A 57671-nucleotide genomic window follows, 5' to 3' on the forward strand; every position below is an offset into this window, starting at 1 on the left:
CGACGGTCCGAGACATTGCGCACCCGCACGCCGCTGCCGCTTTCGAGATGCTGCTCGAACCAGCGCAGGTGGTAATCCTGCGCGCCGTAGGAGGCGGTGATTTGGAAATCGCCCTCGGCCAGGCAGGAGATGGTGAAATCGCCGATCAGCCGTCCGGAGGGTTCCAACATGGGTGAGAGCGCTACGCGCCCCGGTTTGGGGATGCGGCCCGCCATGATCTTGTCGAGCCACGCGCGGGCATTGGGACCGGTGACGCGGAACTTGCCGAAATTCTGGATCTCGTTGATGCCGACGGCCTCGCGTACGGCCATGACCTCCTGCCGCACCGCCTCCCAGGCGTTGGATCGGCGGAATGTCGGCGTCTCGTAGGGCTCCTCGCCCTCGGGCGCGAAGTAATTGACCACCTCCAGCCCGTATTGCTGGCCGAAAACAGCGTTCATCCCTTTGAAGATGTCATACATTTGGGTTGTGCGGAACGGACGCGCGGCGGGCAGCTCTTCGTTGGGAAAGCTCACCGAGAAGCGGTTCTGGTAGTTCTCGATCACCTTGGGGATGGTGTAGTCGGGCGTCGTCCACTTGCCGAAACGCGCCACATCGAGGGCGAATGTGTTCTGGTCGGGCTGGCCCTCGATGATCCATTGCGCCAGTGTCAGGCCGACACCGCCACCTTGGCTGAAGCCGGCCATGACCGCCGCGGCGGCCCAGTAGTTGCGCAGGCCGGTAACCGGGCCAACCAGCGGGTTGCCATCGGGGGCGAAGGTGAACGGCCCGTGGATCACCGATTTCACCCCGGCGGTTTCCAGCACGGGAACGCGGGCATAGGCGAAGGCAATCGAGTCCTCGATCTTCTCGAACTGGTCGTTCAGCAGTTCATGGCCAAAACCCCACGGCGTGCCGTCCACCGACCAGGCCTCGCAGGGTTTCTCGTAAAACCCGATGCAAAGCCCGCGCCCCTCCTGGCGCATATAGCTCTCGCCGCCCGGGTCCATGATATGGGGGAACTCGGTCGCGCGGTTTGCGATCTCGGGGATATCGTCGGTGACAATATATTGATGCGCCATCGGCAGGAGCGGCAGGTAGACACCGGCCATCGCCGCGACTTCCCGCGCCCAGAGGCCGCCGGCATTGACGACATGTTCGGCATGGATCGTGCCCTTGTCGGTCACCACGTCCCAGCTGCCGTCGGGGCGGGGATTCGTCTCGCGCACCATGCAATGGGTCACGATCTCGGCCCCGGCCATGCGCGCGGCCTTGGCATAGGCATGGGTCGTGCCGGCAGGGTCCAGATGGCCGTCCAACGGGTCGAAAAGGCCACCGACGATGCCATCGACATTCACCAGCTCGGCCATCTGCTTTATCTCGGAAGGCGACAGGATCTCGGTTTCAAGCCCCATGTAGCGGTGCTTGGCGCGCTCCGCCTTGAGCATGTCGAAACGTTCCTGGCTGTCCGCGAGCGTGATGCCGCCGACATGATGCAAGCCGCAGGACATGCCGGTGATCTCCTCCAGCTCCTTGTAGAGCCGGATCGTGTAGCCCTGCAGCGCGGCCATGTTCGTGTCGCCGTTGAGCGTGTGAAACCCGCCCGCTGCGTGCCAGGTCGAGCCGCTGGTCAGCTCGGAGCGCTCAAGAAGCATCACGTCGTTCCAGCCGAGCTTGGTCAGGTGATACAACACCGAACAGCCGACCACGCCGCCCCCGATGACACAGACCTGGGTTGTGGATTTCATGATGCCCTCCGCATGTTGCTGGTCTGAGGGTCGCGGGCGCGCGCAGGGCAGGCAAGGCCAAAGGCGACAACGGATGTCGGAAACAGGACGCAAGGCCGCGAAGGATCCTGCGGATCGCGCTTTCGGGGGAGCGTTTGTGAGAGTGCGGGGGCAGTTCTCCGGGCAAGGGATGCCGCTAGTAAGGGGCGAGATCTTTTCCCCGACTGTTGACACCGCCCATGGCTGGACTAGGGAAGCTGTATCATGACAGATCCTGCACATATCGTTGCCGGCGGTGCGCCGGAAGGGTTCGACGCGCTTCTGCTGGCGCGCGAACTGGAGAAGGGGGCGCCCATCGTCCATGTCGCGCGCGACGACAAGCGGCTGGCGGCGATGCGGGCGGCGCTCGACTTCTTTGCGCCAAACGCCGTGGTGCTGGATTTCCCCAACTGGGATTGCCTGCCTTACGATCGGGTTTCGCCAAATCCGAACGTGTCGGCCACCCGCATGGCAACACTCGCAGCCTTGGTGGCCGGAATTCCGGGGCCTTTCGTGCTGCTGACCACGCTCAATGCGGCCACGCAGAAAGTGCCGGCGCGGGATGTGTTGCGCGAGGCGGCATTTGCCGCCCGCGTGGGCGACCGGATCGACGAGGCGGGGTTGAAGACCTTCCTCGTGCGGATGGGTTTCAGCCAGGCGCCGACGGTGATGGAGCCGGGCGATTACGCCATTCGCGGGGGTATTATCGACATATTTCCTCCCGGCCAGAGCGGCCCGGTGCGGCTCGATCTGTTCGGCGACGTGTTAGACGGCGCGCGGCGGTTCGATCCGGCCAACCAGCGCACGGTGGAGAAGCTGAAGGCGGTGGAACTGGCGCCGGTCTCGGAAGTGATCCTCGACGAGGCGGCAATCACGCGGTTCCGGCAGAACTATCGCATCGAATTTGGTGCCGCGGGCACGGATGACCCGCTCTACGAGGCGGTGAGCGCGGGGCGCAAGCAGGCGGGCATGGAGCATTGGCTGCCGTTCTTCCACGAGCGGCTGGAAACGTTGTTCGATTACCTGCCGGATGCCACGGTAATGCTCGACGACCAGACCGGACCTGCGCGGATTTCCCGTTGGGAGGGGATTACCGACAGCTACGACAATCGCGTCGAGGCGATGAAGTCCAAGGCGCGGCTGGATTCCGTCTACAAGCCCGCTGCGCCGGAGACACTCTATCTCGACGATGATGCCTTCGAGGCGGCGATTTCCAGCCACCGGGTGATGACGCTCCGCGCGCTGCCGCAGGGTGTCGGGCCGGGTGTGATCGATGCCGGCGGACGGATCGGGCGCAATTTCTCGCCTGAACGGCAGCAGGAGACGGTCAGCCTTTTCGGTGCGCTGGCCGACCATATTCGGGCCAAGCGCGGCAATGGGCAGGTGATTGTTGCCTCCTATTCGGAGGGCGCGCGGGAGCGTCTGGCTGGCCTCATGGCGGATGAGGGCGTTCAGGGTGCAACGGAGATCACTGATTTCCGCGATGTGCCCGAGGGCGTGGGTGGGCTGTTCCTCGTCGTCTGGGCACTGGAACATGGCTTTGAGGGCAAGAAGCTCACGGTCATCTCCGAACAGGACGTTCTGGGCGACCGGCTCATTCGCCGTCCGCGCAAGAAGCGGCGGGCGGAGAACTTCCTGACCGAGGCGCAATCGCTCTCGCCGGGGGACCTTGTTGTGCATGTCGATCACGGGGTCGGGCGCTACAAGGGGCTGGAGATCGTGAACGCGCTCGGCGCCGATCACGAGATGATCCACCTGGAATATGCCGAAGAGGCGCGGCTCTACCTGCCGGTGGAAAATATCGAGCTACTGTCGCGGTTCGGCCATGAGGAAGGCCTGCTCGACAAGCTGGGCGGCGGTGCCTGGCAGGCCAAGAAGGCCAAGCTCAAGGAGCGGATCCGGCAGATCGCCGACAAGCTGATGCGCATTGCCGCCGAGCGCGCCTTGCGCCGTGCGCCGGTGATGCAGATCGACCATCACATGTGGGAGGAGTTCTCGGCCCGTTTCCCATACGAGGAGACCGATGACCAGCTGAAGGCCATCGAGGATGTGCTGGAAGACATGGAGCGTGGAATGCCGATGGACCGGCTGATCTGCGGCGATGTCGGCTTCGGCAAGACGGAAGTGGCGATGCGGGCGGCCTTCGTGGCCGCGATGTCGGGCATGCAGGTGGCGGTGATCGCGCCGACGACGCTGCTCGCGCGCCAGCACGCGAAATCCTTCAAGGACCGTTTCCGGGGCTTCCCGCTCAAGGTGCGGCAGCTGTCGCGCTTCGTGCCCGCGAAGGAGGCCACCGAAACCCGCAAGGGCATCGCCGACGGTTCGGTCGATATCGCCATCGGCACCCATGCGCTGCTGGCCAAGCAGGTGAAGTTCCACAATCTCGGCCTGCTGATCATCGACGAGGAGCAGCATTTCGGCGTCCAGCACAAGGAGCGGCTCAAGGATATGCGCACCGATATCCATGTGCTGACGCTGACCGCGACGCCGATCCCGCGCACCTTGCAGATGTCGCTTTCGGGTGTGCGGGACCTGTCGATCATCGGCACGCCGCCGATCGACCGGCTGGCCATCCGTACCTATGTCAGCGAGTTCGACGCGGTCACGATCCGCGAGGCGCTCCTGCGCGAGCATTACCGGGGCGGGCAGAGCTTCTATGTCGTTCCGCGCATCACGGACCTGCGCGAGATCGAGAATTTCCTTAAGGAGCAGGTGCCGGAAGTCACGTATGTCGTCGCCCACGGCCAGATGGCGGCGGGCGCGTTGGATGACCGCATGAACGCCTTCTATGACGGCAAGTTCGACGTGCTCCTAGCCACGACAATCGTGGAAAGCGGCCTCGATATTCCGACTGCGAACACGATGGTGGTGCATCGGGCCGACATGTTCGGCCTGGCGCAGCTTTACCAGATCCGCGGCCGGGTGGGGCGGGCCAAGACACGCGCCTATGCCTATCTGACGACCAAGCCCCGCGCGCGGCTGACCGATACGGCGCAGAAGCGGCTGCGGGTACTTGGCTCGCTCGACAGTCTCGGCGCGGGCTTCACGCTGGCCAGCCAGGATCTCGACATTCGCGGCGCGGGCAACCTCGTGGGGGAGGAGCAGTCCGGGCAGATGCGCGAGGTGGGCTACGAGCTTTACCAGACCATGCTCGAAGAGGCGATCGGCAAGATCAGGTCGGGCGAGTTCGAAGGGCTCACCGATGATGACGGCCAATGGGCGCCGACGATAAATCTCGGCGTGCCGGTGCTGATCCCGGAGGACTACGTGCCCGATCTGGATGTGCGCCTTGGCCTCTATCGCCGCCTGTCGGGGCTGACGACCAAGGTTGAGCTGGAAGGCTTCGCCGCCGAGTTGATCGACCGTTTCGGCAAACTGCCCAAAGAGGTCAACACGCTGCTCCTGATCGTGCGGATCAAGGCGATGTGCAAGCGCGCCGGCATTTCCAAGCTAGATGGCGGCCCCAAAGGCGCGGTGATCCAGTTCCACAATGACAAGTTCGCCAACCCGGCCGGGCTGGTGACCTTCGTGCAGGCCCAGAACGGGCTGGCCAAGGTGCGCGACAACAAGATCGTCGTGCGACGGGACTGGAAGAACAATGCCGACAAGATCAAGGGGGCCTTCGCCATCGCGCGGGATCTGGCAGAACAGGCGCGGGCGAAGCCGGTCGTGGGCCGAAAATAGGCGCCTCAACTGAGATTATCGACCTTGATCCGTCATGCGCTTTGAGGGCAGGGTCACAAGGGCGCTCGGCATTTTTCGAGCGCCCGGAAGAACTTTTGGGAGGAAAGACATGTTCGCGTTTCGTAGGGCCGCCGTGGCGGCAATTGTTTGTTTCGTAGCGTCCGGTGCAGTTGCACAACCCTTCATGGCCAAGGACACGGTCGAGGGGTGGGGGATCTTCTACAACGAGGCGACCAAGGGTTGCTTCATGGAAACCCAGCAGGAACCCTATGTCATCCAGATCGGCACTGAAATGGCGATGCTGGGCGAGGGTGACAACGAGAAATTCGGCTTTCTAGCGGTTTATAGCTCAGGCGAAGTAGAGATTGGCGATGGCGAGGAGCGCGAGGTCAAGTTCGATCTCGACGGCGATATGTTCGCGGGCATGGCCACCGGAGCCGCGCGTGAGGGCTTCGCCGGCGGCTATGTCGTGGCAAACAACCCCAATTTCGGCGAAGATCTGGCGATGAAACAGACGCTGACGATCAATCCAGGCATGGAGAACGCGGTGGAGATCGACCTGACAGGCACCAAGATGGCCATGGAAGCTACGCGCGCCTGCCAGAAGGAAATGATGGCGCAATAACCGCGCCTCTACGCTTTGAAATCACAACGCCCGGCATTCGTGTCGGGCGTTCTTCTTGTTGCGGCGTGATTTTCAGGTTGCCACGTGGCGTTGAGGATCTGTCGCCCGCAGCAGAAGCATCATGCCAAAGGCGAGTGTCACCAGCACAAGACTTCCGACCATGAGCGGCAGCGGCGTGCCGTCAAAGGCAAGACCCAGCGGAATGGCCAGGGCGACGGCGCCGATGGTGCCGAGCGAGCCGGTGACGGAGGCGGTGAGCCCGGCCAGATGTCCCATCGGTTCCATGGAGAGCGCGTTCAGGTTGCCGCCCGTCAGCCCGACCATGAAGAACATGCTGATGGTCCAGAGAAAATAGACGTAGAACAACGCGGTTGCACCCAGCGGGGTCAGCCAGCTGAGGCCGACGGCCAGGGTGGTCAAAGCTATCTCCATCCCCAGGACCCGGGTGATCATGCCGCGCATGCCGATCCGCTCGACCAGCCGCGCATTGATGATGCTTGCCGGGGCGGCGCAGAGCGCGATGGCGCCGAACCAGAAATGGAAATTCTCGCCGCGCCCGAATGTCTGGTCAAAGACCTGCTGGGTCGAGGAAAGCGTTGCGAAGAAGGCTCCGAAAACAAGGGCCTGTGTCGCGAGCGACAGCGCCACGACTCGATGCGTGACGATCTCCTTGACGCCCTCCAGCAGCGGATCGATCCGGAATGGGCGGCGGCTCTCGGGCGGCAGCGTCTCTGGCTGGCGAAGGGACAGCCAGAGCGTCGAGAGCACCGCGAACAGGATGAAGGCGATGAATACCGCATGCCACCCGGCAAGCCAGATGATCCCCGCGCCGAGCGTCGGAGCGATTGCCGGAACGAGGGTGAAGACCAGCATGATGAAAGACATCATCCGCGCCATCTGCCGACCCGAATGCAGGTCGCGAATGATCGCCACGGCCACCACGCGCGGCCCGGCCGCGCCAACCCCCTGGATCAGGCGGGCGGCAAAGATCGTCTCGACCGAGTTGGCCATCAGAGCCAGCCCGGCGCCGATGATGTAAAGGCCGGCCCCGGCGACAATCACAGGCTTGCGGCCAAAGGTGTCCGAGAGTGGTCCGGTGCAGAGCGTCCCGAGCCCCATGCCAAGCACGAAGCTGGTGATGATCAATTGCGCCCGGTTGGGCGCCTCGGGCGAGATGTCGGCCGCGATCTCCGGCAGGGCCGGCAACATGGCGTCGATCGAGAAGGCCACCATGGCAAAGAGCATTGCCATCAGGGCAATGAATTCCACCTGGCCAAGGGGTTTCTCGGGGGGCGTCACGGTTTGCTGCCGAGTTGTCCGCTAATCTCGTCGACAAGCCGGATCCAGAGATCGGGCTGTTGCGCGCCTGGAACGACATGTTGGTTGGCGATGATGAAGGTGGGCACGCCCGTCACGCCTCTTTCGCGCGCGTTGGCATCGCGGGCGCGGATATCCTCCGCATCGGCGTCGCCGTCGAGCAGGCGCCGGATCACGGCGGCGTCAAGCCCGGCACTGTCGGCAAGATCGGCCAGCACGTCGCGATCCCCGATGTCGCGGCCCTGCAGGAAGTAGGCGTCGAACAGCGACTGGACGACCTCGGTCTGCCGCCCTTCCAGCCCGGCCCAGTGGATCAGGCGATGGGCGTCGAGCGTGTTGGGCGTGCGTTGGATGGCGGCGAAATCGATCTTCAGCCCAGCGGATTCGGCGGCCTCGGCGATACGGGAATAGACTTCGACCGCCTGCTGCTTGCCGCCGAATTTCGTTTCCAGGTACTCTCGCCGATCCATGCCGGCCTTGGGCATGTCGGGATTGAGTTGAAATGGGTGCCATTCGATTTCGAAACCGTGGTCGGGCCGTTGTTCGAGTGCACTAAAGAGCAGGGTCTTTCCGATGTAACACCATGGGCAAATCGGGTCGGAGAGAATGTCGAGTTTGATCATAATCTCCCTCTATCAGGCCAGCCCGCCGCGCCAAGGAAAATCTGTGGCGGTTTGCCGAGTGTGGCTCTCGCGCAGGCCTGTTTGCGCAGTTCTTCGTCACCGCGGCGGGGTTTTCGGCCTGCGCTTCTATACTGTTCGTGGTGAGTTTCACGGTCGTCGCCGGAGGGCGCGCTCCCCGGTTCGGTCAATCCAGATTGCTCAGGGCACGGCGGTTGATTTTGCCATTTGCGTTGCGGGGCAGACTGTCCAACCGCCGATAGAAGCGTGGGCATTTGTATGTCGCCAGGTTGTCTGCTGCAAATGCCGCCAGCATCTCCTCGTCGAGTTCTTCCCGACCTGTATAGAGGGCTCCGATGACCGTGGTGTCGGCTTTCACCTCCACTTCGGCACAGGCAATCTCGGAAATGCCGGGGAACCCGGCGAGCACGGCTTCCACTTCCAGCGGCGAGACGCGGAAGCCGCCTGCATTCATCATGTCGTCATCGCGGCCGAGATAGGTGATCGCTCCATCCTCCGCCATGCGCGCCATGTCTCCCGTCAGGAACCAATCGCCCGAAGAACGGCCTGCTGTTTCCTCTGGCGCATCGAGATACTCCAGCATCAGGCCGGGGTCGTCGCGGTGGATCGCCAGGATGCCGGCGGCACCGCGCGCCACTGGTTGGTTGTCCGGGCCCAGAATGGCGAGGCGGCGTCCGTGCTGCGGGTAGCCGGAGCTGCCGTCGGGGGCGGGGCGGTTCGGGCTGCCGGAGAGGTAGGTCGAGCATTCCGACATGCCGAGCGCTTCGTGGACCGCCCGGCCTGTCGCTTCTTCCCAGGCCTTCCGGAGGCGCGGGGGCAGTTTCTCGCCAGCCGAGAGGCCGTGGCGCAGTTTGGGCAGCGAGAGCGTGTCGGCCTCCCGCAGCATCTGGCGATAGACGCCAGGGGCGGCAGCAAAGAGGGTCGCGTCATGGCGGCGCATCAGCAGGGGCAACTGCTGTGGTGTCGTGCCGGCGGCCGGGATCAACGCTGTCGCGCCGATCGCCCAGGGGTCCAGCAGGCCGGTCCCGAGCGTATAGGTCCAGTTGAAGGCGCCGGCATGGAGGATACGGTCATCGGGGCGCAGATCGTACCAGTCGCGCCACATCATCTGCCGCGCCCAGACGGCGCGATGGGCATGCACCACGCCGCGCGGCTGCCCGGACGTGCCGGAGGTGTAGATGATATAGGCGGGACGGTTCGGATCGCCCAGAGCCGGTGCGCAGGGCGGCGTGGTTTCCATCTCCCGCAAGGCCAGCGTGGGAATGACCGGGCAGGCGCAGGGATCGGGCAAAGAGATGTCGGGGGCGGCGACAATGGCCGCCGGGCGGGTTTCCGCGGCAATTCGGCTGATCTCTGGCACGGTCAGCGCGGCTGATGCGGGAATGGGAACGATCCCGGCCCAGATGGCGCCGAGAAAGGCCAGTGGGAACTCTACCTCGTTGCCCAGCCGCATCAGCAGCCTGTCGCCCGGGGTCAGCCCGAAGGCCAGAAGCCCGGCGCCGATCCCTTCGATGGCCTGTGCCAGCGCGCCATAGCGCCAGCGGGCGGCCCGGCTGGCCGAGAGAATGGCAAGGGCCGTCTTGTCGGGCTGAGTCTCGGCATGCACGAGCACATGCGCGGCCATGTTGAAGGCAGCGGGCGGCGGGGGCGGTGCGGTATCGTCGTGGATCGAAAGCATGCATCCGACCTACGAAAGCGCGCGGCGTGGGGCAAGCGTTGGGACAATCATGGAGCCCGGCTCTGACCGGGCGCGGGCGCGCCGCATCGATGGGGCCATTGCGAAGGGTGCCGGCTCTGCATAGAAACGCTCCATGTCAGATGCCACCAGCCCGCAAAACGACCCGAAATCCCTGATCCGCATCGCCCGCGAGTCGGGGGAGACCATGGAGGGCGAACCGCTGGATCTTGGTGTGCGGGTGCGCGATCTGCGCAAGGCGCGCGGCTGGACGTTGGAACAGGCGGCCGGGCAGGCGGGGCTTGCCCGTTCGACGCTCTCCAAGATCGAGAATGGCCAGATGTCGCCGACCTACGAGGCGCTCAAGAAGCTGGCCGAAGGGCTGAGCATCTCGGTGCCGCAGCTTTTCACGCCGCCAGCGCGGGTCGAGGCGAACGGACGCATGGTGGTGACCAAGGCCGGCGAGGGCGCGGCCCATGCGACCACGACCTATGAGCACGAGCTTCTGGCCGAGAACCTGACCAGCAAGAAGATGCTGCCCTACCGGGCGCGGGTGCGGGCGCGGTCGATGGAGGAATATGACGGCTGGGTGCGCCATGATGGCGAGGAATTCCTGCTGGTGCTGACGGGCGTGATCCGCCTCTACACGGAATTCTACGCGCCGGTGGAGATGCGACGGGGCGACAGCGCCTATTACGATGCCACGATGGGGCATAACGTGGTGTCTGTCAGCCCCGAGGATGCAACCATCCTGTGGGTGACGTCGCTGACCTGATCACTCGGCGGCCAGAAGGTCGGCGGGCCGACCGGCGCAGGGCAGAAGCCGCATCTCGATGGCCTCGAAGCCTTCGGCCAGTGTCAGCTCATGCGTGTCGGCGATATACTCCGCCAGCAGGTCGCGATTGCCGCGAAAGCGGACCAGCGCCTCCGGATCTGCATGCGGGAAACAGGCAACAAGGCATTCGATCTGGCAATGCCAGTTCTGCAGTAAATCCCCCCAGGTCATCACGCTCCTCCTCGTGTGGCGTAGGTTGTTCGAGATAGAATAGTCAAAAATGCTGCACTGCGGAAAAATTCTTCGCCCGATCGTCATGAAAATGGATCAAACCATTGTTGTTACAGGATTGTTTCAGTTCTGTTGTGCGATGGCAAATGCAGCGAATTCAGTAGGTTAGCGCTCTCATCTGGCGATTCGGTAAAACGAATCAACCAATCGGCGAGGTGTGATCGCGCGCGTCGCTCCCGAGGGGCGGGGCAGCGGAGTTGCCGCAGTGCGGCGTTCGGGCGGCTTTCACGCGTCCGGCGGCAGAAGACCAAGCCCGCGCAGGTAGATCCCGATCCCGGTTTCGAGCAGATCTTCGGCCGGGAAGGGGGTGCGCCCGCCGGGGGTGCCACGGGCATATAGCTCGACCACGCCGTGGGACATGGCCCAGATATGGGCCGAGACCATCTGCGAGGGAGGGCGCTTTTCGGGCGGGATATGCTCCGAGAGCTCCGCCGCGGCCCTTTCGAGCACATCCTTGGCCCGCGCGGCGGCGGCGGCCAGCTCGGATGTCCGGTTCACCGACAGGCCGCTTTCGAACATCGCCTGGTAATGGCCCGGATTCTTGCGGGCAAAGGCGAGATAGGCGCGGCAGGTGGACTCGAAGCTGGCCAGCGCCGAGGGCTGGCCCTTCTCGTAGGCGTATTCCATGAGATCGGCGAAAATCTCGAAGCCCTGCCGGGCGATCTCCGCAATCAGGTCCTCGCGGCCCTGAAAATGGCGGTAGACGGCCGCGGGTGTCACACCCGCCGCCTTGGCCGCTTCAGACAGCGTAAAACCCTGCGGGCCCTTGGCCTCGATAAGGCCCAATGCCGCATCGACCAGTGCCTGTTTCAGGTTCCCGTGGTGGTAGCCACGTTTAGGCATGGATCAGGGCAGGACCCCCGCAGATCTTGGGATCGACCTCGCCAACCACCTTGTCTTTCTTGCCGTCATACTCGATCTGGCTGAGAACGAGGCGGATGCAGGCGATACGCGCGCGCCGTTTGTCATCGGCGCGGATCACCGACCAGGGGGCGTAGATCTCATGGGTAAGGTGAAGGGTCTCGGAAATCGCGTCCGAATACTCTTCCCAGTAGCTCAGGCCCTCCACGTCGATCTTGGAAAGCTTCCACTGCTTGAGCGGGTCATGCTCGCGCGAAAGCATCCGGTTGAGCTGTTCGGCCTGGGAGATGTTCAGCCAGATCTTGAACAGGCGAATGCCGTCCTCGGTTATCAGCTTCTCGAAATCGGGGAGTTGTTTGAAAAAGGCCTGGCGCTGTTCGTCGGTGCAGAAGCCGAAGACCTTCTCGACCACACCCCGGTTGTACCAGGAACGGTCGAAGAGGCAGATCTCGCCCTTGGCCGGCATGTGTTCGATATAGCGTTGGAAGTACCACTGGCTGGCTTCGCGGTTCGAGGGAGTCGAAAGCGCCACCACCCGCGTCGCCCGCGGGTTCATATGCTCGGAGAAGCGTTTGATCGCGCCGCCCTTGCCGGCAGTGTCGCGGCCTTCGAAAACCACCGCGATCCGCTCGCCCTTGTTCTGCGCCCAGGCCTGCAACTTGACGAGTTCGATCTGAAGCTTGTGCAGCGTCTCCTCATACTCGTCCTTCGACAACCGCTCCTTGTAGGGATAGGTCAGGTTCAGGATCGGCTTGCCGCCCCCATCCTTGATCGCTTCGCGAACGTGTTCGGGAGCTTTCTTTCTGTAGAACGTGCTGATGGCACCATCGAACGGCAAATGTGACATGTTATTCCCTCTTCGTCGGGACTTAGTATGTCCGTCTCGCAGGATCAGTGCAATCCGGCCCGTGCTACCGCGCGTATAATCGCCGCAACCACTGGCTCGGGGCAGACATGGTGCGGCATATGCCCAATGCCGGCAAGCTCGGTCAGCCGCGCGTCGGGCAGGCGGCGGGCCATCTGCCGGGCGTGGACCATGACCGACCCCACGGCGTCATGCGTGCCATGCACCATTTCCACCGGCAGGTGAAGCGACGGGTAGCGTTTTGCCATTTCCGCCACCTGCGGCGCCAGTTTTGCGATCTGGCGCGAATTGGCGCGAAAGCTAGGACGGCGCCGCTCGGGCGGCAATAAGAGGAAATCGCCGTAGCCCGCGGGCACGGGTTGCGGGGCAAAGATGGTCTCCAGCGTGGAATGGGTAAATGCGCGCGAGGTCACGACCGATATCAGCGGTACCAGTTCTGCACCATCGGGCTCGCGCGAGGCGAGACGGCGAAAGGCCTCCATCGTCTCGGGCCAGGGCATGGTGATGCCGGCGACGGTCACGACGGCGCCGACACGGGCCGGGCGGTCGAGTGCCCAAGCCATGGCCACGCCCCCGCCAAAGGAATGGCCAACGATCACCGCACGCTCGATGCCGAGCGCTTCCGCTGCCGCGTCCAGCTGTACGGCCTGTTCGGACATGCTCTCGCCCTGCGGGTGCAACGGGTCCGAAAAGCCCATCCCGGGCCGGTCGAAGGCGATCACCCGGAAATGCTGGCTGAGCTTCTGGGCAAACCCGAAGGTGAAGTCCCGCGCATTCACCGAGGCACCGTGAACCAGGATGACATCCGGCCCCGAGCCCATGATGTGGGCATGGACGCGCCTGCCTCCGGCTTCGATGAATTTTCCTGTCATCGCGGGGGCTTGCGCATTGAAGTTCATCCGGGCTGTCTCACCAATGTCCGGTGCCGATCGCATCGAGGTCGAACGGCGTTGTCTGGTAGATCTCGTTGACCCAGTTGCCATAAAGCAAATGCGCATGGCTGCGCCAACGGTTGGTCGGCATGTTCTCGGGATCGTCGTCGGGATAGTAATTCACCGGGACGTTGATCGGCGTTCCGGCCTCCACGTCGCGGTCATATTCTTCCTTCAGCGTGCCGCTGTCATATTCGAAATGGTTGAACATGTAGAGTGCACGATGGGGCGGGTCCTCGACCAGCGCCGGGCCGGCCTCGTCCGATCCGATCAGCGGGATGAGGTCCGGGACGGCCTCGACCTCGTCCTGGCGCACTTCCGTCCAGCGGCTGACCGGCATCAGCAGGTCGTCGGAGAACCCGCGCAGATAGGGCGAGGCAGGGGCAAGGTTCTGATGCCGGAAACAGCCGAAGGCCTTCTGCGGCAGCATATACTTCTTTACCCCGTGAAAATGGTTGATCATCGCCATGCCGCCCCAGCAGACGCCGAAGGTGGAATGCACGTTGGTCTGGGTCCAGTCGAAGATCTGGGTCAACTCGTCCCAATAGGTCACCGCTTCGAAGGGCAGTTGCTCCACCGGCGCGCCGGTGATGATCAGCCCGTCGAACTTCTCATCCGTGACCTCCGTCCAGGGGCGATAGAACTCTTCCATGTGGGCGGCGGCGGTGTTCTTGGCCTCGTGGCTCGAAATCCGGATTAGGCTGAGGTCTATCTGCAGCGGCGTCGCCCCGATGAGCCGGGCAAATTGCGTCTCCGTCTGGATCTTCTTCGGCATCAGGTTCAGCAACGCGATGCGCAGCGGGCGGATATCCTGCCGGTCCGCGCGCCCCTGGCCCATGACCATGACACCCTCGGTCTGAAGGATGTCGAAGGCAGGCAGGTTCGAGGGCATCTTGATCGGCATCGAAAATCTCCGCAATTGGAGAGTTTCAGATAGGACTTTTGCCCCGCGATCACAAGCGCCCAGACTGCGGCGCCCCATGGCGTCCAGCCTGCCGGGCGCCGGCAGGCTCATTGGCACAGGAAACGTCACGGGGGTCCGGGGGCGGTGCCGTTCTTACACGCGGTCGATTGCCCGCCCGATCAGCGCCTCGAATGCCTGCGGGCTGTTGGCCTCGGAGACTTCCTCTGCGGTGACGGTCACGCCCCAGTTCCGGGCCATTGCCGCATAGGCGGGCTGGCGGCTGGCCATGGCGCGGCGGTAGGCGAAGCGGACGAAGGCGTTCGGGTCAACCTCGTCTTCCTTCACGTTGTTTTCGCGCAGGAATTCTTCCCAATTGGCATCCGTGAACGCGGCGCGATAGCACATCGGCTTCGGCGCTTTCTCGAAGCGGCGGACCAACTCGTCGCTATGCGCCTCGCTGCCCTTGATCCAGACGAGCAACATCGATCCGGCAAGGCTTCGCAGGATCTCGTCCTGAGAATCGTCCGGATCGACAACCTCGCAGATCGAGCCGCCGGAATCGCAGACGAAATGCGGGTAGCCATAAAGTTCCTCGGCCCGCGCGATGAAGCGCGGCGCATCCAGCAAGGCGGCGCGCTCGGCGTCGTGATGCTGCTCCTGCCGCTTGCGGTACTCGTCGATGCTCAGGCCACCCTTGGCCGGATCGCCGGGCTTGCCGAGATAGGTGGAGAGCGGCTTGAGATTGTTGAAGGTGATGTTGGAGGCGATATAAATCGAATCCGACATCAACAGGTCCCGCAGATGCGGCACCTTCATCGCCTCGCGCTTGAATTCGTCGGAGATCAGCTCGCCCATGTAGCGGGTGCCGATCCGGTAATCGACGGAATAGTGGAACCATTCCCCCTGGGCGCGCAGCATGTCGGACACATAGGTCTTCCCAAGACCGGACATGCCGAAAAGCAGGATGCGTTTCTGGCGGGCAGCGGCCCAGTCGGCGGAGCTCTGGTAGAGGCGAGGCAGGAATGTCATGCGGTCTAGGTAGCGTTCCGGCGAAGTGGATGCCAGCGGGGATTTGCTTCCCGGATGACAAGCCCGCCGCAGCAACAGTCTGGCCCAAACCCGACGGTCGATGACACGGGACTGGGATCCCGGCAAGCGACCGGCAAGATCTGGTGGTGGCGCTGGATTGAAGGCGGCTGGGGGCGTTGTCCCCCGCGCTCATGCGAGCGCTCCCCCCAGGATTTTTCGGAACAGATGATGAGAAGAGCGCACGTTATCTCAAACCGGCGTCTTGCCGGGATCTCGGTCGAATTTCGATATCCATTTCGTCACCGAGAAGATGTCGAAATAGATCGCGAGAAGTGAGGGTAGGACGAGGATCACGAGGATCATCGAGGCCAACAGGCCAGCCGCGACGGAGACGACCAACGGCACCATGACCTGTACCTGCGGGCTGCCATCGGAGATGAGCGGCAGCAAACCTATCACGGTGGTGCCGGTGGAGAGCAGGATCGGGCGGAAGCGCTCGCGCACCGCGTCGAGCGCGGCGGCGACATGGTCCTCGTCCTTCAAGTGGGTCTGGAAAAAGGTCAGGAACAGGATGGCGTTGTTGACCACGATGCCGGCCAGCGAGGCAAAGCCGATGAAGCTCGGCATGGCGAGGTCTATGCCGAGCGCCCAATGGCCGTTGATCGTACCGATCAGGGCGAAGGGGATCGAGAGCATCACCACGATGGGCAGCGTGTAGCTGCGGAACTGGAAGGCCAGCACCAGGTAGATTCCGACAAGACCCAGCACCAGTTTGCTCAGCGTCGAGGCCTGGGATTGCGACTGGTCCTCGGTCGCGCCGCCGATGGAGATCCGGACGCCGGGATACTGGCGCATGATCTCGGGGCCGATCTCGTTGGTGACCACGGCGGAGATCTGTGCGGGCGTGGTGGTGGCGCGGTCGATCTGGCCGAGAATGCGCGCCACGGCGAGGCCGTTCTTGCGGGTGATGACGGGGAAGGAGCTTGTCAGCTCGATATTGGCCACGGTCGAGAGCGCGGCGATCGACCCGGCCCCGACCGAGATCGGGAAGGACTCGAGATCGGCCATGTTGCGGATGGAATCGCCCAGCTCGACCTGAACCGTCACGCTGGACAGCCCGGTGCGGAAACTGTCGGTCTCGGAGCCGGCGAAGGCGCTGCGCAGCTGGCTGGCCAGTGCCTGTGGCGTCAGACCGATGGAATAGCCGTATTCGTTGAGCGCGAGCTGCACCTCGTGCCGGCCGCCGTAGAAATCGGTGAAGGCTTCGGTCACGTCGTCTCGAGCGGTCAGTTCCTGCAGCAGATCGGCGGCGGCGGCTTCGAGATCGTCGAGATCGCGCCCGGACAGTTCGACATCGAGATCGTTTCCACCCGGACCCATCTCGGCCTGGGCAAAGCTGGCCTGAATGACATCGGGCAGGGGGCCAGCTTCCAGCCGCCATTGCAGCAACATGTCGTCGGCCTTTACATTGCGCCTGGCACTGGCCAGCAGGTCCACCGTGATCGTCGCGGTATTGGAGCCATTATCGTTCACGTTGGAATTGGTGGCATATTGCACAAGGACACGTTCGACTAACGGCTCCCCGCCTTGCGTAAACGGCGTCAGCTTTTCATGCACGCGCTCCAGCGCGGCCAGAATCTGCTCGACCCGCTCCACCGTACGCTCGCGTTCAATGCCTGTGGTGAGCGAGATTTTCGCCTGCACCGTGTCGCCCTCGATGGTCGGGAATCCCACCACCTTGACCTGGCCCGAGGCGATCAGGCCGATGGAGAGCATCAGGCAGGCGATGACCCCGCCAACCGTCAGGTAGCGCACCTTGACGAAAAAACCGGCGATGGGCAGCACCACGGCTTCCTTGAAGCGGTCGAGCACGCGGGCGGCGGGGCGGTGTTCATGCTCCGACGGGTCGTCGGAGCCCGAATGGCTCAGGTGATGCGGCAGGATCAGGAACCCCTCGATCAACGACAGCCCGAGCGTCAGCAGCAGCACCATCGGGATATAGGCGAGGATCTGGCCCATCGTGCCGGAGACGAACATCAGCGGGCCGAAGACGCAAGCCGTGGTCAGGAAGGAGGAGGTGACGCCAGGAACCACCTCCAGCGTACCGCGGCTGGCGGCCTCCAGCTTTCCCGACTTCTTGCGCCAGCGCTCGATATTCTCGGCGATGACGATGGAATCGTCCATGATCAGGCCCACGGCCATCAACAGCGCCACCAGCGTGATCATGTTGATGGTGATGCCGAAGGTGTCCATCAGGAAAAAGGTTCCGAGGAAGGAGACCGGCAGCGCGGCCGAGATCCAGAGTGCTTCGCGCAGGGTGAAGAAGAGCCACATTGTGGCAAAGACGAGCACCAGGCCAATGCCGATATTCTTCAGGATCAGCGTCAGGCGTTCCTTGACCAGATCGGTCATGTTGAAGGTGACGGTAATCTTGAACGGGTCCGGCCAGGCCGCGTTCTCTTCGTCGATAATGGCCTGTACCTGGTTGTAAATGCGAATGGAATCGCCTTCCTTGCCCTTGAAGGCAAGGATGATCGCGGCCTGTTCGCCATTGATGAAACTTTGCGTGTTCACATCCGCATCGACGATATGGACCTCGCCCAAATCCTTCAGGCGCACCATGCCGCCGGTCGCATTCTGCAGCACGATCAGGTCTTCCAACTCGGCAATGGAGCGGCGCGCATCGGCGTAGCGCAGGGTGACGGAGGCGCCGTCGGTTTCCACGTCGCCCAGCGGCTGGCGCAGGGAGCGCGCGCCGATCGCATCGACGATATCGCGGCTGGAAATGCCGTAGCGGCGCAGCGCGTCGGTGTCGAAGGTCACGCGCAGTTCGCGGTCGGTAATGCCGGTGACATTGGCCTCGGTCACACCGTCCAGCGCCAGCATCCGGTCGGCCAGCGTATCGGCATATTCGATCAGCCCGCGTTTGCCGTGGATGCCCGAGACGGCGATCATCGCGATCAGCTCATTGCGCCCGCCAAGCTTGACCGCGGGCGTTTCGGCGTCGCTCGGCAGGTCGTTGATGCCGGAAACGGCCGAGAAGATATCGTTGTAGAACTGGGTCAGGTCGCCGCCTTCCACCAGCTCGGCCGTGGCCGAGGCCATGCCGTCGACCGAGAGGCATTCCAGATCCGCCAGACCGCTCGTGCCGGTCAGCGCGTCCTCGATGGGCGCGCAGATCTCTTCATCCACGTCGAGCGCCGAGGCGCCCGGATAGACGACCGAGACGTTCACGGTGGAGGCGGCCACATCGGGAAAGGTCTCGCGTTCGAGCTGCGTGATCGTGGACAGCCCGAGCACGCAGATCAGCACCATCAACAGGTTGGCGGCAACCGGGTGCCGGACGAACCAGGAGATCATGTCATTCGCCCTCCGCCGGGCTGTCGCCATCGACGGGGACAAGATCCAGCTTCATGCCGATCACGGGCGGGCGCGGATCGGTCAGCACCAGCATCTCGCCGCCCTCCAGCCCGCCGAGCACCATCACGTTCTCGCCAATCACTTGCCCGGTTTCGATCTTGAGCGTGTCGAGGCGGTTTTCTTCATCGGCAACATAGATGAAGGGCGTGCCGTCATCGTCATAGCGCAGCGCGCGGCGAGGGACGGTCAATCCGTTCGGATGCGGCTGGCTGGAAAATGTGACGGTGACGAAGGCGCCGACATTGAGCGGTGGGCGGTTGATCTGGCGCTGGCTGACCATCGGGTCCTTGACCCGGACGACGATGCCCAGCGTGCCGGTTTCGCTGTCCATCGTGCCGCGCAGGCGAACGATCTCGGCCGGCCAATGGGCGCTGATCCCGGCGATCTGCATCGACACCTGCGCCGTGATCCCGACCTCGGAGAAAATCTCGATCGCCTTGGTCACATCGACCACCGTGTCGGCGTTGAAGCTGTCGCCGAGCGCGATGGTGATCATGGGCATGAACTCGGACGGCTGGACCTCGGCGGTGATCTCCACGGCAGACGTATCGTCCATCGTCAGCAGCGAGTCGCCGGTGCGCACGAACTGGTTCACCTCGACATTCATTGCCGAGATGCGGCCCCGGAAAGGCGCGCGGATGGTCGCCTTTTCGAGCGAACGCTCGGCTTCGGCCAGTTCTGCCCGCCGCACGGCGAGTGTCGCCGCCAGCGTCTCGCGCTGCGAGGGGTAGAGGGCCAGGGTGTTTTCCAGCTTGGTCACGGCGTTGGTCTGCGCCAGCAGGACTTTCTGCGTGGAGTCCAGCGTGGCTTGCGTCGAGGTGCCCCGGCCGACCAGCGAAGCGATCCGGTCATATTCGGCCTGGGCCACCGCGAGGATCCGTTCCTCCACTTCGAGCGAGGTGCGCGAGTTGGCCTCCTGGCGTTCCAGCTCGGCCAGTTGCGCCTCGGCGGCGGCGATATTGGCAAGGCTCTTCTGGCGGGACAGTTCGTAATCCGTCCGGTCGATCTCGGCCAGGATCGTTCCGGCATCAACGAAGCTGCCCACGGCCAGCCCGTCGGCCAGCATCACGATCCGCCCTTGGACCTCAGAGATCGCCGACCAGTCCCGCACCGGCTCCGCCCGCCCGTAGCCCACCGCCGTGGCGGAGATCTCATGCGGGACGATCTCGCTCACGCGCACGGCAAGGTGGCTTTCCACCGGCGTGGGCGGCTGGGTCGCGTCCTGCTGTGTCATCATTCGGAACCCGATGACGCCAAGGACGATTGGCGGGATGATCAGCAGAGGGCGAAGGTTCATGGCGTCTCTCCGTTCGGCGCCATGTGGACGACGCTCGCTCTGTTCGGTTGCGTCCTGCGGACAAAATATACAATAGGGCAGGGAAGCACAGGGCGGTCTGCGCTACTTGAACGCGGGAAGGTGTCTCTGCCGTCGTCCGGAACATCGAAAGTAAACAGGGAGAACGCTATGACCCCCGAAGCGCGTCTGGCTGCGGCCGCGGAAGTTCTCGACCGCTATCTCGCGGGCGAGCCGGCGGAAAAGGTGCTGACCAACTGGGCGCGCCGGAGCCGATATGCCGGCTCGAAGGATCGCGCCGCAGTGCGTGATCACGTCTTCGCCGCCATCCGTCGTCGTCGGTCGGCGGCGTGGCTGGGCGGGGCCGAGACGGGGAACGAGACGGGGCGCGCGTTGATCATCGGGCTGCTGCGCACGCGTGGGCAGGATCCGGAGGCGTTCCTTACCGGGCAGGGCCATGCCCTGCCGCCCTTGACGGAGGCGGAGCGCGTGGTGCCCGCCGCGCCGGCAGGCAATGTCGCGCTGGACTGCCCGGATTGGCTCGCAGCGGATTTGCGAGACAGCCTCGGGGAGGATTTCGTCCCCATCATGGAAAGGTTGCAGGAACGCGCCGAGATCTTCGTCCGGGCCAACCTGTCCCGTGGGACGCGCGATGAGGCGCAGGCGCGGCTCGCAGCGGAGGATATCGATTCGGAGCCTGTGCCGCTTGCCTCCACCGCCCTGCGGCTTGGACAGGGGGCGCGAAGGGTGCGAAATACGTCGTGTTATCAAGAGGGTTGGGTGGAGATCCAGGATTCTGCCTCGCAAGCCGTCGCCGAAGCCGTGCCGCTTGCGCCGGACGCGCGGGTGCTCGATTTCTGCGCCGGGGGGGGCGGAAAGGCGCTGGCGCTCGCGGCCCGGGGCGGAGGAAAGATCTTCGTCCACGATGCCGATCCCGGCCGGATGCGCGACATCCCGGAACGGGCGGCGCGGGCGGGAGCGCGGCTCGAAACCCTGAAGGAGGCGCAGCTTGACCTGCATGCACCGTTCGACCTGGTGATTTCCGACGTGCCCTGTTCGGGCAGCGGTGCCTGGCGGCGGCAGCCGGAGGCCAAATGGCGTCTGGACCGAGGTGAACTGGACCGTCTTCAGGCCGTTCAGCGGGACATCCTGGACAGGGTTCGCCAGTTGGTCAGCCCCGGAGGCCGGATCGCCTACATGACCTGTTCCATGCTGGGCAGCGAGAACGAAGCGCAGGTGGAGGCGTTTTGTGCGGGCAATCCCGAATGGAACCTGGAGCGATGCCAGCGGTTCTCACCATTGCAGGGCGGGGACGGGTTTTTTCTCGCGCTCCTGCGGAGGACTGCTTGACGATGGTCGAATGCGCGGCCGCAAGAGGAAAGATCGTTTTTGCCTTAAGCGAGGATTAACGAATTGCGGCCGAAATGTGTGGGAACCGAATCGTCCGGGAGAACAGTCTTGTCGCATACGGCGCTTGCCCCCGATCCCATTTCGCGCACCGCCGCCGGAATGTCTGCCCGTGTCCTGCACGTGGCCGTCTTCGCACTTGTTCTCTTTGGGGTAGCCTTGTACGTCCCGGATCCGGTGATCGGCCTTGTTCTGTTCGGTGCTGGAGGCAGCCTTGCCGCGCTGACCTTGCTGATCCGTCTGTTTGCCGCTCGGGACAATATGCGCCAGACCAAGGTCTCGGATGCGGTTGCCCAATTCATCGAGCACGATACCGCGCCCAGTTTCACCACGGATGTCGACGGTGTGATCGAACACCGCAACAAGGCCGCACGAGAGCGTTTCGGCATCGCCGAACAGGCCGAGGAGACATTGGTGCGTTGCGTGCGCGATCTTTTCGCCAATCCCTCCGCAGTGCTGATGCGGCTACAGAACCGTGCGGAAGCTCGAGGATCGGCCCGCGAGGATATCGTCACGCGGCGGGGCCATGTGCGGCTGTTCGTGCACCAGGTCGATAACGGACGTTTCCTGTGGCGGCTGGAGGATCTGGTCGAACGCAATCAGGCGGGACGGGGGGTCGACAGTCTCAGCCTTCCAATGATGACCGTCAGCCGCTCCGGCACCGTTCTTTTCATGAATGAATCCCTGCGCCGAATCCTCGGTGGCCGGGTCAAGTCGCTCGAGCGCGTGTTCGACGATCTTCCCCTTGTCCCGAACGGGATTCACCGAGTTCATGGCGCCGATGGCCCGGTGCGCGTGCGCGTGGTCGAGATCGATGGCGCCGGCGGACGGCAGGAGGTTTTCCTGATTCCCATCGGCGACGAAGAACCTGAGGAACTTGCGACAGCCGCGACGCAGACCGAGGACGGCTTGAGCCTGGATGCGCTTCCCGTGGCGCTGTTCAAACTCGACCGCGAAGGGCGAATCCTGTTCGCCAACCGCTCGGCACAGGATCTTTTCGGCGAGGCATCCCGGGTCGGACAGGAGTTCCACCATCTGGTGGAGGGGCTCGGTCGCTCGGTCAAGGATTGGCTGGCGGATGCCGCCGATGGGCGCGGCCTGGGCCGCCCCGAATTCGTCCGCGCAAGCGTTCCCGATCGTGAGCTCTACCTCCAGGTTTCGCTCGGAAGGTCCATCGATGCCGGCAGGACGGTACTGAGCGTGGTGATCAATGATGCGACCGAGCTGAAAACGTTGGAGGCGCAGTTTGTCCAGAGCCAGAAAATGCAGGCCATCGGACAGCTTGCCGGCGGTGTTGCGCATGATTTCAACAACTTGCTGACCGCGATTTCTGGGCATTGCGACCTTCTCTTGCTGCGTCACGATCAGGGAGATCAGGACTACGCCGATCTGGTGCAGATCAACCAGAACGCCAACCGCGCCGCCAGCCTGGTCGGCCAATTGCTCGCCTTCTCGCGCAAGCAGAATCTTCAGCCTGAGATTCTTGATCTGCGCGATACATTGTCCGATTTGACCCACCTACTGAACCGCCTCGTTGGCGAAAAGGTCACGCTGTCGCTATCGCATGATCCGGGCCTGCGCCCGATCCGGGCGGACAAGCGGCAGTTGGAGCAAGTTCTGATGAACCTCGTCGTGAACGCACGCGACGCGATGGCGAACGGTGGCGAGATCCGCGTTTCGACCGAGGCGCGCTTTTTCGCCGAACCTTTCGAGCGGGATCGTGCAACTGTCGCGCCCGGCGATTACGTCGTCGTAAAGGTTGAAGACGCGGGGGTCGGCATCCCGGCGGACAAGCTCGCAAAGATCTTCGAGCCATTCTTTACCACGAAACGCACCGGCGAGGGGACGGGCCTCGGTCTGTCGACGGCCTACGGGATCATCAAGCAAACGGGTGGCTATATCTTCGTAGACTCTGTCGTTGGTACTGGCACGACCTTCTCGCTCTATTTCCCTTCATATGACCGTCCGGTCGAAGTGGTACCTGTCCAGGGCAAGCCCGACAGAAGCCTGCAATACCAACATGGCGAAGGGGTCGTCCTTCTGGTCGAAGACGAAGCCCCCGTGCGGGCCTTCGCATCACGTGCCCTTCGGATGCGCGGCTATACCGTATTGGAAGCGGAAAATGCCGAGGATGCGCTGGACGTGTTGGCCGATCCGGAACTGAAGGTGGATGTCTTCGTGACAGATGTCGTCATGCCCGGCATGGATGGTCCGACCTGGGTGCGCAAGGCGCTGGTGGAACGCCCTGATGTGCACGTGGTGTTCATGTCCGGATATGCCGAGGACAGCTTCACGGATGAGCAATCGGCCATCGCGAACTCTGTTTTCCTGCCAAAACCGTTCTCGCTCAACGAGTTGACCCAAACCGTTCGCGAACAGATCCAGTGATCGACAGAAGGCCTATTGGATCGTTACGAACCCTTGGCGCTTGGCGGCCTCAATCTGGCCCCTGTCGGCCGACGAAAGAATGGTCCTAGGGGCGTGGTCACGGATTTTCACCAAATGTTAACGAGGGCAGGCCATCAAGGATATCGACAATATCTCTTGAATTGTTCTCAAAATGTTCTCATAACGCCAGAACAAGGCAAGAACACGAGCAGTCATTGCCGCCACGACCGGTGTATGGAATAAGGACTGAAACAATGGCGACCGCGAGCCTTCTCGACATGGCAGACAAGAAAAGTTCAGACAAGCAGAAGGCGCTCGACAGTGCGCTGGCACAGATCGAACGGCAGTTCGGCAAGGGCTCAATCATGCGCCTTGGTGCCGACAATCCTGTCGCGGAGATCGAGTCAACCTCGACCGGTTCGCTGGGCCTCGACATCGCGCTCGGAATCGGCGGCCTGCCGAAGGGGCGGATCATCGAGATCTACGGCCCGGAAAGCTCGGGCAAGACGACTCTGACGCTGCATTGCGTGGCCGAAGAACAGAAAAAAGGCGGCGTCTGTGCCTTTGTGGATGCCGAGCACGCGCTCGACCCGCTATATGCCCGCAAACTCGGGATCAATCTGGACGAATTGCTGATCTCCCAACCCGATACCGGAGAGCAGGCGCTCGAGATTACCGACACCCTGGTGCGTTCCGGTGCCGTCAGCATGGTGGTTGTCGACTCGGTCGCAGCCCTGACGCCGAAGTCGGAACTCGAAGGCGATATGGGTGACAGCTCGGTCGGCGTTCAGGCGCGCCTGATGAGCCAGGCGATGCGCAAGCTGACCGGGTCGATCTCCCGTTCCAAATGCATGGTGATCTTCATCAACCAGATCCGCATGAAGATCGGTGTCATGTTTGGCAGCCCGGAAACGACCACGGGCGGCAACGCGCTCAAATTCTACTCCTCGGTCCGACTGGATATTCGCCGTATCGGTTCGATCAAGGACCGTGACGAGGTGGTGGGCAACGCGACCCGCGTCAAGGTGGTCAAGAACAAGGTCGCCCCGCCGTTCAAGCAGGTCGAGTTCGACATCATGTATGGCGAGGGAATCTCCAAAACAGGCGAGTTGCTCGATCTCGGCGTCAAGGCCGGCGTGGTGGATAAATCCGGCTCCTGGTACTCCTATGGCGACGAACGCATCGGCCAAGGGCGCGAAAACGCAAAGACTTTCCTGAAGGAAAACGAGGCGATTGCCCTGGAAATCGAGGACAAGATCCGCGCTGCGCACGGCCTTGATTTCCATGCCGCGCCCGGAGAAGACCTTCTGGAGGACTGATCCGGCGACGGATCCGACAAGTTATTTCCGGAAACGGCGGTGGGCAACGAGCCTGCCGCCGTTTTTCGTCTGCGCCGTCGCAGGCGGCGCCCGGCCCAACGGGAGGAGCGCATCTTTGATGCGACGACGACGGGCGGGAGCCTCCCGTCCGCGCGCATTCTGTGGACACCCCGCGCGCGTGCCGTTACATCTGCGCCGCAGATCCGCCGGAGACACAGATGCCAAGCCTGAACGACATTCGCACGACCTTCCTCGACTACTTCCGCCGCCAGGGCCACGCGGTCGTCGATAGTTCCCCGCTCGTGCCCCGAAACGACCCGACGTTGATGTTCGCCAATTCCGGTATGGTTCAGTTCAAGAACCTGTTTACCGGGGTCGAACATCGCGACTACAACCGCGCGACCACTTCGCAGAAATGCGTCCGGGCCGGCGGCAAGCACAACGATCTCGACAACGTGGGCTACACTATGCGCCACCACACGTTCTTCGAGATGCTGGGCAATTTCTCCTTCGGCGATTATTTCAAGGAGCAGGCCATTCCCTTTGCCTGGGAGCTGGTCACCAAGGAACTCGGGATCGACAAGAACCGCTTGCTCGTCACCGTCTTTCATACCGATGACGAGGCGGCGGAGCTGTGGAAGAAGGTTGCGGGCCTGCCCGATGACCGGATCATCCGCATCCCGACCAATGACAATTTCTGGCAGATGGGCCCGACTGGCCCCTGCGGCCCCTGCACCGAGATCTTCTATGATCACGGCGAGCATATCTGGGGTGGTCCTCCGGGTTCGCCCGAAGAGGATGGCGACCGGTTCGTCGAGATCTGGAACCTCGTCTTCATGCAATACGAGCAGTTCGAAGACGGTACACGCATCGATCTGCCGAACCAGTCGATCGATACCGGCATGGGCATCGAGCGCGTCGCGGCCCTGCTGCAGGGCACGAATGACAACTACGCCACCGACCTGATGCGCTCGCTGATCGAAGCCTCGGCCAACCAGACCTCGTCCGATCCCGACGGCCCCGGCAAGACCCATCACCGGGTGATTGCGGACCACCTGCGCTCGACCTCCTTCCTGATAGCCGATGGCGTGATGCCGTCGAACGAGGGGCGCGGCTACGTGCTGCGCCGGATCATGCGCCGCGCCATGCGGCACGCGCATCTTCTGGGCGCGAAGGACCCGCTGATGCACCGACTGGTGCCCGAGCTCGTTCGCCAGATGGGCGGCGCCTATCCGGAGCTGCAACAGGCGCAGGCGCTGATTTCCGAGACGTTGGAGACGGAAGAAACCCGTTTCCGCCAGACGCTTGAACGTGGTTTGCGGCTGCTGGACGACGAATTGGAGAAACTCCCCGATGGCGTCGAACTCCCGGGCGAGGCGGCCTTCAAGCTCTATGACACCTATGGCTTCCCGCTCGATCTGACGCAGGACGCATTGCGCGAAAAGGACCGCTCGGTCGATACCGACGGGTTCGACGCCGCGATGGCCGAGCAGAAGGCCAAGGCGCGCGCGGCCTGGTCCGGTACTGGCGAGACGAAGGATGCGACGATCTGGTTCGACATCGCCGAAGAACTTGGGACGACCGATTTCCTCGGCTATGACACCGAAACTGCCGAAGGGCAGGTTCTGGCCATCGTCCGCGACGGTGAGAAGCTCGGCGAAGCGAAGAAAGGTGACAAGGTCCAGATTGTCCTGAACCAGACGCCCTTCTACGCGGAATCGGGCGGCCAGGTGGGCGATTCCGGCGAGTTGCGTTGTGACGGCGGCAAGGCCCGTATCACGGACACGCTAAAGGCTGCCGGCGTCTTCATTCACATCGCCGAAGTGATCGAGGGCAAGATTGCGGCCGGCGCGGGGGCGGAACTCGTGGTGGATCACGATCGCCGGGGGGCCATCCGTTCCAACCACTCCGCGACGCACCTGCTGCACGAGGCGCTGCGCGAGCGCCTGGGCGATCACGTCGCACAGCGCGGCTCGCTCAACGCTCCCGACCGGCTGCGCTTTGACTTCTCGCATAACCACGCGCTGAGCGCCGAAGACCTGTCGGTAGTCGAGGCCGAGGTGAACGCCTTCATTCGCCAGAATTCGAAGGTCGAAACCCGGATCATGACGCCCGATGACGCTCGCGCCATTGGCGCACAGGCGCTCTTTGGCGAGAAATACGGCGACGAGGTGCGCGTGGTCTCCATGGGCAAGGCGCCGACCGGCAAGGGGGCCGATGGAAACACTTGGTCCATCGAGCTGTGCGGCGGCACCCATGTGCGCCAGACCGGCGATATCGGGCTCTTCGTGGCGCTCGGCGACAGTGCGTCCAGTGCGGGCGTGCGCCGGTTTGAGGCGCTCACAGGCGAAGCGGCCCGGCAGTATCTCGCGGGGCAGGACAAGCGTCTTTCCGAGGTCGCGGCCGCCATGAAGGCGCCGCAGGCCGAGGTGGTCGACCGGGTGAAAAGCCTCGTCGAGGAGCGCAAGGCCATGCAGGCGGAGATCGCCAATCTGCGCAAGGAGCTGGCCCTCGCCGGTGGTTCCGGCGCAGGCGCAGCCCAGGACGTGAAGAAAATCAACGGTGTGCCCTTCATTGCTCAGGTGCTTCAGGGCGTCAACGGCAAGGATCTGCGCGGGTTGATCGACGAGCACAAGAACCAGATCGGCTCGGGCGCGGTGCTTCTCATTGCCGATGCCGACGGCAAGGCTGCCGTGGCCGCCGGGGTCACCAATGACCTGACCGACAGGGTTTCTGCAGTCGACCTGGTCAAGGCGGCTGTCGCGGAACTGGGCGGTATTGGCGGCGGTGGCCGGCCCGATATGGCGCAGGGCGGCGGCAAGGATGCGGCGAACGCACCTGCGGCCATCAAGGCGGCCGAAGCGGTGATTGGAGGATAGATCATGCCAGCACTCTGGATTGCACATGTAACCGTGACCGACGAAGAGGCCTATGGCCGCTATGCCGCGATCGCCACCAAGGCGATTGCCGAGCATGGCGGGAAATTCATCGCGCGCGGCGGCCGTTTCGTTCAGTTGGAAGGACAGGAGCGGCCACGCAACGTAGTCGCGCGTTTCGACAGCGTGGAAGCGGCAGAAGCCTGTTATCGTTCGGAAAAATACCAGGAAGCGCTCAGCCATGCGCGCGGGGCCTCCGAGCGGGAATTGCTAATCGTCGAGACCTCCGAGTAACAGGCGCGCGCCGGGCTTGACGGCCTGTCAGGGACGGTGTTGTCCGGTTATCGGTGGCACCACCCGTCGCATGAGCAGAAGCACGTAGCCCGAAATATCCGCCCCGCCTGTCGTTAGCCAGGGGATATGGGAAGCGTGGATCGGAACGGTCCTGCACAGGTATGGTGTTCGGCATTGGATCTTGGCGAAAAAGGGCAGACCAATTCCATTATCTGCCCCGAAGAGATCCTGAAGCATTCGCCCGAACGCCGCCCGCGGCGCTGGCTCGACGAATCGTAGACGGGCGCGGGGGTCTTGCTGGACGACATCTCCGTCATCGAGCAGTTTTTCACCGAACCGGTTCGTGAATTGAACCTGTCCGCTCCGGTTGAGCGCGAATATGGCGGTGTCTTCCGGCTCCATCCCCTCCCGAAGCACCGCGTTTTCAACGGCGAACCGGCCGAGCATCTGGCAAACCTGCACAGAGTGGCGCAGGGTGGGTGTCAGGCGTTGCAGAAGGTTCTGGAATCGCCCCTCCAACGCGTCCCGATCTTTCCGACGGATGTTTCCGCCGATCAGGGTCACGTGGGTCCGGTCCCGGGCGAGCACCGAGAAAGCGCCGCCGATGATATCTTCCTGGGGTCTTATCCAGTCATTGTAGATCTCGGTCTTTTCCATTTCCGCGTCCGAAATGGCGCTTCTGCTTGTGACGACATCCCCGACCGTTGCTGAGAAATAGGCCGGTGCCCAGGCATTCAAGGCGCTGTAGTGGCTATCGAAACTGTCCATGAATTCAGGGGCGTAGCCATGCTCCTTGTAGCCGAGCGCGATGTTGGAGCGGTAGTCATGGACGAAAAGATGTGCGCCGGGAATGCCGGAGATCTCGCACAGCGCCTTGAGAAACCAGTCCCATTGCCGCTGGTCCAGGGCCGCAGCCTGGGCGATATCGACGAGACGCCGATAGCCGATTTCCTTCGATGAGATATTCATAGCAGCCAGACCCCGGTAGCCGACCGGTTACATACGTATACGCTGCTATCAAACGGTGGGAAGCCAGCACAGACGGAAATGCTCAATAGAGACAATCTGTGGCAGCCCGGTATCTGGCTATGTCCGGGCTGCCACAGGCGGAATTCAGGCCGAGGGCGCGGCCTTGGCCATGCGCTTGCGCTCATGCGGATCGAGATAGCGCTTGCGCAACCGGATGGCGTTGGGTGTGACTTCGACCAGTTCGTCATCGTCAATATAGGCGATGGCTTCTTCGAGGCTGTGAATGACAGGCGTGGTCAGCCGCACCGCGTCGTCGGTACCCGACGCACGCACGTTGGTCAGCTTCTTGCCCTTGAGCGGGTTCACATCGAGGTCGTTTTCGCGGCTGTGTTCGCCGATGATCATGCCTTGGTAGATCGGTGCCTGAGCGGGGATGAACATGCGCCCGCGCTCTTCGAGGTTCCACAGCGCATAAGCAACCGAGACGCCCTGTTCCATGGAGATCAGCACGCCGGCGCGACGGCCGGGGATGGGGCCCTTGTGCGGCGCCCAGGTATAGAAGACGCGGTTGAGCACGCCGGTGCCGCGCGTGTCGGTCAGAAACTCGCCATGATAGCCGATCAGTCCGCGCGAGGGCACGTGTGCGATGATCCGCGTCTTGCCGCCATTCTGGCGCATGTCGACCATCTCGCCCTTGCGCGGGCCGGTCAGTTTTTCGATCACGGAGCCGGAATACTCATCATCGACATCGATGGTGACTTCCTCGATCGGTTCCATTGTCACGCCGTCTTCCTCGCGCAGGAGGACCTGCGGGCGGGAGATCGAAAGCTCGAAGCCCTCGCGGCGCATGTTCTCGATCAGAACACCCATCTGAAGTTCGCCACGGCCGGCCACTTCAAAGGCTTCGCCGCCGGGCGTGTCGGTGACGCGGATGGCGACATTGGTCTCCGCTTCCTTCATCAGCCGCTCGCGGATGACGCGGGACTGCACTTTCTTGCCGTCACGCCCGGCGAGCGGGCTGTCGTTGATGCCGAAAGTGACGGAGATGGTGGGCGGATCGATCGGCTGGGCGGGCAGCGGTTCTTCGACGGCCAGCGCGCAGATCGTGTCGGCGACGGTGGCCTTGGCCATGCCGGCGAGCGTGACGATGTCGCCCGCCTGTGCCTCGTCGATCTCCTGCATGGAGAGGCCGCGGAAGGCCTGGATCTTGGAGACGCGGAACTGCTCGATCTTCTGGCCGACGCGGGAAAGCGCCTGCACCGTGGCGCCGGTCTTGAGCTTACCGCTCTCGACACGGCCGGTGAGGGTGCGGCCGATGAAGGGGTCGGCACCGAGCGTCGTCACCAGCATGCGGAAATCGTCATCCATGCGCTTGAGCTGCTTCGGCGGATGGACGTGGTTGACGACAAGCTGAAAGAGCGCGTCGAGGTTCTTGCGCGGCCCGTCAAGCTCCGTGTCGCACCAACCAGAGCGGCCGGAAGCGTAGAGATGCGGGAAGTCGAGCTGGTCCTCGTTGGCGTCGAGGCTGGAGAAGAGGTCGAACACCTCGTCCAGCGCGCGGTCGGGCTCGGCATCTGGCTTGTCGACCTTGTTCAGCACCACGATGGGGCGCAGGCCGAGGGCGAGCGCCTTGGAGGTGACGAACTTGGTCTGCGGCATCGGGCCTTCGGCGGCATCGACCAGCAGGACGACGCCGTCGACCATGCTCAGGATTCGCTCGACCTCACCGCCGAAATCGGCGTGGCCGGGCGTGTCCACGATGTTGATGCGGGTGCCGTGCCATTCCACCGAGGTCGCCTTGGCGAGGATGGTGATGCCGCGTTCGCGTTCGAGGTCGTTGGAATCCATGGCGCGCTCGGCAACGGCCTGGTTGGCGCGGAAGGCGCCGGATTGCTTTAGCAGCTCATCGACCAGGGTGGTTTTCCCGTGGTCGACGTGAGCGATGATGGCGATATTGCGCATATCCATGTGCGGTGTCCTGTAAAACTTGGCCGCTCGGTACCGTGCGCGGGCGCGAAAGGCTAGGGCTGTTATCAAATTGTGCGCCTGGCGGCGCGTTCTTCTTGTGCGCGTGCCGCGCGGAGAGGGCTTCGGAACTCACCAAAGCGCAGGCGCTTCGGATCCGTCCGCGCTTGCCCCTGCTTGCGCCCTGCCGCGCTGCCGTTCAAGCAGAATGACGGTTTCCACGGCTTCGCCGCGGACCCTCCGGAATTCTGCTTGAGCGTCATCCCGTCCGGTCGCGGCGTTTGGGCCAGCGAGGACGGCTCCGCAGCGCAGGCTTAGCTGGAGAGCGTGACCAGCGCGTGGCGTTTCTTGCCGGCAGAGAGCTTGACCGGGGAGGCGAGAGCGGCTCGGTCGAGCATCAGGCCGGCATCGGTGAGCGGCGCGTCGTCGATGCGCGCCCCATTATCGGCGATCAGGCGCTTGGCTTCCTTGCCGGATTTGGCGAGGCCCGAGCGGACGATGAGCTGGACGATGGAGATGCCGTCTCCGATTTCCTCCGTCGTGAGTGCCAGCGTCGGCAAGTCATCGCCGACGCCGCCCTTTTCGAAGACCTCGCGGGCCGTTGCTTCGGCGGCGGCGGCAGCTTCTGCGCCGTGAAGCAGCGTCGTAACCTCGTTGGCGAGGCGAATCTTGGCGTCGTTGATCTCGGAGCCTTCCAGCGCGCCAAGACGCTCGCATTCCTCGATCGGCAGCTCGGTGTAGAGCTTGAGGAAGCGGCCGACATCGGCATCGGTTGTGTTGCGCCAGAACTGCCAGAATTCGTAAGGCGACAGCATGTCGCCGTTGAGCCAGACGGCGCCGGAGAGCGACTTGCCCATTTTCTTGCCGTCGGATGTGGTCAGAAGCGGCGAGGTGAGGCCATAGATCTCCTGGTCCAGCACCCGGCGGGTGAGGTCGATACCGTTGACGATATTGCCCCACTGGTCCGAGCCGCCCATCTGCAGCGCGCAGCCGTAGCGGCGGTTCAACTCAAGGAAGTCATAGGCCTGAAGGATCATGTAGTTGAATTCGAGGAAGCTCAGCGATTGCTCCCGGTCGAGCCGCGATTTCACGGATTCGAAGGAGAGCATGCGGTTGACCGAGAAGTGGCGGCCTATATCGCGCAGGAAATCGAGGTAGTTGAGATCGTCCAGCCATTCGGCATTGTTGATCATCAGCGCGCCGGTATCGCTGTCGTCATAGGAGACATAGGCCGCGAAGACTTTTTTGATGCCGGCGATATTGTCGTCGATCTGTTCCGGCGTCAGCAGCGGGCGTTCATCGGCGCGGAAAGAGGGATCGCCCACCTTGGTCGTGCCGCCGCCCATCAGCGTGATCGGCTTGTGGCCGGTCTTTTGCAGCCAGCGCAGCATCATGATCTGGATCAGCGAGCCGACATGGAGCGACTTGGCCGTCGCGTCGAAGCCGATATAGGCCGGCACCACACCGTTGATCATGGCGTCGTCCAGACCTTGCAGGTCTGTGCAGTCGGCCATGAAGCCGCGTTCGATCATCACGCGGATGAAGTCGGATTTCGGGTGGTAGGTCATGGGGCTTTCGGTCCATTCTCGTCTCGGGCGAATGGCGCTTTACTAACGGCGGCGGCGGGCGAGGGAAAGAGCATGTTGAAACACGGTGTCATACCTGTGCTGGGAACGATGTCCGGCACCTCGCTCGACGGGGTCGACGCGGCGGTGATCGAGACCGATGGCGTGCGGATTGCGAGCTTTGGAGAGCATGGCTATCGCAGCTATTCGGATGCCGAGCGGGCGGTGCTGCGCGCGGCCCTCGGGCGCTGGCCGGGGCAGGAGGGCGTTGACGAGGCGGCCGCCCTGGTGGAGCAGGCCCATGCCGAACTGATGGCCGGTTTCAACGATGTGGCGATGGCCGGGTTTCACGGCCAGACGCTGGCGCATGAGCCGGCCGGGCGGGGCACGCATCAGGCGGGCGACGGTCAGGTTCTGGCCGAGGCGCTCGGCCTGCCGGTGGTCTGGGATTTCCGCAGCGCCGATGTGCAGCTGGGCGGGCAGGGGGCGCCGCTGGCGCCGGCCTTTCACTTCGCGCTGGCCAAATGGATCAAGGCCGAGGAACCTCTGGCCTTTCTCAACCTTGGCGGGGTTGGCAATGTGACATGGGTCGACCCGACGAAAGCGGCGCCGGAGGAGGAAAACGCGCTTCTCGCCTTTGACACGGGGCCGGCCAACGCGCCGATCAATGACCTGGTGCAGGCGCGGCTTGGCCTGCCTTTCGACGAGGGTGGCAAGGTCGCGGCGCAGGGAGAGGTGTCGGCAGAGGTGCTGGACCGGTTTGTCAGCCACTCCTGGTTCATGAAGATACCGCCGAAATCGTTGGACCGGGACGACTTCGCTGCGCTCTCGGCACAGGTGGAAGGCCTCTCCACGCAAGACGCGGCGGCGACGCTTACGGCGGCGGCGGCGGTTGCCGTGTTGCGGGGCGCCGAGTTCTTTCCCCGGCCCGTTTCCCGTCTGCTGGTGACCGGCGGCGGGCGCAACAATCCGGTGCTGATGGAAATGATTCGCGAAGGGATGGGCTGCCAGGTGGACCCGGTCGAGGCAGTCGGACTGAATGGCGACATGCTGGAAGCGCAGGCCTTTGCCTATCTGGCCGTCCGGGTGGCGCGTGGTTTGCCGACTTCCTTCCCATCTACCACCGGTGTTGGGGCAGCCGTGGGCGGCGGGGAAATCTCCTATCCGAACTCTGGCGCGGCGTAGCGGGCCTCAGTGGCTCGGGATGTCGAAATCCGGCGGTGCCAGCGTGAAGCCCTCGAAGGAGAACCCCGGAGACACGGTACAGCCGACAAGCGCCCAGCCGCCCGAGGGGCGCGCGGATTGCCAGTGATCATTGGGCACGATGATCTGCGGCGACTGGCTGGCCGCAAGGTTGGGGCCGAGCCATTGCTCCGAGCGGGGGCCGGCCTCGGTTGCGCTCATGGACAGGATCAGCGGATCGCCCGCGTAGAAATGCCAGATCTCGGTGGCGTCGACCTTGTGCCAATGGCTGCGCTGGCCGCGTTCGAGAAGGTAATAGATCGACGTGCCCGCCGGGCGCGCGCCCGTGCTCGGATCCTCGATCCATGTTTGTCGATACCAGCCGCCTTCGGGATGCTGCTGCAGTCCGAGATGGGAAATGATCTGGGCGGGGAACATGGAAACGGTCATGAGTCTCTTTATCGTTAGAGCAGGTTTTTCAGGCGAAGCAGGCCGATGGCCGCGAGGGAGGTCGTGTCGCGCATCCGCCCGTCCTCGATCATGGCGAGCAGGTCCGGCAGTGGGAAGGCCGCGGTTTCCATGTCCTGTTCCGCATGTTCGCGGTTGAGCGTTCCGGGCGTGAGGTCGCGGGCGACGAAGAGCGTGTAGCCCTGGCTGCAATAGCCCGGCGCCTGGTGGTAACGGCCGATCCGCTCCATCCGTCCAGCGCGCAGGCCGGTTTCCTCCTCGAGCTCGCCACGCGCGAGGTCTGCCGGGTCGGCATCGGGCCGGTCTTCCCAGCCGCCCTGCGGCACTTCCCAGTACCGACCCTGAACGGGGTAGCGATACTGGCTGACAAGCTGGATGCGGCCATCGGAATGGATCGGCACGATCACGGCAAATTCGCCCTTGTCGACGACGGAAAACGTGCCGGGGGAGCCATCGGGAAAGCGGACGGCGTCCTCGCGCACGGTCATCCATCGGCTCTGATAGGCGATGCGCGTGGAGATCTGCTCGATCGTTCGAGGCATGTCTGCGCTCCCAAAAGGCTTTGGTGGACAAAGAGAGAGGCCCGCCCGCATTGCGGACGGGCCCCCGTGTTGTCAGTCGTCTGAAGCGATTACTTCAGGATCGACTTGCCAGCGTAGATGGCGCTCTCGGCCAGCTGCTCTTCGATGCGGATCAGCTGGTTGTACTTGGCCAGACGGTCCGAACGCGACATGGAGCCGGTCTTGATCTGGCCGCAGTTGGTGGCGACGGCGAGGTCGGCAATGGTGGCGTCCTCGGTTTCGCCGGAGCGGTGCGACATGACGTTGGAATACTTGGCGCGGTGGGCCATTTCGACGGCGGCCAGCGTCTCGGTCAGCGTGCCGATCTGGTTGACCTTGACGAGCATGGAGTTGGCGACGCCTTTCTCGATGCCCATCGCCAGGCGGGCCGGGTTGGTCACGAAGAGGTCGTCACCGACCAGCTGCACCTTGCCGCCGAGGGCCTCGGTCAGCATTGCCCAGCCTTCCCAGTCATCTTCCGAGCAGCCGTCTTCGATCGAGAAGATCGGGTAATCGGCGCAGAGCGCTTCGAGATACTTGACGTTCTCCTCGGAGGTGAGCGACAGGCCTTCGCCCTTCATCTCGTATTTGCCGTTCTTGAAATACTCGGTGGAGGCGGCGTCGAGGGCCAGAACGATGTCGTCGCCCGGCTTGTAGCCAGCGGTTTCGATCGACTTCAGAACGAAGTCCAGCGCGTCGCGGGTGGAAGACAGCGCCGGAGCAAAGCCGCCCTCATCGCCGATGCCCGTGGCGAAGCCTGCCGCGGAGAGTTCTTTCTTCAGGGTGTGGAAGATCTCGGAGCCCATGCGCACGGCGTCGTGGATCGACGTCGCGGAGACGGGCATGATCATGAATTCCTGCACGTCGATCGGGTTGTCGGCGTGCTCGCCGCCATTGATGATGTTCATCATCGGAACCGGCAGGACGCGGGCGGCGGTGCCACCAACGTAGCGATAGAGCGGCTGGCCGGTGTAGTCGGCCGCGGCCTTGGCGGTGGCAAGCGAGACGCCGAGGATGGCGTTGGCGCCGAGGCGACCCTTGTTCTCGGTGCCGTCCAGCTCGATCATGGAATAGTCGAGGCCAACCTGGTCGGTGGCGTCGAAGCCGACGAGGGCTTCGGCGATCTCGCCATTGACGGCGGCGACGGCCTGGCTCACGCCCTTGCCGCCAAACTTGGACTTGTCACCGTCGCGCTTTTCGACGGCTTCGTGCACACCGGTCGAGGCGCCCGAGGGAACCGCGGCGCGGCCCATGGTGCCGTCTTCGAGAATGACGTCTACCTCGACGGTCGGGTTGCCCCGGCTGTCAAGAATCTCGCGTCCGTGAATGTCGATGATGGTGCTCATAGCGACGGTCCTTTCCGTGCGGTCATGAAACTCGTGGCCCTTCTACCCTTGTCGGGCCGCGGTGAAAACTGCGCGTTCCCGCGCAAGTGCGTATAAACCGGATCCGACGATCAACGCCGCTCCGGTCAGGGTGAACGTATCGGGGCGTTCCGCCAGGAAGATCGCGCCCAGAATCAGGGCGACGACCAGCCGGAAATAGCGGAACGGCGCGATGGCGGATAGCTCGGAGGCCCGGACGGCCTCGACGATGAGATAGTAGCCCAGCGTGCCGGCGAGAACGATCCCGATCAGCATCCAGGTTGCATTGGACGGGACGGGGGCAAAGTTGCCCTGTTTCAGGGTCAGGATCGCGCCGATCAGGGCAATGGAGTAATAGGCCCAGAGCGACACCTGGAGCGAGTTCATGCCGCGCGGCATGACCCGCGTGGCGAGGTCCCGGATGGCGAAACAGGCCACCGCGAGAACCGCGAGCAGCGAGGCGACGTCGAAATCGGCCGTGCCGGGGCGAATGATCAGCAGCATGCCGGCGAACCCCACCAGGATCGCCAGCCACCGCCGCCAGCCGACGGTTTCGCCAAGAAACAGCGCAGCCAGCAATGTGACGGCCAGCGGTTGCGCCTGCAGGATCGAGGCGGCCGAGGCCAGCGGTGTCAGCGCAAGCGCCGTCACGAGAGCGAAAGCGCCGACAAGCTCGCCGAGATTGCGCGTGATGACCATTGGGTGCAGAAAATCCCGTGACAGCAGCGGCCGCCTGTTGAACCGCACGACAACAGCCAAGATCAGGCTTCCCAGCACACCGATGCAAAGCAGAAGCTGGCCAATCGCGACATGAACCGACGCCAGCTTGATGAGCAGATCCTCGAAGGCATAAAGCCCCATCGCGATGATCATCAGAACTGCGCCGCGCAGATTTCCCATACTGAGAGTCCGGCCTTTCCTAGTGCCAAAACCGTGTTTGGCCCCCGTGTAGACCGCTTTTGGGGCGATAACAAAGCGCCAAACCGCCGCTACCCGTGAAAAGCCGGGTTGCGTGGAGCGCAACCGCCGTCACAGCCTGAAGTGTGGAGCGCGGCGCGCGGTTGGCTCAGGGCAGGGAGCGTTCGAGCGCGACCGCCCCTTGCGCAGCAGGAGACGCCGGAACATGCATCCTTTGCTATGAAAGCGCCGCTCAGCCGCGTTTGCGCGGCACCCCGTACAGCTCCAGCCGATGGCCTTTGAGGGAAAACCCGAGCCGCTCTGCGATCTTTTCCTGAAGCGCCTCGATCTCAGGATCTACGAATTCGATAACCTCGCCGGAATTGATGTCGATCAGGTGGTCGTGGTGCTCGCGATCGGCGTCTTCGTAACGGGCACGCCCGTCGCCGAATTCCAGCCGGTCGATGATTCCGGCCTCCTCGAAGAGCTTCACGGTCCGGTAGACGGTCGCGATGGAAATCTTCGGGTCATGCTCGGAGGCCCGGTTATAGAGTTCCTCGACATCCGGATGATCCTGGGATTCGCCGAGCACCTCGGCAATCACCCGGCGCTGGCCTGTCATGCGCAGGCCCTTCGCCTCCAGCCGTTTCAGAATGCTCTCGCTCATCGGTCCGTCCTTGCCCTTGAGGGGGCAGGTTACTGGATTGCCACTTCGAGTAAAACCCTCAGGGCGTGCTGCCGGGCGGAGAAAATACGCCGCGGAACCGTTGGTTGGGCAGGCGGAACAGGCTCGCGCTGAAGTCGCTTTCGCCCGGCCTGAACAACAGCTCGACCGGCAGGACCCGGCCGGCATAGGCCAAGTTGAACCCATGGGCGCTTGCCCAGCCGGCCTCCACCGAAAAGCGGTCCTGTCCGGCGATGAACGCTTCCTCCAGAACAGAGACCTCGCCTGTTGGGTGCAGGCAAATGCCTTCATTGGACAGCGCTGGCAGGGCCACGAGGTTCAACCCCTCGACCGGGCTGGACCGGAAATGGAATCGTAGCGCCCGGGGGACCATGCTCACCCGTTCAGGCATGTGCAGGCCGGGGCAGCTGACCGGACCGATCCGGCCAAGCCGGACCAGCATCCGCCGGCGCAGCGCGTTGCGCGGCACACCCCGGTTGCACACTAGCCAAGCATCGACCGCCTCGATCAGCGCCGCGCTCATCAACTCGCGTGCCTGCCGGGTGAGGGACAGCTCCCCGAGGCTGTCGGGTATCGCGGTCTCGCGGCTGCGCGGCGCGGTGCGCTCCATGGCCGGGGTGCGGGCCGGGCGAGGTTTCTCGGGCCGGTTGGCGGGTTTCGGCGTCCTGGGGGGCGCGGGCGTGGGCGGGGTCGGTTGAGCGGGACGTGACGGCGGCTCTCCGACTTCGAGCGATTGTTTGAGTCTGTCGTGTAATGTGTTGATGTAGAGCATTATTTCGGCAGAACCCGAACGGCCACCATCGGGATGGTATTCGCGCGCGAGCTGGCGATAAACGCGCTGAAGCTCGGCCCGGCTCAAGCCGGGAACGAGCCCGAGGTCCCGCGCCTCGGGGAAATCCTGCCGCACCGTCATCGGTACGGCTCCAAATGGGCGAAGGCTCTCGCCGCCCTATGCCGCTGGGAATGGAACACGTTGAAACTCCGAAAGACAAACCGGGTCTGCAGGAGTTCTTCCGCGTGCCCTTCAAGGGCGCATGGGAAATTGGTCGCAACGAAACGAGGCAAAAAGAAGGAGCCGGTATGGTCAGCCGGCTCCTAGAATTTTGACATTTAACGAAATTTTAGACATCTGCGCCGCATCAGCGGCCGCGGCGCGCCATGAAGGCCAGCCGTTCGAACAGGTGCACATCCTGTTCGTTCTTGAGCAGCGCGCCGTGCAGCTTCGGCAAGGTTTGCGTGCTGTCACGGCGGAGGTCCTCGGCTTCCAGGTCTTCGGCCAGCAACAACTTGAGCCAGTCCAGAACTTCCGAGGTGGAGGGCTTCTTTTTCAGCCCCTGCTGATCGCGGATCTCGTAGAACTGGGTAAGGGCCGTGGTGAGCAGGGCCTGCTTGATCCCGGGGTGATGAACCTCGACGATCTGCCGCATCGTGTCCATGTCCGGGAAGCGGATGTAATGAAAGAAGCAGCGGCGCAGGAAGGCGTCGGGCAACTCCTTTTCATTATTGGACGTGATGATCACGATGGGGCGGTTGACGGCCTTCACTGTCTCGCCTGTCTCGTAGACATGGAACTCCATCCGGTCGAGCTCCTGCAACAGATCGTTGGGGAACTCAATATCGGCCTTGTCGATCTCGTCGATCAGCAACACCACCTTGCCGGGCGCCGCGAACGCGTCCCAAAGCTTGCCGGGCTTGATGTAATTGGCCACGTCATGCACGCGCTCATCGCCGAGTTGGCTGTCGCGCAGGCGAGACACCGCGTCATACTCATAAAGGCCCTGCTGGGCGCGGGTGGTGGATTTGATGTGCCATTCGATCATCGGCAGGCCGAGCGCTGCGGAAACCTGACGGGCCAGTTCGGTTTTGCCGGTGCCCGGTTCGCCCTTCACCAGCAACGGGCGCTCAAGTGTCACCGCCGCATTGACGGCAACCTTCAGGTCGTCCGTGGCAACATATGAATCTGTTCCCGAGAATTTCATTTGGTTTTACCGCCTCTTGGATCGTGTTCTTGAAGCTTGGGCCTGTCCCGTATCTACGCCACCCTGCCTGTGCTTTTTGTAAGTGACAACCCGGTATGCTTGGAGTAGGTAGCGCGCCAAGGGAGATACGATGCCTGTGACAGATGACCGAATTGAAAATGAGCTGCCGGAAAACGGCGCGGAACAACTGACGCGGGCTGAAATGCGAGAGGGAGCAGGGATGAAACAGGAAGCTTTTCTGCCGGAAGACTACCGCCCCGCCGAAGACGAGCCTTTCATGAATGAGCGCCAGCTGGAGTATTTCCGGCGTAAGTTGCTCGCATGGAAGGAAGATCTGCTTGCCGACAGCCGCGATACGATCGAGGGTCTGCAGGACAGCACGCGCAACATCCCCGACGTGGCCGACCGCGCCAGCGAGGAAACGGATCGCGCGCTGGAGCTTCGGACCCGGGATCGGCAACGCAAGCTGGTGGGCAAGATCGACTCGGCTCTGCGCCGGATCGACGAGGGCGAATACGGTTATTGCGAGGAAACGGGTGAACCGATCTCGCTCAAGCGTCTCGATGCCCGTCCGATTGCCACGCTGAGCCTTGAGGCGCAGGAACGCCACGAGCGCCGCGAAAAGGTTCACCGCGACGATTGATAATGCATTTCAGTCCTTTACGGGCTGGCTGCTTTGTGAGTAATTCGAGTGCGCCGGGACATGTTCCCGGCGTTCGTCGTATCTGGAGGACCGCTGATGCTGATCGGGCAGGAAATCACGATTCTCGGCGCCGGGCTTGCCGGCCTGAGCCTCGCGCAGGCATTGGCCATGCGGGGAGCATCGGTACGTATCCTCGAACAGGCGCCGGCCATTGCCGAGGTTGGCGCGGGCATTCAGATTTCGCCAAACGCGGGCTGCGTGCTTGATGCGATGGGGCTTGGCGAAGCCTTCGAAAAGGTTTCCGTGACCTCCAGCGGCGCCGCGTTGCGCGATTATGCCCGCGGCACGGAGGTTTTGCGGCTCGACCTGACCCGGTTCGGGCGCTTCGGCCTCGTGCACCGGGCGGATCTGGTCGAGATACTGCTCGACTCGGTGCGTGAGCTTGGCGTCGAAATCGAGCTGGGCACGCGCGTCGAGGAGGTGTCGCTCGATGGCGGCCAACCGGTGCTCAATATCCGTGATCTGGGCGCGCGGGAGGTTCCCTTCGTCGTTGCCGCCGACGGGTTGCGCTCCTGTGTACGCCGGGCGCTTTTGGGTCCGGAGACACCCCTTTTTACCGGTCACGTCGCCTGGCGGGCGATGCTCCCGATCGAGCCGGGCGAGGTGCCGAACGAAGCGCATGTCTTCATGGGGCCGGGGCGGCACCTTGTGGCCTACCCGCTGCGCGGCGGCACGGTTCTGAATCTCGTGGGTGTGCATGAGCGCGGCGAGTGGACGGAGGATGGCTGGAACCATCCCGGCGATCCCGACCAGTTCCGGGAACTGTTCAGTGAATTCGGCGATCCGGTGCGCGGCTGGCTGAAACGCATCGAGGACGTGATCGTCTGGGGCCTGTTCAAACACGCGGTCGCGCCGCGCTGGCATGGCAAAAACGCCGTTCTGATGGGCGACGCGGCCCACCCGACCTTGCCCTTCCTGGCGCAGGGGGCCTGCATGGCAATGGAAGATGCCTGGGTGCTGGCCGATTGCCTCGACAGTTCCGAGAGTCGCGACGCCGCGCTGGCGCGCTACGAAGCCCTGCGTGCCCCGCGCTGCAAGCGAATCGTCGATGCAGGCACGGCGAATGCCCGTAACTACCACCTGAGCAGCGCGCCGGTGCGCGGTATCGCCCATATGGGGCTGCGGATGATCGGCAGGACGATGCCCGGCTTCATGCCCGACCGTTTCAAATGGCTCTATAGTCACGACGTGACGGCCTAGATTCGCGCCAACTTTCGCGACTTGTCACCTGCCGTGTTTGGCCAGCGGGTGATGTTCCAGCACAAGCTCGCGCAGCCGTTCTTCGAGCACGTGGGTATAGATTTCGGTGGTCGAGATATCCGCATGGCCCAGAAGCGTCTGGATCGAGCGCAGATCGGCCCCGCCTTCCAGAAGATGGGTCGCAAAGGCGTGGCGCAGCGTGTGCGGCGTGACCTTTTGCGGCGACACGCCGGCGGCCACGGCGATCTCCTTGACCAGACCGTAGAAACGATGCCGGGTCAGGTGCCCGGCCTTGCCGGTCGATGGAAACAGAAAGCGGGAGGGGGGCTGCCCCTTGAGCCGGGCGGCTTCCTCCAGTTCATCGCGCCGGCTGAGCCATTCGGCAAGGGCCGCGCGTGCGGTGGCGGAGAGTGGCACCAGCCGCTCCTTGTCTCCCTTTCCGCGCACCAGCAACATGCGCGGGTCGCCGCGCGCCGCCATGACCGGCAGGGAGACCAGTTCCGTCACCCGCATCCCGGTCGCGTAGAGCAATTGCAACAGGCAGTGGTTGCGCAGCTGGTCCGTCTCGCTGCGCCCAAATTCGCCGGCCGCCTCCAGCAGCGCGCTGACCTCCGCGACCGAGAGCGTCTTCGGCAGGCTCTTTCGGCGGCCCGGTCCGCGGATCTGGATGGCCGGATTTTCACCGCGCCAGCCTTCTTCGAAGGCGAAGCGGTAAAGCTGGCGGATCGAGGAAAGCCGCCGCGCGCGCGTCGCCTGCGACAGCCCCTGCGCGTCGCAGTGAATCAGGTAGCGCTCCACCGTGTCCCGGTCCGCGCTGGCGAGAGTGGCCCCGTCGCGTTCCAGCCATGCGGTGAAATCCTGCAGGTCGCGCCCATAGGCGAGGCAGGTATTGCGCGCGGCGTCCAACTCGGCCGATTGCGCTTCGAGAAAGCCCGAGATCCAGAGATCGGCGCGGGCCGGTCCGGTCATACCGGCCGCTCCAGCAGCAGGATCTGCAAGGCGGCGCGGCGCGCGGTATCTTCAAGCCCGATGGCGCGCAGGAAGGCCAGCGCGCCGGCAAGAACCGACGGGTCTGAATCGGCGCCGCTGGCGAGTGATTTCAACGCCGATAGCAGCGCCTCGCCCAGCCGCTGTTCGTCCAGAAAGGCGGTCAGCTCCGGCGGCAGGGGGGGCACGGGTGTGGAAAACGCGGCGGCGATGGCTTGCGACAGCGCATCCTGCGGTACCTGTTCGACCCGCCCGGCGGCGATGGCGCTGGCAAAGGTCAGCGCCTCGGGGATGGATGCGGCGTCCAGCGCGACAGTTTCATAGGCATCCGAGAGCAGGCCCAGCCGGAGCGCCAGCGAGTCCGAATTCATTTCGTTGAGCGCAAGGATTTCGGGAGCGAGCGCGCGGGCGAAGGGCAGGGCGAGGCCGGCTGCGGCCATCCGCTCCCACGCCTTGGGCAGGGCCGCGCGTACGGCCTGCGCATCCTGCGCCTCCAACGCCTCGTTCAGCGCCTGCACCGCCGCGACCCGGTCCCAGACACCGCCCGAGGCGGCCGGTCGCCGTTCGCCATAGATCGCGATCAGCACTTCGGGCGGCAGGGCGCCGGCGCGCGCCAGCCGCTCGCCCGCCTCCACGCGGGCCTTCCAGCCGGCGGTGGGGCGCAAATCCGAATGGGCAAAGGCAAGCGGAAGCGGCGTGGTGGGCATGGGCGCGCCAATCGCCTCCAGCATCCGGAAGGTCAGCGGGCTGGGCCGGGACGGGGCTGCGGTGGGCGGCAGGAGCTCGGATAGTTCGGGGTCGAGGAATTGCGCGAGCAGCGCGTCCTCTTCGGGGGTGAGCTGGCCGAGCGCCTCGGCCGATTCGAGGGTCAGCGCTGCAGCCGGCCAGTCACCCGTGCGCGCGAGGCAGAAAATGCGGACAGGGAAGGAGGGCGAGATACCCGGCACCGCCCGCATCCGGGCGCAGGCCGCCTGTTCGCGCCCGGTCAGCAGCCCGACATCGAAGGCGCGGCGAAAAAGCTCCGGCTGCTGCGAACTCGTGCGTTCCAGAAGCGCCTCGGCTTCCTCGACGGCGCCACGCGCCAGCAGCGCGTCGATCCGGGCCTGCAACAGCGGCGCGTCCGGGCTGGACCATGCCGGCGGGTCCAGCTCGGCCAGCATGATGCGGCGGAACTGGTCCTGCACGGCGGGCAGCGGCTCGACCGGGAAATCGGCAATGGCGCGGATCAACGATTCGCGGTCCGAACTGCCCCAGAGATTTGCCGGAAGTCCGGTCACCGAGCGGGGCAACAGGCCCACGCCATCGGGCGAGGGCGCATTCAACGGCTGCACGCTGATCGTTTCGGTCACGATGCCGGGCGTCACCGGCTCCTGTCTACCCGGCATGGCCACGGGTTCGCTCAGGCTCTCGGTGAGCCAGTCGATGGCCGAAATCGGATCATCGGAGGATTGGGCCACGGTTTTTTCCCCGCCCAGAAGCAGGGCCAGCCCGAAAACGACAGCCGTTACGCGCATCTGCTCAATCCACGTCGAGCGTTACGGGCTCGCTGACGCGCTGCTGTGTTGGCGTCAGATCGGCAATATAGGCATAGCCGACAAGGCCGATGCCGGCGATTACCACCAGGAAGAACAGAAGTTTGATCAGTCGCCACATTTCCTGCCTGCTTTCTTTCCCTGCGCCTTCGTGCGAGCGTCTGGCGATTTTATACATGGCATCCCGGGGGATTTCACGCCATTGAGGGAGATAATTTTTTTCCTCGGCGGAGCCGCGCCGGGTGAGGCGCGACGAGGAGAAACAGTTGACAGCGGTGCTGAAGAAAACAGTGGTCATGGTCGGCATGATGGGGGCGGGCAAGACGGCGGTCGGAACGGCGCTGGCTGCGCGGCTTGGCGTGCCGTTCATCGACAGCGATGCAGCACTGGTGGAAGCCTCGCAGATGTCGATCGCGGAGATCTTCCTGCGCGATGGCGAGCAGTTCTTTCGCGACCGGGAAACGGAAGTGATTTCCCGCCTTCTGGACGGCGCGCCGGGCATCCTGTCGACGGGCGGCGGGGCCTTTCTTGCCGAGCGAAACCGGGAAATGATCCATGAGCGCGGGATTTCGGTGCTGCTGGATGCCGATGTCGAGCTGCTCTGGAACCGGGTCAAGCACAAGGAGACCCGCCCGCTGTTGCGTACATCCAATCCGCGTGCGACGCTCGAGGAAATCTATGCGGCTCGGGCGCCTGTCTATGCCAAGGCCGACCTCGCCGTGAAGGCGCGGGCTGAGTATGCCATCGCCGATATGGTCGACAAGGTGATCGAGGCGCTGCGCGCCCGTCCCGATGTACTTGAGGAGCAAAAGCGCTAATGGAAATCGTGCACGTGCCGCTGGGCGAACGCGCCTACGACATCAGGATCGGTTCCGGAGTTCTTGCCCGGGCGGGCTATCGCATCAAGCCGTTCCTGAATCGCCCTCTGGTGGCGGTCATCACCGACGAGAACTTGGCCGCCCTGCACCTGGAGGCGCTGAAGGCGGCGCTTGCGGTCGAGGGGGTCTCCGTCGTCTCCCTGACGCTTCCGGCGGGGGAAAGCACCAAGTCGTGGTCGAACCTGGAGCGATGTGTCGAGTGGCTGCTGGAACAGCGCATCGAGCGTTCGGATACCGTGATTGCCTTTGGCGGCGGGGTCATCGGCGATCTTGTCGGCTTCGCGGCTGCAATCATCCGACGCGGCGTGCGTTTCATCCAGGTACCAACGACGCTTCTGGCGCAGGTGGATTCCTCTGTCGGCGGCAAGACCGCGATCAATTCGCCCGCTGGCAAGAACCTGATCGGCGCCTTCTACCAGCCCACCTATGTGCTGGCCGACGTGGACCTTCTCGGCACGCTGACACCGCGCGACTTTCTGGCCGGCTACGGAGAGGTCGTGAAATACGGGTTGCTTGGCGATCTGGAATTCTTTGAATGGCTCGAAGAACACGGCCCGGCGCTGGCCGCGGGTGATATCGGCGCGCGGATCGCAGCGGTCAAATGGTCCTGCCAGATGAAGGTCGATATCGTTACCCGCGACGAGACAGAGCAGGGCGACCGCGCGCTGCTCAATCTCGGCCACACTTTCGGCCACGCGCTGGAGGCAGCGACGGGGTATTCCGACCGGCTCCTGCATGGCGAGGGCGTCGCCATCGGCTGCGCGCTGGCAATCGAATTGTCCGCGCGCCTGGGCCTTTGCTCACAGGAGGATCCTTCCCGCGTGCGCGCGCATCTGCGGCAGATGGGCATGAAGGTTGATGTCGCGGATATTCCGGGCGATCTACCCTCGGCCGAGGCGCTTCTGGATCTGATGGGGCAGGACAAGAAAGTGGTCGCTGGCCAGCTTCGTTTCATCCTGACCCGTGGTATCGGGCATGCCTTCGTGACCGCCGATGTCCCCCGCGACGAGGTTTTGCGGCTTCTGAAGGACGAACTCGATCGGGTTGTGTGAGTTTTTCCTTTCAACGCACTGAAATTGTTTCTTTTGTGGACTTTGTCGAGTCCGGCCTGATGCCGGATCTTGGAGGCGCTGCCTCCAAACCCCCGGGATATTTTCGGTCAGAAGAATACTGGGTGAGCCCGACACGTTCTTCTGACGTCAAATATCCCCGCCGGAGGCACGATCCGGAGGACCGCTCTTAGATGCGATATGTGCGGAAGCGTCTCTCTCCGGGTCAAAGGGCACCTAACCGTGCAGGCAGGCCACCGTTTTGAGTTGCGAGAAGGAATACAGCGCTTCCATACCTTTCTCCCGGCCATGTCCGGATTTTCCGGTCCCCCCGAAAGGCAACTCCACGCCGCCGCCCGCACCGTAATTGTTGATGAACACCTGGCCGGCACGAAGGCGTTTGGCCATGCGCATCTGCCGGGCACCATTGGTCGTCCAGACCGCGGCGACGAGGCCGAGCCCGGTTCCATTGGCAATGGCGATGGCTTCCTCTTCTGTCTCGAAAGGCAGCAGCACTTGGGCCGGACCGAAAATTTCTTCCTGGGCGAGCACATGTCCGGGGCGGGCGCCCGCGATCAGATGCGGCGCCACGTAATGGCCACCTTTTGGCGCATCGTCGATGACACGGCCCGTGGCGAGGGTTTCCAAGTCCGCGCCAAGGCGCAGATACCCCTCGACGATCTGCTTCTGGCGTTCCGAGATCAGCGGGCCGAGTTCGAGATCCGACTCGGCAGGACCGGCGCGCAACTGCCGGTAGCGGGCCGCCATCTTTTCGGCCACCTCGTCATATCGTGCCGACTGTACGAGAATACGGGAGGAAGCCGAACAGGTCTGTCCGGCATTCTGGATGCCGGCATTGACAAGGAACGGCAGCGCGGCGTCGATATCGGCATCTTCGAAGAGGATTTGTGGCGACTTGCCGCCAAGCTCCAGCGTCACCGGCACGACGTTCTCGCCTGCCGCTTTCTGGACGGCCTGCCCGACGGAGTAGGAACCGGTAAAAGACACGTGCTGAATACCCGGATGCGACGAAAGCGCCGCGCCGGCTTCTTCGCCGAGGCCGGGTATCACGTTCAGCACGCCCGCAGGCAAGCCTGCCTGTTCCGCCAGCCGGGCAAAGGCGAGCGCGGTCAGGCAGGCCTCTTCAGCCGGTTTCAGCACAACCGCATTGCCCATGCACAACGCCGCGCCGACCGAGCGGCCGATGATCTGCATCGGATAATTCCACGGGACGATATGGGCGGTCACCCCGAGCGGTTCGCGCAGGGTATAGACGGTGTAGCCATCCATATAGGGGATGGTCTCGCCCATGAGCTTGTCGGCCGCGCCGCCGTAGAACTCCATGTAACGTGCCAGTGCCACCGCGTCATTGCGGGCCTGGCTCAGCGGTTTGCCGACATCGAGCGCTTCGAGACGGGCCAGATCTCCGAGACGTTCCTGCACGAGCTGGCCGATCCTGGTCAGGATCCGCCCGCGTTCCACGGCGGTCGATCGTCCCCAGGGCCCCAGAAGGGCGGAGTGCGCGGCGGCAACGGCGGCATCGATCTCCGAAGAGGTGCCTCGGGCAATCTCGCCGATCACGATGCCGGTCGAGGGGTTTTCCACCGGCAATCGTTGTGCCGAGCCGGACCAGACCCCGCCGATGAGCATCTCGGTACTGTCGAACCATCCTGAAGTTGCGTCGCTCATGTCGGTCCTTCTCCCTCGAAATGCGCCGGGTTCCGAATGGGAGGCAATCCCTTCCGGGCCGGTCTGTCAACCGGTCCCGACCGGGCGGAGGCGGCGACGATGTCGCTTGCCGGAAACGAGAAAGGACGCGCCCTGCGGGGAACGCGTCCTTTCGTATCCCGCCGGCAAGGGTGCCGGCGGAAATATCGGTCTTCAATCAGACGTCAACGGTCTCCGCCTCGATCGCCTGCTTGCCATTGGAAATCTCGATGCGGCGGGGTTTCAGAGCTTCCGGAACCTCGCGCACAAGATCGATATTCAGCATGCCGTCGACATGGCTGGCACCACTCACACGGACGTGATCGGCGAGTTGGAAACGGCGCTCGAAGGCGCGGGTGGCGATGCCACGATGCAGATAGGTCCGCTCCTTGTCTTCCTCGGCCTTGCGGGCAGCAACGATGAGCGCGCCTTCCTTGACCTCGACGGACAGTTCGCTTTCCGCGAAGCCGGCAACGGCAACGGAAATGCGATAGGCATCGTCGGCGGTCTTTTCGATGTTGTAGGGCGGGTAAGTCGGGGTGGAAACGTCGGTTTCCATGACCCGATCCATCATGTCGGCGATGCGGTCGAAGCCGACGGTGGCACGGTAGAGGGGGGCAAAGTCAAGTGTACGCATAATTCATCCTCTCTTGAGCGATGTTGTCTTATGCACCTTCCGTTCGGACAGGCGCTGTTCACATGGACCGGACCCGCTCCGCGGCGCCCGGATGATCGATACTTGGGTATGTCAAACGGAGGGTTCAAGAGGTCGGCCGTCGAAGAATATCGAGTTCTTGCAGCTTGCTTCGAATGGGGCTGAACGGTTCTTCTGATCGTGCCTTCGGAGGAGGTAGTTGCTGGGAAGACAAAAGCAGAAGGTGCCCTCAACCTCTTCGTCAAATATCCTTGGGTGAGCGCTCGCAAGACTACGAGGTGGGCGCTCTCCTTAGAAGTCCTGGTCTGGGGGAGGCGGTTGGCTGCGCCGCTACGGGCGGAGGAATTTCGCTCCCAGTCGGTTCGAATCCGGGCTGCCCGACAGGCGCGCGCCCATGCCGACATAAGTCGCCGAAGAGAGAGCCTCCTCGAGTGCTTCCATCGAGCCATGAAGCTGTCCGCCGAGGGCTACCGGCTGGCCGCCGGCCTCCGCCTTGGCCGAAACGACGGAAACGATGCGCGGCCCCGTCTCGCTCATGAGAAAGATCGGCGCGCCAGAGGCGCCGAAATCGACGGAGCAGGAGAGCATTCCCACACCGCGATAGCTCTCCAGAACGTGGCAAACCTGCTGCAGGGAGGGCGCGGCGGCGCGGTTCTCGGCATAGGAGACAACCGTCACTTCGTTGCCCTTTCGCAGCCGCGCACCGGCAATGTCGAAGGGGATCACATGGGTGGACCGAATGGGTCGCTCCAGTTCCAGAAGCGCGAGGTCGCGCGAGACGCGGAAGACCTTCTGGTCGGACCCGAAATCGTATTCCGGGTGCGAAACCGCCCGGCGGATGCCACGATAGGCCTCGGCCCGGCCATTGCGGAACCCGGCGAGGAATTCCATCTGTGCCACCGGGATCAGTTCGCCCGTATCCGGCTCGAACAGGCAATGCGCGGCGGTCAGGACCATGTCGGGTGCGATCAGCGCGCCGGTGCAAAAGCTGCCATGTCCCATGTCGATGCGCCCGACGGCTTCCCAGCCGCGCGTATCATCGGCTGTGGAAAGCTCTTCCAGCCGGGTTTCCCCCTCGGAACGGGCGGCGGTGGCCGCGAGCAGGCAGGCAAGGAAGAAAATCAGGGGACGCAACATGAAATCTCCGGCGGATCGTCTCGCAATATCCTCCGCTTCGGGCAGGAATATGGCAAGTGGCAAAAGGTTGGGCCGTCATTCCGTCACCGCCTGTGTCCCCGCACGCTCGCCCTTGTCCGGTCGAGGTGTTGTTTTTCTGCAAGTGGTCGAAAACGACTCTGAGCCCTTGGCCGATGGCGCCCGTGCCGAAACCGACCTGTCCCGAGTCCTGCCCTTGCGGGGGCGGGACTCGGGACAGACTGTCACGGATGAACCTGAGCGGCCCTTACTGCGAAACCGCCGCCAGAAGCGCGGCGTTGCCGCCAGAAGCCGTGGTGTCCACGCAGAGATGGCGTTCCAGGTGGAAGGCGGAGGCCGGGTTGCGGCCGGTCAGAAGCGGCAGGATCGCGCCCTTGCGTGCAGCCAGCGCTTTGCGCAAGGCGCGCGCAGCGGTGTCGTCTCCCCACCAGAGAACAGCGCCGAACCCCTCCAGCTGACCAAGCGCCTCTGCCGAAAGCGTGCCAGTCACCGCAACCGGTGCCGCTCCGGCGTCCCGCACCAGCGCGGCTTGCGCCTCCACGGCGGCACGTCCGGGGCCAAGGCAGAGAACCGGCGCGCGGGGCAGGGTGCTCAGGCGGTTCAACTCGCCGGTGGGACCGGGCATCTCGGTTTGCCGAAGGACAGGCGCTGCTTTCCGCGCTGCATCGAGTTCGGCTTGCAGATCGTCGGGGTTGGCGCCGGTCTCGAAGCTTTCGGTTTCCGTTTCGGCCGGTGGCACGGCGGTGAATTTCGGCAGGTAATCGGGTCCGCCCGCCTTGGGGCCAGTTCCCGACAGCCCCTCGCCACCGAAGGGTTGCGAGCCGACGACGGCGCCGATCTGGTTGCGGTTGACATAGAGGTTGCCCGCCGCCACCCGGTCCACCACCGATTGCACGCGGTCGTCGATCCGCGTGTGCAGACCGAAGGTCAGACCATAGCCGGTAGCGTTTATCCGGTCGATCACCTTGCTCAACTCCGCGGCCTTGAAGGTCGCCACATGCAACACCGGGCCGAAGATCTCCCGCCCGAGATCCTCGATGCCGTCCACCCGGATCACGGCGGGGCCACAGAAGCGGCCACCCGACGGCGCGGGCAGGCGGTAGATGAGCCGACCCTCCTCGGAGGCTTTTGCAATATGGGCATCAATCATAGCCTGGGCCTCGGCGTCGATCACCGGGCCGATATCGGTCGAGAGCTCCCAGGGCGTGCCCATTTGCAGGCATTGCATCGCGCCCTTGAGCATCTTCAGCAGGCTCTCGGCGATGTCTTCCTGCACATAGAGGCAGCGCAACGCGGAGCAACGCTGGCCCGCGCTCTGGAAGGCGGAGGCGAGGATGTCGCGCACGGCTTGCTCGGGCAGGGCGGTGGAGTCGACGATCATGGCGTTGAGACCACCGGTTTCGGCGATGAGCGGAGCGGAGGGGGCGAGGTTCGCGGCCATGGAGCGGTTGATAAGCCGGGCAGTATCCGTGCCGCCGGTGAAACAGACGCCATCCACACGCGCGTCGGAGGTCAGCGCCGCGCCGACCGTCTCGCCGCGACCGGGCAGCAATTGCAGCGCGGAGCCGGGAACGCCCGCCTCCAGTAGCAGTCGCACAGCGGCGGCGGCGATGAGCGGGGTCTGTTCGGCCGGCTTGGCGATCACGGCGTTGCCGGCGGCGAGCGCGGCCGAGAGCTGGCCGGTGAAGATCGCCAGCGGGAAGTTCCACGGGCTGATACAGGCGAACGTGCCGAGCGCAGGCTGGTCCAGCAACTCGATGCGGGAGGCGTAGTAGCGCAGGAAATCGACCGCCTCGCGCAGTTCACCCACGGCGTCCAGCAGCGTCTTGCCGGCCTCGCGGGCGGCAAGCGCGAAGAACAGGCCGAAATTCTCCTCGTAGAGATTGGCCGCCCGCCGCAGGGTGGCCGCGCGCTCGAAGGGGGCGGCGTCCCATGGCTTGGCGGCAGCCAGCGCCGCTTCGATGGTGGAGGCATCCGCCTCCACGACCGTGCCGACGATATCGGCCGGATCAGCGGGGTTCACGATCTCCAGCCCGTCGCCGGTATATTCGCGCCCGTCCACGATCGGGCCAGCCGCGAAGCGAGCGGTGCGGTGCGGCGCGCGTGCTGCGTCGATATCGGTTAGGTCGTCCGCATCGGTAATGTCCCAGCCGCGCGCATTCTTGCGCCCCTCGCCGAAGATATCGGCGGGATTCGTGACCGGCGTGGGGCGCGCGAGCGCGGCGTCGGCCTCGGCGAAGGGATCGCGGGCGACCACGCTGGCAGGCACGTCCTCGTCGACGATCTGGTTGACGAAGGAGGAGTTGGCACCGTTCTCCAGCAGCCTGCGGACAAGATAGGCCAGCAGGTCGCGATGCGCGCCCACAGGGGCATAGATCCGGCAAGCCGTCCCCTCGCGGTCCTTGACGATCTGGTGCAACCGCTCGCCCATGCCGTGCAGCCGCTGGAGTTCGAAGCTCTCCTTGTCCGCGCCCATATGCAGGATCGCCTCCACCGAATGGGCGTTGTGGGTGGCGAATTGCGGATAGATCCGGTCGGTCGCGTTCAACAGGTGGCGGGCGCAGGCGATGTAGCTCACATCGGTGAGCGGTTTGCGGGTGAAGACGGGGAAGCCTTCGAGACCGAGCACCTGCGCGCGCTTGATCTCCGCATCCCAATAGGCGCCTTTGACCAGCCGCACGGTAAAACGGCGGTCAAGCTCGTTTGCCAGCGCGACGATCCAGTCGATGGCCGCCGTGGCGCGCGGCCCGTAAGCCTGCACCACGGTGCCGAACCCGTCCCAGCCGGCCAGACGCGGATCGCGGGCGACGGCTTCGAACACGTCCAGCGTCAACTCAAGCCGGTCGGCCTCCTCGGCGTCGATATTGAGCCCCATGCCGGCATGTTTGCAGGCCAGCGTCAGGTCGCGGACGCGCGGTACAAGCTCGCGCATGACCCGGTCCCGCTGGCCGACCTCGAAACGCGGATGCAGCGCCGAGAGCTTGACCGAGATACCGGGATTGCGGCGGATGTCGTCGCCCTTGGCCGCCGGAGATATCGCGTGGATGGCTTGCAGGTAGGCGCGATGATAGTGCAGAGCGTCCGCCTCGGTGCGGGCGGCCTCGCCCAGCATGTCATAGGAATAGCTGTAGCCCTTGGCCTCCATCTTCGCCGCGCGCTTGAGCGCCGAGTCGATGCTTTCGCCGAGGACGAACTGGTTGCCCATCTGCTTCATCGCCTGCCCGACGGCGCTTCGGATCACCGGCTCACCGAGCCGCCGCACCGCGCCGCGCAGTGTTCCGGCCAGGCCCGGATGGCCGCTGTCCAGCACCTTGCCGGTCAGCAGCAGGCCCCAGGTCGAGGCGTTGACTAGATAGGAGGCGGATTTGCGCAGGTGAGAGGACCAGTTGGACGGCGCGATCTTGTCCTCGATCAGCGCGTCGATCGTGGCCGCGTCCGGCACCCGGAGCAGGGCTTCGGCCAGGCACATCAGCGCGATGCCCTCGTCGGTGGACAACCCGTACTGGGCCAGAAACATCTCCATCAGGCCCGGATCGTCGGAGCCGCGAATGGCCTTCACGAGCCCTTCGGCGGATTTGCAGATCGCCGCGCGATCCTCGGGCGAGAGCGCGGCGAGCGCGGTCAGCTCGTCAAGGCGGGCCTTTTCGTTCGGCAGGGTGAGGGCGCGCAGCTGTGCGCGGGCAGGGTCGAGCGTCTCGGTCATCGGGGTGGCCTGTGTAAATGAACTGCGCCATTCTAGCCTGTCCGGTTCAGGCGGTATGGCCGTGTTCTGCAAAATATGAGACGATTGAACTGAATTTTGACTACTTGTCAGGAATATCGCCTGCAATGCCACGCAATGCCACCCCGCTTGATTCCTTTGATCACGCCATTCTAGACGTGATCTCCACCAATGGCCGTATCGCGGTGACGGACCTTGCCCGCCGGATCGGGCTGTCGAAATCGCCCACGCAGGCGCGGTTGAAGCGGTTGGAGGCGGAAGGCTTCGTTCTGGGCTACCACGCGCTGCTGGATCCGATCCGGTTGGGACGGGCGCATGTGGCCTTTGTCGAGGTGCGGCTCTCGTCAACCAACGAAAAGGCGCTGTCGGAGTTCAACCGCGCGGTGCGCAATGTCCCGGAGGTCGAGCAATGTCACATGATCGCGGGCAATTTCGACTACCTGCTCAAGGTGCGCACCGCCGATATCGAGAGTTACCGGCAGGTCATGGCCGAGCGGCTCTCGACGCTGCCGCATGTTGCCAGCACATCGACCTATGTGGCGATGGAAGCCGTGAAGGAGGGGCAATTCTGAGTCCGCCGCGTCATCCGCCACATGTCTTCAGCACGGGATGGATCGCTTTGATCGTGCGTTTCTCGGCGATGCCGAGCGTGGCGCTGTTGGGGATATAGGCAAGCCGGCCGGCGGCATATTCGATATGCCCCTTGTCGTACCAGCCGCTTGGCGGGCCGGCGAGGATCTGGACATTCATCCGCCAACCCTCCGGCGTGGCCTGCGTGCTCTGCCGCAAGCCGGCGCTGTTGAGCTTGGGCAGGATGCAAGTGTAGCTCGGTCCGGGCCCGCCGCGGGTAACTTCCGCATCGGGCGACGCACAGGCGCCGAACAGGAAAATGGACAGAAGGGCCGCGCACCGCATGAAACGCCTCCTTGCTCGATCAGGCGCGCGGGGCAGGGCACGCCGTGCCGTAAGCCTAGCGCGTTAACATTTCGTTAGCATTGATTTTTGGGGATTGTGGTTAACGCACCTTAACGTACCGGGCAGGGGCCGGTCGTTCCACGCAGGATCAGGGAAGGCGCCACGGTCTCGTGGACGGGCGGCGCCTCGGGGCACGCAATCCGGTTCAAAAGCAGCCGCGCCGCGTCACGCCCGATCTGTTCCTTGGCCACGCGCACCGAGCTCAGCCCGGGATCGAAATAGACCGATTGCTCAAGGTCGTCATGGCCGATGATCGAGATGTCCTGGCCGACGCTGCGCCCCGCCTCGCGACAGGTCGACGCCGCCCCAAGCGCGAGAAGGTCACTGAAACAGGCCACAGCGGTCACTTCGGGGGCATGCCGCAAAATTCTGTCCATTGCTGCGCGCCCGACCTCCAGCCCCGTTTCCGGGACTTTCTCGACCATGGCTTCCGTCAATGCCAGCCCGTGTTTTTGCAGCGCTGCCGCGAAACCTTCAAAACGGGCGGCCGCTGTAGAGGTGTGCTGCCCGCCGCCGATCCAGGCGATGTTCCGATGGCCCAGCCGCACCAGTTCGTCCACGGCCAGCCCGACCCCGAGCGCATCGTCGCTGACAACATGATCGAAACCTTCATCCTCCAGCCTGCGCGTGAAGAAGACGGTCGGAAAGTTGTTCTGAACGATCGTACGCAACGTTTCCGGGCAGGTGCCCTCTACCGGCGACAGCAGCAGACCGGAGGACCCCTGTTCGAGCATCCGGCGGATGAAACTGTCCTGGATCTCGCATTCCTCGCGGGCATTGCACAGCAGCACAAGCTTGTCGGACTGGCGCAGCTCCCGCTCGATGGCGGTCAGGAATTCAAGGAAGACCGGATTGTGCAGGTCGTTGACGCAGATCGAGATATTGTCGCTCGTGCCCTGCCGCAGGCTCGCGGCCTGCCGGTTATAGATATAGCCAAGCTCCCGGGCGAGCGCCTTGATCTCCACGCGTTTGGTCTCGGAGATGCGGGGATGATCGCGCAGAGCCATCGAGACGGCAGAGACAGAGACACCGGCAGCTTCTGCGACGGTCTTCAACGTTATCCGCTTTTGCATCCCGGCTCCTTTGCGACCCGCCGCCCGGAACGGTGTGCATTGTCGCATGCGCTCAATCGTTTGACTTCATTCTTGCTCAAACGTTTCAGCGATGCTACCCCAAATCTGCCCGGGCTCCGGTTTTCATCTGGACAGACTCGCCAAATGCGACGGAAATCGGCGGGGTCGGGGACGTGATGAAACGTGAATCTTGGGAGGATTCCATGACCAAAGCCCTCAACCGCCTTCTGGGCGCATCTGCTATCGGCCTTACGGCGCTCGTCGCGACTCAGGCCGCTGCCGAGTGTGACTGGAAACCCGAACGCGCCGTGACCTATGTCGTGCCATGGGGCGCCGGCGGCGGCACCGATGCCAACTCGCGCATGCTCGCCAGCCTTCTGAGCCAGGAATTCGGCCAGCCCTTCAACGTCGTCAACCGCACCGGCGGCAATGGCGTGACCGGCCACTCCGCCATCGCGCGTGCCAAGCCCGACGGCTACACGGTTGGTGCCGTGACGGTCGAGATCAATACCATGCACTGGGTTGGCCTGACGGATCTGACCTATGAAAACGTCACCCCGATCGCGCTGGTCGATATCGTGCCCGCCGGCTTCACCGTCGGCAAGGACTCGCCCTTCAACTCGGTGCAGGAAGTTCTCGACGCCGCCAAGGCCGAGCCCGGCAAGCTGACCGGTTCGGGTACCTCGCAGGGTGGCATCTGGCACCTCGCGCTGGCCGGTCTTCTCAATGCCGAAGGCATGGACCCCGAAGCGATCCGCTGGATCCCGTCGAAGGGCGCCGCGCCCGCGATGAAGGAGCTGATGGCCGGTGGTGTGGACGTTGTGACCGTCGCCCAATCCGAAGCCAAGACGTTGATCGAACAGGGTGAACTGAAGGGTCTCGGCTACATGCATTCCGAGCGTATGGCTGCCCTGCCGGATATCCCGACCACCGCCGAGCAACTCGACTCCGGTTTCACGCTCGCCGCTTTCATCACTGTCTCCGGCCCCGAAGGCCTGGATAAAGAGATCGCCTGTTCCTACGAAAAGGCCGCTCTGAAGGTGATGGCGACCCCCGAATGGGCCGAGTTCAAGGCCTCCCGTGGCGCTGATGTCGTTCTGATGGGCACCGACGAGCTGAACGAATTCGTCAAGACTTCCGATGCCTCGCTGGGTGAAACGATCAAGGCGATCGGTCTGGCCAAGTAAGAACAGGACCAAAAACAAGAACACGACTGGCGTGTCCCTGTAACGCCAATCTCCCTGTCCGGGGCGGCAACTCCCTCTAATCCCTCTCGCTGCCCCGGACCTTTTCTCGCCAATAAGACGAGACCAGACCCATGATAAACAAAGACATAATCACAGGCGCCGTACTGATCGGCGCCGGCGCATGGTTTGCCTGGGAGGCGCAATCCTTCCCGACCATGGGCGGAATGACCTACGGACCGGGCCTGTTCCCCACCATCGCCGGGCTTGGCCTCGTCCTGTGCGGGGTGTTGATCCTGGTAACCGGGCTCATGCAGCCGGCGGTCGAAGAGGCCCCGGCCGAAACGGGTCCGAAATCGAACTGGCCGCTGATCAACGCGCTCGCCATCATCGCCAGCGTGGTCTTCTTCGCGCTCGGCCTCGACCCACTGGGCTTCCACGTGGTGGCGTTCCCCGTTCTGCTGGTCTTGCTGCTTCTGTTCCGCATCATCTGGTGGAAGGCGCTGCTGCTGGCGGTGTTCGTGACCTTCCTCGTCCACTTCATCTTCTATTCCTTCCTGCATGTGCCCCTGCCTTGGGGACTGCTGGAACCGATTGCCTGGTAAGGAGGCCGTTTCATGCTCACAGACGTCCTTCTGACGGTACTTGCCCCGAGCAACCTGATCATCATCGCCGCGGCCACCTTCTACGGCTGTTTCGTTGGTGCGGTGCCGGGGCTGACAGCCACCATGGCGGTGGCGCTGCTGGTGCCATTCACCTTCTTTCTCGACCCGATCCCGGCGATTTCGGCCATCGTGGCCACGACCACGACCGCGATCTTTGCCGGTGACATCTCGGGCACGCTGCTGCGCATTCCCGGCACGCCGGCCTCTGCTG

48 protein-coding genes (2 of these 48 cut by a window edge) are annotated in these 57671 nt (G+C 63.7%); 17 read left to right on the forward strand and 31 right to left on the reverse strand.

Features of this window, described 5'->3' with window-relative positions; all coding sequences use genetic code 11:
• A protein-coding gene (locus tag AX756_RS06710; RefSeq protein WP_068309684.1) for a GcvT family protein crosses the window boundary here: on the reverse strand, positions 1-1727 show its 5' portion. The gene continues 694 nt to the left of window position 1, outside the view; the window shows 1727 of its 2421 coding nt (coding positions 1-1727); it begins with the start codon at positions 1725-1727; its stop codon lies off the left edge, out of view.
• A 243-nt stretch (positions 1728-1970) separates the two neighbouring features.
• Here AX756_RS06710 and mfd point away from each other — a divergent pair, with 243 nt between their 5' ends.
• Positions 1971-5429: a transcription-repair coupling factor gene (gene mfd, locus AX756_RS06715; RefSeq protein WP_068309685.1), complete on the forward strand. Its 3459-nt coding sequence runs from the start codon at positions 1971-1973 to the stop codon at positions 5427-5429.
• Positions 5430-5538: 109 nt separating this feature from the next.
• On the forward strand, positions 5539-6054 hold the full coding sequence (locus tag AX756_RS06720) for a hypothetical protein (RefSeq protein ID WP_156461411.1): 516 nt from the start codon (positions 5539-5541) through the stop codon (positions 6052-6054).
• A gap of 72 nt (positions 6055-6126) precedes the next feature.
• Here the strand turns inward: AX756_RS06720 and AX756_RS06725 are convergent, their stop codons facing one another.
• The 3 genes from AX756_RS06725 to AX756_RS06735 all read right to left on the reverse strand — a co-directional run bounded on the left by AX756_RS06725 (position 6127) and on the right by AX756_RS06735 (position 9690).
• Entirely contained in the window at positions 6127-7305 is a 1179-nt protein-coding gene (locus AX756_RS06725) for a multidrug effflux MFS transporter (protein ID WP_082738994.1), read from the reverse strand.
• A gap of 44 nt (positions 7306-7349) precedes the next feature.
• Positions 7350-7994: a DsbA family oxidoreductase gene (locus tag AX756_RS06730; protein WP_068309688.1), complete on the reverse strand. Its 645-nt coding sequence runs from the start codon at positions 7992-7994 to the stop codon at positions 7350-7352.
• Positions 7995-8178: 184 nt separating this feature from the next.
• Entirely contained in the window at positions 8179-9690 is a 1512-nt protein-coding gene (locus AX756_RS06735; RefSeq protein WP_068309689.1) for a class I adenylate-forming enzyme family protein, read from the reverse strand.
• A gap of 133 nt (positions 9691-9823) precedes the next feature.
• Between AX756_RS06735 and AX756_RS06740 the strand changes: the two genes are divergently transcribed.
• Entirely contained in the window at positions 9824-10462 is a 639-nt protein-coding gene (locus AX756_RS06740) for a helix-turn-helix domain-containing protein (protein WP_068309690.1), read from the forward strand.
• Here AX756_RS06740 and AX756_RS06745 read toward each other — a convergent pair whose 3' ends face one another.
• The 8 genes from AX756_RS06745 to AX756_RS06780 form a co-directional block, all read right to left on the reverse strand.
• The gene (locus tag AX756_RS06745) at positions 10463-10693 is read right to left on the reverse strand and encodes a hypothetical protein (protein WP_068309691.1); all 231 of its coding nucleotides are present in this window, start codon (positions 10691-10693) and stop codon (positions 10463-10465) included. It lies immediately after the preceding gene.
• A 285-nt stretch (positions 10694-10978) separates the two neighbouring features.
• Positions 10979-11596 (reverse strand): TetR/AcrR family transcriptional regulator, encoded by a 618-nt coding sequence (locus AX756_RS06750; RefSeq protein ID WP_068309692.1) that lies wholly within the window; start codon positions 11594-11596, stop codon positions 10979-10981.
• Positions 11589-12461 carry a polyphosphate kinase 2 gene (gene ppk2 / locus AX756_RS06755; protein ID WP_068309693.1) on the reverse strand — a complete coding sequence of 291 codons (873 nt, stop codon included), beginning with the start codon at positions 12459-12461 and terminating at the stop codon, positions 11589-11591. The genes AX756_RS06750 and ppk2 overlap by 8 nt, the downstream gene beginning before the upstream one ends.
• 44 nt (positions 12462-12505) lie before the next feature.
• Positions 12506-13378: an alpha/beta fold hydrolase gene (locus AX756_RS06760; protein ID WP_068309694.1), complete on the reverse strand. Its 873-nt coding sequence runs from the start codon at positions 13376-13378 to the stop codon at positions 12506-12508.
• A gap of 10 nt (positions 13379-13388) precedes the next feature.
• Positions 13389-14315: a homoserine O-acetyltransferase MetA gene (metA, locus tag AX756_RS06765; RefSeq protein WP_068309695.1), complete on the reverse strand. Its 927-nt coding sequence runs from the start codon at positions 14313-14315 to the stop codon at positions 13389-13391.
• A gap of 153 nt (positions 14316-14468) precedes the next feature.
• Positions 14469-15344, reverse strand: a complete 876-nt coding sequence (locus tag AX756_RS06770) for an ATPase (protein ID WP_068309696.1) — start codon at positions 15342-15344, stop codon at positions 14469-14471.
• Between the two features lie 249 nt (positions 15345-15593).
• A complete protein-coding gene (locus tag AX756_RS06775; protein ID WP_068309697.1) occupies positions 15594-18704 on the reverse strand; it encodes an efflux RND transporter permease subunit in 3111 nt (1036 codons plus the stop codon).
• Position 18705: 1 nt separating this feature from the next.
• Positions 18706-20061, reverse strand: a complete 1356-nt coding sequence (locus tag AX756_RS06780) for an efflux RND transporter periplasmic adaptor subunit (RefSeq protein WP_068309698.1) — start codon at positions 20059-20061, stop codon at positions 18706-18708.
• Positions 20062-20229: 168 nt separating this feature from the next.
• Here AX756_RS06780 and AX756_RS06785 point away from each other — a divergent pair, with 168 nt between their 5' ends.
• From AX756_RS06785 to AX756_RS06805, 5 genes are all read left to right on the forward strand, one after another.
• The gene (locus AX756_RS06785; protein WP_068309699.1) at positions 20230-21408 is read left to right on the forward strand and encodes an RsmB/NOP family class I SAM-dependent RNA methyltransferase; all 1179 of its coding nucleotides are present in this window, start codon (positions 20230-20232) and stop codon (positions 21406-21408) included.
• A gap of 159 nt (positions 21409-21567) precedes the next feature.
• Positions 21568-23853, forward strand: coding sequence for an ATP-binding protein (locus tag AX756_RS06790; RefSeq protein ID WP_068309852.1), 2286 nt, complete (start codon positions 21568-21570; stop codon positions 23851-23853).
• 254 nt (positions 23854-24107) lie between these two features.
• Positions 24108-25172 (forward strand): recombinase RecA, encoded by a 1065-nt coding sequence (gene recA, locus AX756_RS06795; protein WP_068309700.1) that lies wholly within the window; start codon positions 24108-24110, stop codon positions 25170-25172.
• A 218-nt stretch (positions 25173-25390) separates the two neighbouring features.
• A complete protein-coding gene (alaS, locus tag AX756_RS06800) occupies positions 25391-28051 on the forward strand; it encodes an alanine--tRNA ligase (RefSeq protein ID WP_068309701.1) in 2661 nt (886 codons plus the stop codon).
• Between the two features lie 3 nt (positions 28052-28054).
• Complete coding sequence (locus tag AX756_RS06805; RefSeq protein WP_068309702.1) at positions 28055-28342, forward strand: DUF1330 domain-containing protein; 288 nt, start codon at positions 28055-28057, stop codon at positions 28340-28342.
• A gap of 27 nt (positions 28343-28369) precedes the next feature.
• Here AX756_RS06805 and AX756_RS06810 read toward each other — a convergent pair whose 3' ends face one another.
• The 3 genes from AX756_RS06810 to tyrS all read right to left on the reverse strand — a co-directional run bounded on the left by AX756_RS06810 (position 28370) and on the right by tyrS (position 32844).
• The gene (locus tag AX756_RS06810) at positions 28370-29311 is read right to left on the reverse strand and encodes a hypothetical protein (protein WP_068309703.1); all 942 of its coding nucleotides are present in this window, start codon (positions 29309-29311) and stop codon (positions 28370-28372) included.
• A 144-nt stretch (positions 29312-29455) separates the two neighbouring features.
• Positions 29456-31279, reverse strand: coding sequence for a translational GTPase TypA (gene typA, locus AX756_RS06815; protein WP_068309704.1), 1824 nt, complete (start codon positions 31277-31279; stop codon positions 29456-29458).
• A gap of 311 nt (positions 31280-31590) precedes the next feature.
• Positions 31591-32844: a tyrosine--tRNA ligase gene (gene tyrS / locus AX756_RS06820; RefSeq protein ID WP_068309705.1), complete on the reverse strand. Its 1254-nt coding sequence runs from the start codon at positions 32842-32844 to the stop codon at positions 31591-31593.
• A gap of 72 nt (positions 32845-32916) precedes the next feature.
• On the opposite strand from tyrS, the gene AX756_RS06825 reads away from it, so the two are divergent.
• Positions 32917-34026, forward strand: a complete 1110-nt coding sequence (locus tag AX756_RS06825) for an anhydro-N-acetylmuramic acid kinase (RefSeq protein WP_068309706.1) — start codon at positions 32917-32919, stop codon at positions 34024-34026.
• A gap of 6 nt (positions 34027-34032) precedes the next feature.
• On the opposite strand, the gene AX756_RS06830 is transcribed toward AX756_RS06825, so the two are convergent.
• The 7 genes from AX756_RS06830 to AX756_RS06865 all read right to left on the reverse strand — a co-directional run bounded on the left by AX756_RS06830 (position 34033) and on the right by AX756_RS06865 (position 39976).
• A complete protein-coding gene (locus tag AX756_RS06830; protein WP_438938395.1) occupies positions 34033-34473 on the reverse strand; it encodes a cupin domain-containing protein in 441 nt (146 codons plus the stop codon).
• Positions 34474-34487: 14 nt separating this feature from the next.
• Positions 34488-35033 (reverse strand): NUDIX domain-containing protein, encoded by a 546-nt coding sequence (locus tag AX756_RS06835; protein WP_068309707.1) that lies wholly within the window; start codon positions 35031-35033, stop codon positions 34488-34490.
• A gap of 89 nt (positions 35034-35122) precedes the next feature.
• Entirely contained in the window at positions 35123-36397 is a 1275-nt protein-coding gene (eno, locus tag AX756_RS06840; protein WP_068309708.1) for a phosphopyruvate hydratase, read from the reverse strand.
• A gap of 42 nt (positions 36398-36439) precedes the next feature.
• Positions 36440-37315 (reverse strand): DMT family transporter, encoded by an 876-nt coding sequence (locus AX756_RS06845; RefSeq protein WP_068309709.1) that lies wholly within the window; start codon positions 37313-37315, stop codon positions 36440-36442.
• 250 nt (positions 37316-37565) lie between these two features.
• Positions 37566-37979, reverse strand: a complete 414-nt coding sequence (locus AX756_RS06850; RefSeq protein WP_068309710.1) for a Fur family transcriptional regulator — start codon at positions 37977-37979, stop codon at positions 37566-37568.
• Between the two features lie 58 nt (positions 37980-38037).
• The gene (locus tag AX756_RS06855) at positions 38038-38910 is read right to left on the reverse strand and encodes a J domain-containing protein (RefSeq protein ID WP_068309711.1); all 873 of its coding nucleotides are present in this window, start codon (positions 38908-38910) and stop codon (positions 38038-38040) included.
• Between the two features lie 226 nt (positions 38911-39136).
• Complete coding sequence (locus AX756_RS06865) at positions 39137-39976, reverse strand: AAA family ATPase (RefSeq protein ID WP_068309713.1); 840 nt, start codon at positions 39974-39976, stop codon at positions 39137-39139.
• Positions 39977-40196: 220 nt separating this feature from the next.
• Here AX756_RS06865 and dksA point away from each other — a divergent pair, with 220 nt between their 5' ends.
• Complete coding sequence (dksA, locus tag AX756_RS06870) at positions 40197-40619, forward strand: RNA polymerase-binding protein DksA (protein ID WP_068309854.1); 423 nt, start codon at positions 40197-40199, stop codon at positions 40617-40619.
• A 96-nt stretch (positions 40620-40715) separates the two neighbouring features.
• Complete coding sequence (locus tag AX756_RS06875) at positions 40716-41879, forward strand: FAD-dependent monooxygenase (protein WP_068309714.1); 1164 nt, start codon at positions 40716-40718, stop codon at positions 41877-41879.
• Positions 41880-41903: 24 nt separating this feature from the next.
• Here the strand turns inward: AX756_RS06875 and AX756_RS06880 are convergent, their stop codons facing one another.
• The 3 genes from AX756_RS06880 to AX756_RS26030 are packed head-to-tail and all read right to left on the reverse strand — an operon-like array spanning position 41904 to position 44696.
• Positions 41904-42848: a site-specific tyrosine recombinase XerD gene (locus tag AX756_RS06880; RefSeq protein ID WP_068309715.1), complete on the reverse strand. Its 945-nt coding sequence runs from the start codon at positions 42846-42848 to the stop codon at positions 41904-41906.
• A complete protein-coding gene (locus tag AX756_RS06885) occupies positions 42845-44380 on the reverse strand; it encodes a hypothetical protein (RefSeq protein ID WP_068309716.1) in 1536 nt (511 codons plus the stop codon). The genes AX756_RS06880 and AX756_RS06885 overlap by 4 nt, the downstream gene beginning before the upstream one ends.
• A gap of 4 nt (positions 44381-44384) precedes the next feature.
• Positions 44385-44696 (reverse strand): hypothetical protein, encoded by a 312-nt coding sequence (locus AX756_RS26030; RefSeq protein WP_163887124.1) that lies wholly within the window; start codon positions 44694-44696, stop codon positions 44385-44387.
• Here AX756_RS26030 and AX756_RS06890 point away from each other — a divergent pair.
• Together AX756_RS06890 and aroB are read left to right on the forward strand one after the other, a co-directional pair.
• A complete protein-coding gene (locus AX756_RS06890; protein WP_438938396.1) occupies positions 44695-45216 on the forward strand; it encodes a shikimate kinase in 522 nt (173 codons plus the stop codon). The genes AX756_RS26030 and AX756_RS06890 overlap by 2 nt on opposite strands.
• Positions 45216-46328, forward strand: a complete 1113-nt coding sequence (aroB, locus tag AX756_RS06895) for a 3-dehydroquinate synthase (protein WP_068309718.1) — start codon at positions 45216-45218, stop codon at positions 46326-46328. The genes AX756_RS06890 and aroB overlap by 1 nt, the downstream gene beginning before the upstream one ends.
• Before the next feature lie 234 nt (positions 46329-46562).
• Here the strand turns inward: aroB and AX756_RS06900 are convergent, their stop codons facing one another.
• From AX756_RS06900 to putA, 4 genes are all read right to left on the reverse strand, one after another.
• Entirely contained in the window at positions 46563-48014 is a 1452-nt protein-coding gene (locus AX756_RS06900) for an aldehyde dehydrogenase family protein (RefSeq protein WP_068309719.1), read from the reverse strand.
• 196 nt (positions 48015-48210) lie between these two features.
• Positions 48211-48669: an Hsp20 family protein gene (locus AX756_RS06905; RefSeq protein WP_068309720.1), complete on the reverse strand. Its 459-nt coding sequence runs from the start codon at positions 48667-48669 to the stop codon at positions 48211-48213.
• A 348-nt stretch (positions 48670-49017) separates the two neighbouring features.
• Positions 49018-49824 (reverse strand): trypsin-like serine peptidase, encoded by an 807-nt coding sequence (locus tag AX756_RS06910; protein WP_068309721.1) that lies wholly within the window; start codon positions 49822-49824, stop codon positions 49018-49020.
• 265 nt (positions 49825-50089) lie between these two features.
• Positions 50090-53545, reverse strand: a complete 3456-nt coding sequence (gene putA, locus AX756_RS06915) for a bifunctional proline dehydrogenase/L-glutamate gamma-semialdehyde dehydrogenase PutA (protein WP_068309722.1) — start codon at positions 53543-53545, stop codon at positions 50090-50092.
• Positions 53546-53670: 125 nt separating this feature from the next.
• Here putA and AX756_RS06920 point away from each other — a divergent pair, with 125 nt between their 5' ends.
• A complete protein-coding gene (locus tag AX756_RS06920; RefSeq protein WP_068309723.1) occupies positions 53671-54135 on the forward strand; it encodes an Lrp/AsnC family transcriptional regulator in 465 nt (154 codons plus the stop codon).
• Positions 54136-54145: 10 nt separating this feature from the next.
• On the opposite strand, the gene AX756_RS06925 is transcribed toward AX756_RS06920, so the two are convergent.
• Together AX756_RS06925 and AX756_RS06930 are read right to left on the reverse strand one after the other, a co-directional pair.
• Positions 54146-54478, reverse strand: coding sequence for a hypothetical protein (locus AX756_RS06925; RefSeq protein ID WP_068309724.1), 333 nt, complete (start codon positions 54476-54478; stop codon positions 54146-54148).
• Between the two features lie 110 nt (positions 54479-54588).
• Entirely contained in the window at positions 54589-55611 is a 1023-nt protein-coding gene (locus AX756_RS06930; RefSeq protein ID WP_068309725.1) for a LacI family DNA-binding transcriptional regulator, read from the reverse strand.
• Positions 55612-55814: 203 nt separating this feature from the next.
• Here AX756_RS06930 and AX756_RS06935 point away from each other — a divergent pair, with 203 nt between their 5' ends.
• The 3 genes from AX756_RS06935 to AX756_RS06945 all read left to right on the forward strand — a co-directional run.
• Positions 55815-56798 (forward strand): tripartite tricarboxylate transporter substrate binding protein, encoded by a 984-nt coding sequence (locus AX756_RS06935; protein ID WP_068309855.1) that lies wholly within the window; start codon positions 55815-55817, stop codon positions 56796-56798.
• Between the two features lie 131 nt (positions 56799-56929).
• Positions 56930-57400 carry a tripartite tricarboxylate transporter TctB family protein gene (locus AX756_RS06940; protein WP_068309726.1) on the forward strand — a complete coding sequence of 157 codons (471 nt, stop codon included), beginning with the start codon at positions 56930-56932 and terminating at the stop codon, positions 57398-57400.
• Positions 57401-57412: 12 nt separating this feature from the next.
• Positions 57413-57671, forward strand: partial view of a tripartite tricarboxylate transporter permease gene (locus AX756_RS06945; RefSeq protein WP_068309727.1) — the 5' portion only. It continues 1247 nt past the right edge of the window; only the first 259 of its 1506 coding nucleotides appear in the window; the start codon lies at positions 57413-57415; the stop codon falls past the right edge of the window.

It is taken from the genome of Aliiruegeria sabulilitoris (genome assembly GCF_001558155.1).
In the GTDB taxonomy this organism is placed as follows: domain Bacteria; phylum Pseudomonadota; class Alphaproteobacteria; order Rhodobacterales; family Rhodobacteraceae; genus Tropicimonas; species Tropicimonas sabulilitoris.

Bases quoted from the DNA above. Each gene is read 5' to 3' on its own strand.
- dksA (WP_068309854.1), top strand. From the start codon at position 40,197: ATGAAACAGGAAGCTTTTCTGCCGGAAGACTACCGCCCCGCCGAAGAC.
- AX756_RS06720 (WP_156461411.1), top strand. From the start codon at position 5,539: ATGTTCGCGTTTCGTAGGGCCGCCGTGGCGGCAATTGTTTGTTTCGTA.
- alaS (WP_068309701.1), top strand. From the start codon at position 25,391: ATGCCAAGCCTGAACGACATTCGCACGACCTTCCTCGACTACTTCCGC.
- AX756_RS06760 (WP_068309694.1), bottom strand. From the start codon at position 13,378: ATGAACTTCAATGCGCAAGCCCCCGCGATGACAGGAAAATTCATCGAA.
- eno (WP_068309708.1), bottom strand. From the start codon at position 36,397: ATGAGCACCATCATCGACATTCACGGACGCGAGATTCTTGACAGCCGG.
- AX756_RS06830 (WP_438938395.1), bottom strand. From the start codon at position 34,473: ATGACCGTTTCCATGTTCCCCGCCCAGATCATTTCCCATCTCGGACTG.
- AX756_RS06890 (WP_438938396.1), top strand. From the start codon at position 44,695: ATGGTCGGCATGATGGGGGCGGGCAAGACGGCGGTCGGAACGGCGCTG.
- AX756_RS06740 (WP_068309690.1), top strand. From the start codon at position 9,824: ATGTCAGATGCCACCAGCCCGCAAAACGACCCGAAATCCCTGATCCGC.
- AX756_RS06750 (WP_068309692.1), bottom strand. From the start codon at position 11,596: ATGCCTAAACGTGGCTACCACCACGGGAACCTGAAACAGGCACTGGTC.
- tyrS (WP_068309705.1), bottom strand. From the start codon at position 32,844: ATGACCTACCACCCGAAATCCGACTTCATCCGCGTGATGATCGAACGC.
- AX756_RS06905 (WP_068309720.1), bottom strand. From the start codon at position 48,669: ATGCGTACACTTGACTTTGCCCCCCTCTACCGTGCCACCGTCGGCTTC.
- AX756_RS06885 (WP_068309716.1), bottom strand. From the start codon at position 44,380: ATGCGCGTAACGGCTGTCGTTTTCGGGCTGGCCCTGCTTCTGGGCGGG.
- AX756_RS06880 (WP_068309715.1), bottom strand. From the start codon at position 42,848: ATGACCGGACCGGCCCGCGCCGATCTCTGGATCTCGGGCTTTCTCGAA.
- recA (WP_068309700.1), top strand. From the start codon at position 24,108: ATGGCGACCGCGAGCCTTCTCGACATGGCAGACAAGAAAAGTTCAGAC.
- AX756_RS06785 (WP_068309699.1), top strand. From the start codon at position 20,230: ATGACCCCCGAAGCGCGTCTGGCTGCGGCCGCGGAAGTTCTCGACCGC.
- AX756_RS06845 (WP_068309709.1), bottom strand. From the start codon at position 37,315: ATGGGAAATCTGCGCGGCGCAGTTCTGATGATCATCGCGATGGGGCTT.
- AX756_RS06875 (WP_068309714.1), top strand. From the start codon at position 40,716: ATGCTGATCGGGCAGGAAATCACGATTCTCGGCGCCGGGCTTGCCGGC.
- AX756_RS06900 (WP_068309719.1), bottom strand. From the start codon at position 48,014: ATGAGCGACGCAACTTCAGGATGGTTCGACAGTACCGAGATGCTCATC.
- mfd (WP_068309685.1), top strand. From the start codon at position 1,971: ATGACAGATCCTGCACATATCGTTGCCGGCGGTGCGCCGGAAGGGTTC.
- AX756_RS06745 (WP_068309691.1), bottom strand. From the start codon at position 10,693: ATGACCTGGGGGGATTTACTGCAGAACTGGCATTGCCAGATCGAATGC.
- typA (WP_068309704.1), bottom strand. From the start codon at position 31,279: ATGGATATGCGCAATATCGCCATCATCGCTCACGTCGACCACGGGAAA.
- AX756_RS06910 (WP_068309721.1), bottom strand. From the start codon at position 49,824: ATGTTGCGTCCCCTGATTTTCTTCCTTGCCTGCCTGCTCGCGGCCACC.
- AX756_RS06935 (WP_068309855.1), top strand. From the start codon at position 55,815: ATGACCAAAGCCCTCAACCGCCTTCTGGGCGCATCTGCTATCGGCCTT.
- AX756_RS06810 (WP_068309703.1), bottom strand. From the start codon at position 29,311: ATGAATATCTCATCGAAGGAAATCGGCTATCGGCGTCTCGTCGATATC.
- AX756_RS06725 (WP_082738994.1), bottom strand. From the start codon at position 7,305: ATGGCAATGCTCTTTGCCATGGTGGCCTTCTCGATCGACGCCATGTTG.
- AX756_RS06930 (WP_068309725.1), bottom strand. From the start codon at position 55,611: ATGCAAAAGCGGATAACGTTGAAGACCGTCGCAGAAGCTGCCGGTGTC.
- AX756_RS06855 (WP_068309711.1), bottom strand. From the start codon at position 38,910: ATGACGGTGCGGCAGGATTTCCCCGAGGCGCGGGACCTCGGGCTCGTT.
- putA (WP_068309722.1), bottom strand. From the start codon at position 53,545: ATGACCGAGACGCTCGACCCTGCCCGCGCACAGCTGCGCGCCCTCACC.
- AX756_RS06790 (WP_068309852.1), top strand. From the start codon at position 21,568: ATGTCTGCCCGTGTCCTGCACGTGGCCGTCTTCGCACTTGTTCTCTTT.
- AX756_RS06850 (WP_068309710.1), bottom strand. From the start codon at position 37,979: ATGAGCGAGAGCATTCTGAAACGGCTGGAGGCGAAGGGCCTGCGCATG.
- metA (WP_068309695.1), bottom strand. From the start codon at position 14,315: ATGCCGATCAAGATGCCCTCGAACCTGCCTGCCTTCGACATCCTTCAG.
- AX756_RS06775 (WP_068309697.1), bottom strand. From the start codon at position 18,704: ATGATCTCCTGGTTCGTCCGGCACCCGGTTGCCGCCAACCTGTTGATG.
- AX756_RS06920 (WP_068309723.1), top strand. From the start codon at position 53,671: ATGCCACGCAATGCCACCCCGCTTGATTCCTTTGATCACGCCATTCTA.
- AX756_RS06865 (WP_068309713.1), bottom strand. From the start codon at position 39,976: ATGAAATTCTCGGGAACAGATTCATATGTTGCCACGGACGACCTGAAG.
- AX756_RS06770 (WP_068309696.1), bottom strand. From the start codon at position 15,344: ATGACATTCCTGCCTCGCCTCTACCAGAGCTCCGCCGACTGGGCCGCT.
- AX756_RS06780 (WP_068309698.1), bottom strand. From the start codon at position 20,061: ATGAACCTTCGCCCTCTGCTGATCATCCCGCCAATCGTCCTTGGCGTC.
- AX756_RS06925 (WP_068309724.1), bottom strand. From the start codon at position 54,478: ATGCGGTGCGCGGCCCTTCTGTCCATTTTCCTGTTCGGCGCCTGTGCG.
- AX756_RS06730 (WP_068309688.1), bottom strand. From the start codon at position 7,994: ATGATCAAACTCGACATTCTCTCCGACCCGATTTGCCCATGGTGTTAC.
- AX756_RS06940 (WP_068309726.1), top strand. From the start codon at position 56,930: ATGATAAACAAAGACATAATCACAGGCGCCGTACTGATCGGCGCCGGC.
- AX756_RS06805 (WP_068309702.1), top strand. From the start codon at position 28,055: ATGCCAGCACTCTGGATTGCACATGTAACCGTGACCGACGAAGAGGCC.
- AX756_RS06735 (WP_068309689.1), bottom strand. From the start codon at position 9,690: ATGCTTTCGATCCACGACGATACCGCACCGCCCCCGCCGCCCGCTGCC.
- ppk2 (WP_068309693.1), bottom strand. From the start codon at position 12,461: ATGTCACATTTGCCGTTCGATGGTGCCATCAGCACGTTCTACAGAAAG.
- AX756_RS06825 (WP_068309706.1), top strand. From the start codon at position 32,917: ATGTTGAAACACGGTGTCATACCTGTGCTGGGAACGATGTCCGGCACC.
- AX756_RS26030 (WP_163887124.1), bottom strand. From the start codon at position 44,696: ATGACCACTGTTTTCTTCAGCACCGCTGTCAACTGTTTCTCCTCGTCG.
- AX756_RS06835 (WP_068309707.1), bottom strand. From the start codon at position 35,033: ATGCCTCGAACGATCGAGCAGATCTCCACGCGCATCGCCTATCAGAGC.
- aroB (WP_068309718.1), top strand. From the start codon at position 45,216: ATGGAAATCGTGCACGTGCCGCTGGGCGAACGCGCCTACGACATCAGG.